This window comes from Chryseobacterium sp. RU33C, from assembly GCF_900156015.1.
Taxonomy (GTDB): domain Bacteria; phylum Bacteroidota; class Bacteroidia; order Flavobacteriales; family Weeksellaceae; genus Chryseobacterium; species Chryseobacterium candidae.
The window spans coordinates 1-57,671 of sequence record NZ_FTMT01000020.1; the positions used below are offsets into that span (position 1 = coordinate 1).

The 57,671-nt window shown below is 36.5% G+C and carries 54 protein-coding genes and 1 pseudogene; 22 read left to right on the forward strand and 33 right to left on the reverse strand.

Annotated elements, in window-relative coordinates; all coding sequences use genetic code 11:
* Positions 1 to 671 precede the first annotated feature (671 nt).
* The 4 genes from BW946_RS16040 to BW946_RS16050 all read right to left on the reverse strand — a co-directional run bounded on the left by BW946_RS16040 (position 672) and on the right by BW946_RS16050 (position 7,458).
* On the reverse strand, positions 672 to 2,327 hold the full coding sequence (locus BW946_RS16040; protein ID WP_076597130.1) for a SusD/RagB family nutrient-binding outer membrane lipoprotein: 1,656 nt from the start codon (positions 2,325 to 2,327) through the stop codon (positions 672 to 674).
* Between the two features lie 22 nt (positions 2,328 to 2,349).
* Positions 2,350 to 3,207, reverse strand: coding sequence for a hypothetical protein (locus tag BW946_RS21710; protein WP_228402623.1), 858 nt, complete (start codon positions 3,205 to 3,207; stop codon positions 2,350 to 2,352).
* A gap of 60 nt (positions 3,208 to 3,267) precedes the next feature.
* The gene (locus BW946_RS16045) at positions 3,268 to 5,490 is read right to left on the reverse strand and encodes a SusC/RagA family TonB-linked outer membrane protein (protein ID WP_228402625.1); all 2,223 of its coding nucleotides are present in this window, start codon (positions 5,488 to 5,490) and stop codon (positions 3,268 to 3,270) included.
* Positions 5,491 to 5,829: 339 nt separating this feature from the next.
* Positions 5,830 to 7,458, reverse strand: a complete 1,629-nt coding sequence (locus BW946_RS16050) for an acyl-CoA carboxylase subunit beta (RefSeq protein WP_076597131.1) — start codon at positions 7,456 to 7,458, stop codon at positions 5,830 to 5,832.
* A 387-nt stretch (positions 7,459 to 7,845) separates the two neighbouring features.
* Here BW946_RS16050 and BW946_RS16055 point away from each other — a divergent pair, with 387 nt between their 5' ends.
* From BW946_RS16055 to BW946_RS16065, 3 genes are read left to right on the forward strand one after another with little or no spacing between them, the layout of a single operon-like run.
* The gene (locus BW946_RS16055; protein ID WP_076597132.1) at positions 7,846 to 8,724 is read left to right on the forward strand and encodes a DMT family transporter; all 879 of its coding nucleotides are present in this window, start codon (positions 7,846 to 7,848) and stop codon (positions 8,722 to 8,724) included.
* A gap of 13 nt (positions 8,725 to 8,737) precedes the next feature.
* Positions 8,738 to 9,820, forward strand: coding sequence for a putative type IX sorting system protein PorV2 (locus BW946_RS16060; RefSeq protein ID WP_076597133.1), 1,083 nt, complete (start codon positions 8,738 to 8,740; stop codon positions 9,818 to 9,820).
* Positions 9,821 to 9,830: 10 nt separating this feature from the next.
* A complete protein-coding gene (locus BW946_RS16065; RefSeq protein ID WP_076597134.1) occupies positions 9,831 to 10,577 on the forward strand; it encodes a hypothetical protein in 747 nt (248 codons plus the stop codon).
* Positions 10,578 to 10,990: 413 nt separating this feature from the next.
* Here the strand turns inward: BW946_RS16065 and uvrC are convergent, their stop codons facing one another.
* The 5 genes from uvrC to BW946_RS16090 form a co-directional block, all read right to left on the reverse strand.
* Positions 10,991 to 12,784, reverse strand: a complete 1,794-nt coding sequence (uvrC, locus tag BW946_RS16070; protein ID WP_076597135.1) for an excinuclease ABC subunit UvrC — start codon at positions 12,782 to 12,784, stop codon at positions 10,991 to 10,993.
* Between the two features lie 147 nt (positions 12,785 to 12,931).
* Positions 12,932 to 14,044, reverse strand: a complete 1,113-nt coding sequence (locus tag BW946_RS16075) for a hypothetical protein (protein WP_136521066.1) — start codon at positions 14,042 to 14,044, stop codon at positions 12,932 to 12,934.
* A 40-nt stretch (positions 14,045 to 14,084) separates the two neighbouring features.
* Positions 14,085 to 14,675, reverse strand: a complete 591-nt coding sequence (locus tag BW946_RS16080) for a hypothetical protein (RefSeq protein WP_076597137.1) — start codon at positions 14,673 to 14,675, stop codon at positions 14,085 to 14,087.
* A gap of 27 nt (positions 14,676 to 14,702) precedes the next feature.
* Entirely contained in the window at positions 14,703 to 15,056 is a 354-nt protein-coding gene (locus tag BW946_RS16085) for a hypothetical protein (protein ID WP_076597138.1), read from the reverse strand.
* Complete coding sequence (locus BW946_RS16090; protein ID WP_317043160.1) at positions 15,020 to 15,457, reverse strand: transposase; 438 nt, start codon at positions 15,455 to 15,457, stop codon at positions 15,020 to 15,022. The genes BW946_RS16085 and BW946_RS16090 overlap by 37 nt, the downstream gene beginning before the upstream one ends.
* A 334-nt stretch (positions 15,458 to 15,791) precedes the next feature.
* On the opposite strand from BW946_RS16090, the gene BW946_RS16095 reads away from it, so the two are divergent.
* From BW946_RS16095 to BW946_RS16110, 4 genes are all read left to right on the forward strand, one after another.
* Entirely contained in the window at positions 15,792 to 16,802 is a 1,011-nt protein-coding gene (locus BW946_RS16095) for a helix-turn-helix domain-containing protein (protein ID WP_076597140.1), read from the forward strand.
* 121 nt (positions 16,803 to 16,923) lie between these two features.
* Positions 16,924 to 18,411, forward strand: coding sequence for a histidine ammonia-lyase (gene hutH, locus BW946_RS16100; RefSeq protein ID WP_076597141.1), 1,488 nt, complete (start codon positions 16,924 to 16,926; stop codon positions 18,409 to 18,411).
* A 68-nt stretch (positions 18,412 to 18,479) separates the two neighbouring features.
* Positions 18,480 to 18,926 (forward strand): GNAT family N-acetyltransferase, encoded by a 447-nt coding sequence (locus BW946_RS16105; RefSeq protein WP_076597142.1) that lies wholly within the window; start codon positions 18,480 to 18,482, stop codon positions 18,924 to 18,926.
* A 91-nt stretch (positions 18,927 to 19,017) separates the two neighbouring features.
* On the forward strand, positions 19,018 to 20,499 hold the full coding sequence (locus tag BW946_RS16110; RefSeq protein ID WP_076597143.1) for a S8 family peptidase: 1,482 nt from the start codon (positions 19,018 to 19,020) through the stop codon (positions 20,497 to 20,499).
* A gap of 73 nt (positions 20,500 to 20,572) precedes the next feature.
* On the opposite strand, the gene ygiD is transcribed toward BW946_RS16110, so the two are convergent.
* Positions 20,573 to 21,400, reverse strand: a complete 828-nt coding sequence (ygiD, locus tag BW946_RS16115) for a 4,5-DOPA-extradiol-dioxygenase (RefSeq protein ID WP_076597144.1) — start codon at positions 21,398 to 21,400, stop codon at positions 20,573 to 20,575.
* 79 nt (positions 21,401 to 21,479) lie between these two features.
* Positions 21,480 to 21,992, reverse strand: coding sequence for a YceI family protein (locus tag BW946_RS16120; RefSeq protein WP_062675631.1), 513 nt, complete (start codon positions 21,990 to 21,992; stop codon positions 21,480 to 21,482).
* A gap of 509 nt (positions 21,993 to 22,501) precedes the next feature.
* Here BW946_RS16120 and BW946_RS16130 point away from each other — a divergent pair.
* Together BW946_RS16130 and BW946_RS16135 are read left to right on the forward strand one after the other, a co-directional pair.
* Positions 22,502 to 24,640 (forward strand): S9 family peptidase, encoded by a 2,139-nt coding sequence (locus tag BW946_RS16130; RefSeq protein WP_076597145.1) that lies wholly within the window; start codon positions 22,502 to 22,504, stop codon positions 24,638 to 24,640.
* A gap of 221 nt (positions 24,641 to 24,861) precedes the next feature.
* Positions 24,862 to 25,887, forward strand: coding sequence for an LLM class flavin-dependent oxidoreductase (locus tag BW946_RS16135; protein WP_076597215.1), 1,026 nt, complete (start codon positions 24,862 to 24,864; stop codon positions 25,885 to 25,887).
* A gap of 73 nt (positions 25,888 to 25,960) precedes the next feature.
* Here the strand turns inward: BW946_RS16135 and BW946_RS16140 are convergent, their stop codons facing one another.
* The 3 genes from BW946_RS16140 to BW946_RS21215 form a co-directional block, all read right to left on the reverse strand.
* Positions 25,961 to 28,996 (reverse strand): AAA family ATPase, encoded by a 3,036-nt coding sequence (locus BW946_RS16140; protein ID WP_076597146.1) that lies wholly within the window; start codon positions 28,994 to 28,996, stop codon positions 25,961 to 25,963.
* A gap of 3 nt (positions 28,997 to 28,999) precedes the next feature.
* Positions 29,000 to 30,205, reverse strand: a complete 1,206-nt coding sequence (locus BW946_RS16145) for a metallophosphoesterase family protein (protein WP_076597147.1) — start codon at positions 30,203 to 30,205, stop codon at positions 29,000 to 29,002.
* Positions 30,206 to 30,350: 145 nt separating this feature from the next.
* Positions 30,351 to 30,503 (reverse strand): hypothetical protein, encoded by a 153-nt coding sequence (locus BW946_RS21215; RefSeq protein WP_168801912.1) that lies wholly within the window; start codon positions 30,501 to 30,503, stop codon positions 30,351 to 30,353.
* A 156-nt stretch (positions 30,504 to 30,659) separates the two neighbouring features.
* On the opposite strand from BW946_RS21215, the gene BW946_RS16150 reads away from it, so the two are divergent.
* The 3 genes and pseudogenes from BW946_RS16150 to BW946_RS16160 all read left to right on the forward strand — a co-directional run bounded on the left by BW946_RS16150 (position 30,660) and on the right by BW946_RS16160 (position 32,421).
* Positions 30,660 to 31,520 carry a hypothetical protein gene (locus BW946_RS16150; protein ID WP_076597148.1) on the forward strand — a complete coding sequence of 287 codons (861 nt, stop codon included), beginning with the start codon at positions 30,660 to 30,662 and terminating at the stop codon, positions 31,518 to 31,520.
* Between the two features lie 8 nt (positions 31,521 to 31,528).
* Positions 31,529 to 31,762 (forward strand): annotated as a pseudogene (locus BW946_RS16155) (VF530 family DNA-binding protein); the annotation flags it as partial.
* 158 nt (positions 31,763 to 31,920) lie between these two features.
* Entirely contained in the window at positions 31,921 to 32,421 is a 501-nt protein-coding gene (locus tag BW946_RS16160; RefSeq protein ID WP_076597149.1) for an FKBP-type peptidyl-prolyl cis-trans isomerase, read from the forward strand.
* Positions 32,422 to 32,630: 209 nt separating this feature from the next.
* Here the strand turns inward: BW946_RS16160 and BW946_RS16165 are convergent, their stop codons facing one another.
* Both BW946_RS16165 and BW946_RS16170 read right to left on the reverse strand, forming a co-directional pair.
* Positions 32,631 to 33,008, reverse strand: a complete 378-nt coding sequence (locus tag BW946_RS16165; RefSeq protein WP_076597150.1) for a YchJ family protein — start codon at positions 33,006 to 33,008, stop codon at positions 32,631 to 32,633.
* A 148-nt stretch (positions 33,009 to 33,156) separates the two neighbouring features.
* On the reverse strand, positions 33,157 to 35,298 hold the full coding sequence (locus BW946_RS16170; RefSeq protein WP_076597151.1) for a M3 family metallopeptidase: 2,142 nt from the start codon (positions 35,296 to 35,298) through the stop codon (positions 33,157 to 33,159).
* A 256-nt stretch (positions 35,299 to 35,554) separates the two neighbouring features.
* Here BW946_RS16170 and BW946_RS16175 point away from each other — a divergent pair, with 256 nt between their 5' ends.
* A complete protein-coding gene (locus tag BW946_RS16175; RefSeq protein WP_076597152.1) occupies positions 35,555 to 36,376 on the forward strand; it encodes a GIN domain-containing protein in 822 nt (273 codons plus the stop codon).
* A gap of 1 nt (position 36,377) precedes the next feature.
* On the opposite strand, the gene BW946_RS16180 is transcribed toward BW946_RS16175, so the two are convergent.
* The 5 genes from BW946_RS16180 to BW946_RS16200 all read right to left on the reverse strand — a co-directional run bounded on the left by BW946_RS16180 (position 36,378) and on the right by BW946_RS16200 (position 40,809).
* Complete coding sequence (locus BW946_RS16180) at positions 36,378 to 38,267, reverse strand: monovalent cation:proton antiporter-2 (CPA2) family protein (protein WP_076597153.1); 1,890 nt, start codon at positions 38,265 to 38,267, stop codon at positions 36,378 to 36,380.
* A gap of 3 nt (positions 38,268 to 38,270) precedes the next feature.
* Positions 38,271 to 38,792 carry an NAD(P)H-dependent oxidoreductase gene (locus BW946_RS16185; RefSeq protein ID WP_076597154.1) on the reverse strand — a complete coding sequence of 174 codons (522 nt, stop codon included), beginning with the start codon at positions 38,790 to 38,792 and terminating at the stop codon, positions 38,271 to 38,273.
* Between the two features lie 196 nt (positions 38,793 to 38,988).
* On the reverse strand, positions 38,989 to 39,792 hold the full coding sequence (locus BW946_RS16190; RefSeq protein WP_076597155.1) for a TPM domain-containing protein: 804 nt from the start codon (positions 39,790 to 39,792) through the stop codon (positions 38,989 to 38,991).
* Positions 39,773 to 40,201 carry a TPM domain-containing protein gene (locus tag BW946_RS16195; protein WP_170872092.1) on the reverse strand — a complete coding sequence of 143 codons (429 nt, stop codon included), beginning with the start codon at positions 40,199 to 40,201 and terminating at the stop codon, positions 39,773 to 39,775. The genes BW946_RS16190 and BW946_RS16195 overlap by 20 nt, the downstream gene beginning before the upstream one ends.
* 2 nt (positions 40,202 to 40,203) lie before the next feature.
* Positions 40,204 to 40,809 (reverse strand): LemA family protein, encoded by a 606-nt coding sequence (locus BW946_RS16200; protein WP_076597157.1) that lies wholly within the window; start codon positions 40,807 to 40,809, stop codon positions 40,204 to 40,206.
* A 73-nt stretch (positions 40,810 to 40,882) separates the two neighbouring features.
* Between BW946_RS16200 and BW946_RS16205 the strand changes: the two genes are divergently transcribed.
* Positions 40,883 to 41,380 carry a dihydrofolate reductase gene (locus BW946_RS16205; RefSeq protein ID WP_076597158.1) on the forward strand — a complete coding sequence of 166 codons (498 nt, stop codon included), beginning with the start codon at positions 40,883 to 40,885 and terminating at the stop codon, positions 41,378 to 41,380.
* A gap of 148 nt (positions 41,381 to 41,528) precedes the next feature.
* A complete protein-coding gene (locus BW946_RS16210) occupies positions 41,529 to 42,098 on the forward strand; it encodes a hypothetical protein (protein ID WP_076597159.1) in 570 nt (189 codons plus the stop codon).
* Positions 42,099 to 42,133: 35 nt separating this feature from the next.
* Here the strand turns inward: BW946_RS16210 and BW946_RS16215 are convergent, their stop codons facing one another.
* From BW946_RS16215 to BW946_RS16230, 4 genes are all read right to left on the reverse strand, one after another.
* The gene (locus BW946_RS16215; RefSeq protein ID WP_139326022.1) at positions 42,134 to 42,697 is read right to left on the reverse strand and encodes a hypothetical protein; all 564 of its coding nucleotides are present in this window, start codon (positions 42,695 to 42,697) and stop codon (positions 42,134 to 42,136) included.
* Positions 42,675 to 43,307 (reverse strand): trimeric intracellular cation channel family protein, encoded by a 633-nt coding sequence (locus BW946_RS16220; RefSeq protein ID WP_076597161.1) that lies wholly within the window; start codon positions 43,305 to 43,307, stop codon positions 42,675 to 42,677. Before BW946_RS16220 ends, BW946_RS16215 begins: the two co-directional genes overlap by 23 nt.
* 110 nt (positions 43,308 to 43,417) lie before the next feature.
* Positions 43,418 to 43,882, reverse strand: coding sequence for a pantetheine-phosphate adenylyltransferase (coaD, locus tag BW946_RS16225; RefSeq protein ID WP_076597162.1), 465 nt, complete (start codon positions 43,880 to 43,882; stop codon positions 43,418 to 43,420).
* Between the two features lie 89 nt (positions 43,883 to 43,971).
* Complete coding sequence (locus BW946_RS16230) at positions 43,972 to 44,955, reverse strand: D-alanine--D-alanine ligase (RefSeq protein WP_076597163.1); 984 nt, start codon at positions 44,953 to 44,955, stop codon at positions 43,972 to 43,974.
* A gap of 156 nt (positions 44,956 to 45,111) precedes the next feature.
* Between BW946_RS16230 and BW946_RS16235 the strand changes: the two genes are divergently transcribed.
* The 5 genes from BW946_RS16235 (at position 45,112) to murI (ending at position 50,419) form a co-directional block, all read left to right on the forward strand.
* Positions 45,112 to 46,203 carry a PASTA domain-containing protein gene (locus BW946_RS16235; protein ID WP_076597164.1) on the forward strand — a complete coding sequence of 364 codons (1,092 nt, stop codon included), beginning with the start codon at positions 45,112 to 45,114 and terminating at the stop codon, positions 46,201 to 46,203.
* A gap of 75 nt (positions 46,204 to 46,278) precedes the next feature.
* Positions 46,279 to 47,352 (forward strand): RluA family pseudouridine synthase, encoded by a 1,074-nt coding sequence (locus BW946_RS16240; protein ID WP_170872093.1) that lies wholly within the window; start codon positions 46,279 to 46,281, stop codon positions 47,350 to 47,352.
* Positions 47,353 to 47,403: 51 nt separating this feature from the next.
* Positions 47,404 to 48,354, forward strand: a complete 951-nt coding sequence (locus BW946_RS16245; RefSeq protein WP_076597165.1) for a PorP/SprF family type IX secretion system membrane protein — start codon at positions 47,404 to 47,406, stop codon at positions 48,352 to 48,354.
* Positions 48,355 to 48,404: 50 nt separating this feature from the next.
* On the forward strand, positions 48,405 to 49,529 hold the full coding sequence (gene hemW / locus BW946_RS16250) for a radical SAM family heme chaperone HemW (protein WP_076597166.1): 1,125 nt from the start codon (positions 48,405 to 48,407) through the stop codon (positions 49,527 to 49,529).
* A gap of 59 nt (positions 49,530 to 49,588) precedes the next feature.
* Positions 49,589 to 50,419, forward strand: a complete 831-nt coding sequence (murI, locus tag BW946_RS16255) for a glutamate racemase (protein WP_076597217.1) — start codon at positions 49,589 to 49,591, stop codon at positions 50,417 to 50,419.
* 81 nt (positions 50,420 to 50,500) lie between these two features.
* Here murI and BW946_RS16260 read toward each other — a convergent pair whose 3' ends face one another.
* The gene (locus BW946_RS16260) at positions 50,501 to 51,100 is read right to left on the reverse strand and encodes a nitroreductase family protein (protein ID WP_076597167.1); all 600 of its coding nucleotides are present in this window, start codon (positions 51,098 to 51,100) and stop codon (positions 50,501 to 50,503) included.
* 84 nt (positions 51,101 to 51,184) lie between these two features.
* Here BW946_RS16260 and BW946_RS16265 point away from each other — a divergent pair, with 84 nt between their 5' ends.
* Entirely contained in the window at positions 51,185 to 51,532 is a 348-nt protein-coding gene (locus tag BW946_RS16265) for a winged helix-turn-helix transcriptional regulator (protein WP_076597168.1), read from the forward strand.
* On the opposite strand, the gene BW946_RS16270 is transcribed toward BW946_RS16265, so the two are convergent.
* From BW946_RS16270 to BW946_RS16290, 5 genes are all read right to left on the reverse strand, one after another.
* A complete protein-coding gene (locus BW946_RS16270) occupies positions 51,529 to 52,101 on the reverse strand; it encodes an RsmD family RNA methyltransferase (protein WP_076597169.1) in 573 nt (190 codons plus the stop codon). The two genes, BW946_RS16265 and BW946_RS16270, sit on opposite strands and share 4 nt — an antisense overlap.
* Before the next feature lie 85 nt (positions 52,102 to 52,186).
* Complete coding sequence (locus BW946_RS16275) at positions 52,187 to 52,903, reverse strand: DUF3822 family protein (protein WP_076597170.1); 717 nt, start codon at positions 52,901 to 52,903, stop codon at positions 52,187 to 52,189.
* 18 nt (positions 52,904 to 52,921) lie between these two features.
* Positions 52,922 to 53,416, reverse strand: coding sequence for a Smr/MutS family protein (locus tag BW946_RS16280; RefSeq protein ID WP_076597171.1), 495 nt, complete (start codon positions 53,414 to 53,416; stop codon positions 52,922 to 52,924).
* Between the two features lie 95 nt (positions 53,417 to 53,511).
* On the reverse strand, positions 53,512 to 54,009 hold the full coding sequence (locus BW946_RS16285; RefSeq protein WP_076597172.1) for a metallophosphoesterase family protein: 498 nt from the start codon (positions 54,007 to 54,009) through the stop codon (positions 53,512 to 53,514).
* Between the two features lie 58 nt (positions 54,010 to 54,067).
* A complete protein-coding gene (locus BW946_RS16290; RefSeq protein WP_139326023.1) occupies positions 54,068 to 54,535 on the reverse strand; it encodes a hypothetical protein in 468 nt (155 codons plus the stop codon).
* A gap of 88 nt (positions 54,536 to 54,623) precedes the next feature.
* Here BW946_RS16290 and BW946_RS16295 point away from each other — a divergent pair, with 88 nt between their 5' ends.
* A complete protein-coding gene (locus tag BW946_RS16295; protein WP_076597174.1) occupies positions 54,624 to 56,168 on the forward strand; it encodes a serine hydrolase in 1,545 nt (514 codons plus the stop codon).
* Between the two features lie 105 nt (positions 56,169 to 56,273).
* Here the strand turns inward: BW946_RS16295 and BW946_RS16300 are convergent, their stop codons facing one another.
* Together BW946_RS16300 and BW946_RS16305 are read right to left on the reverse strand one after the other, a co-directional pair.
* Positions 56,274 to 57,167, reverse strand: coding sequence for an archaemetzincin (locus BW946_RS16300; protein WP_076597175.1), 894 nt, complete (start codon positions 57,165 to 57,167; stop codon positions 56,274 to 56,276).
* On the reverse strand, positions 57,148 to 57,624 hold the full coding sequence (locus BW946_RS16305) for a SixA phosphatase family protein (RefSeq protein WP_062675602.1): 477 nt from the start codon (positions 57,622 to 57,624) through the stop codon (positions 57,148 to 57,150). The genes BW946_RS16300 and BW946_RS16305 overlap by 20 nt, the downstream gene beginning before the upstream one ends.
* Positions 57,625 to 57,671: the final 47 nt, after the last annotated feature.

Consider the following 57,671-nt stretch of genomic DNA (forward strand, 5'->3'; position numbering starts at 1 on the left):
GGGAGAGTAGGCCGCCGCCAGTTTTTATTTTATTTTTAAAAATCCTTTATCTTATTGATAAAGGATTTTTTTTTGCTTTATACCCAAGCAGGGAACACCTAAACTCATACATAATGAGCAATGAGTAATAATTGATAAACGATACATCAATCAACTATCATTGATCAACTATCACTTATCATTTATTACTTATGCTGGACAGCATACACTCCAGTTGTCACTCCGCAGGAGTCTGAACAAAGTATTATCAAATAACTCAGTATTACTTTTGCTTTTTTAACCTTTGAACTCTTAAGACTCTAATAAAGTTGGCTGGATTCCTGCGGAATGAACACCGTAGAAAGAAACGGCGCAAATGAAACAATTAAATAAAGAATTTATAGATACCCTTTGGAATCCTTAAAATTCATTATTCATTACCCAACTCCAAAGTTATAGTCGTATAAGGATCCAATAGCCTAAGATTATGAAGATTGTAAGTTATGGCGGATCAGATCCTTAGTACGACAATAAATTGTAAAGATCCTATTGCTAATCAATAAATTTTATTGGTTTAGGTGGTCTTTCAATTAGTTAAATAGTTATGAAGATTGTATAATGTGTTTTTTAATAGATTACAAATAGAAAAAGTTTTTTTAAAATTAACTTTTCTATAATTGTTGGCAGTACATTTATTTCTTATCCCACCATATACGGCCTTGTATATCACTTTCACTGGCTCCAAATTCAGGATCCTGTTTCATTTGCTCCAATGCTTTCTTTTGATTTTGATAATTCAGATTATCTTTTGAAGGAGTGGGAAGAACAATTCTTCTAGGCATTATTAATAGAATTCCGGCTTCACTGATTGGATTTTCCAGCTTAAGAGCAGTTGAAATATTAGGTATTCCGGTTCTTTTGATCAAGGACCATACTTCATTAGGCTGTTTAAAATAATTTAAATATTCCTGAATGATAATCTGTTCCAATGCCAATGACGGTGTAAATTTAATCTGTGCTTCATTGAGATAAGCTATAATATCAGCATCACTCGCTATTTTGTAATCATCTACCAGTGCTTCTTTGGCAATATAGTTATAGGTTTCAATAGACGCTCTGATTCCTTGTTCGTAAAGATCTTTTGTATTACCCGGAATAAGATTTCTTGCTGTAAGTTCTGCTTTCAACAGAGAATAATCTGCGTAGGTAAGAATTGGGAATATAGCATTTCCTGTTCCAATAATACCTTTTGAAGTATTTTCCGGCCTCCAGATTCTATATTGCAATCTGGAAATCGTATCATAATTTACGCCATTTAATAATCTTTTTGCTGAAGTATAATAACGGCTCATATCGGCTGAAACCATATTGGGGCTTACTGGGCCGCCAACATAACGCTGATTTTCCATAGTGGCTTTCATTTTACCGGCAGCTACAAGTTTATTTATATTTTCTTGGGAATAATCATTCTGCTGAAAAAAGATAGATATTCTGGGATCTTTATTTTCGTTCATGAAATCAACCATAGGCTTTGAGGCAGACATTCCTACAGGATTAAAATTACCATGCTCTGTAAATCTTCTGGCGCGTAAAAGGAAGCTTGATGCTGTACTGCTAATCTCATCCCTTGATAAAACCTGTGCAGCAATGGCGGTCAGTTTGGCTGGATTTCTTTTCATAAGCCTTGATGCAATTTTCAATCTTAACGAATTGGCAACCCTTTTCCATTTGCTTATATCTCCGTTAAAAAACAGATCTTTGTCTCCGGGGTTTATCTGTACAGATTGATCTGCGCTTTGTATGGCCGTATAAACATCATTCAGCTGTTTGTCAAAAACATCATATAATTGTTCCTGTGTTTCAAATACCGGAGTCTGTGTACCTCCATAGCGTGCCTGAAAAGCTTCTGTATAGGCCATGCTTCCATTCACATCTGTTACATACCATGCATAATAAACTTTTAAAATTGTGGCAATGCTTTTGATGTTCACGTATTTTTTTTGTTCTTCAGCGGGCATATGATCTATTTTATAAATGATGTCTGTAAGTAAAGCACCATGATCTCCATAAAAGATATCTTTCCTCTGATTCATGTTGGAACCGTCACTCATAAACTGTGAAGAATTACCCGTACTGGGAACCAGGGTCTGAGTCCATGGCATAATTCTACGGTAATAATCGTAATAGTATTCGAAACTCGCATTATATCCTTTCATAATGGCTAAAGGAAGAAGTTCTTCAGGGGTAGCATTTATTTGATCTACAGGATTGGTATTAATCTCAGCAAAATCGCGTGTACAGGATATGAAAAAGAGAAGTGGTAAAATAAGTATAAGTATTTTTTTCATTTTTGATTATTTTTTATAATATTTAGAATGAGAAATCCAGATTAAATCCAAAATATCTGGACATAGGAGAGCCTCCATATTCCGCAAAGCTGCCTGCACTGTTGGAATATTTTCCTTCAGGGTTTATTCCATCCGGTAATTTATTATAAATATAAAATAGGTTCCTGCCTATAAGGGATAGGTTCAGGGTATTTACTCCAAGAGATTTGATCATTTCAGGTTTAAAGGAATAGGTAAGGCGTGCTTCACGTAGGGAGACCCATGTATTTTCAAATATAGCCTGCTCCCTTATGCCATTTCCCCATGAGGCTAATCTGTTGTAGTAGGATGATGTTTTTACGGGGTTGATCCACCCTTTTTCATAAGCTTCCTGATAAGTCATACCGCTTACATCTCTGGTGACTCCTTGTTTATCCTTTATGATAGAATTTTGGGCAAATACTCCATCAGGAATTACCCCATATTGAGTGTTGCCCTGGGAATCAATATATTTGATTCCTCCTCTTTCCTCATCCCTGTACTTTAATGTGGATGAAAGGTTGCCAAACTGAACACCATAATTGTAGGTTGCAGAAAGAATATCACCACCTACTCTTGCATCTATCAGTACACTTAAAGATAAGTTTTTATATTTGAAAGTGTTTCTGAAGCTGGCTAAAAAATCAGGAGTTAATTTCCCTACTGTAGTATATTCCTGATTTTGGTAGGAATTTGACCTCAGATAAGAACCATCAGTTTTAAGAACTTTCATTCCGTTTCTGGGATCATCAATTTTATTACCATTCGCATCCAGAGCCTGATATCTGGCATAGGCATATTGGGTTTGTATCAAACCATATTGTTGGCCAGGTATTGCTATACTTTTTACATCAGTACCCATACCCCAGTTTAATACATATTCAGTAACACCGGGATACAGCTCAATAAGTTTATCCCTGTTTTAAGAGAATGTAACTGTGGTATTCCATTTGAAGTTGGGAAGTTTTACCGGAATGGCGTTCACAACTACCTCTATACCTTGGTTTTGCAGATTTCCGGCGTTAATCTGCTGCTGGCGGAGTCCTGATTCTTGCGGTAAGGAAAGAGTTAACAACTGATTGGTTGTATTGGTTTTATAAAAGGAAACATCAAAATCCAGCCGGTTACTGAAGAAAGACATATTTAATCCAAATTCTACAGATCTGCTCAATTCATTTTTTAAATTTAAATTCGCAAGCGAGTTACTATTGAAGCCAACTAACGGAATGCGTGTTCCATCGGGGGAATTGTAAGCTAAAGGATCAGGTCTGTAGTAAAGGCCGGAGCTTGTGTTGTATGGTGAAGTATCTCTTCCAACCCATGCCAGACTTCCTCTAAGGCTTCCGGAATTTATCCAATTTGGAAGTTTAAAAGAATTGGAAAATATCCAGTTTCCCACAAACGAAGGATAAAAATAGCTTATACTTCCATGTCCATCAGGATATGCCAGTGTGGAAGACCAGTCATTACGGCCTGTGATATCAATGAACAGCTGGTCTTTCCATCCGAAATTAGCAAAAGCGTACAGGCCCTGAATTCTTTTTGGGGACTGATTACCATCAGTATAATAGACCTCACTTTCTGCCGGATCTATTGAGTTCTGGATCTGGAAAACGCCCGGAGAATTAAGTCCTCCATTAGTCCATTGCCTTTTGGCTTTGTATTTGGATCTGAAATCTTCTCCACCAACAGATGCATTAAGGGTAAGATTTTCCGACAATTTGAAGTTGGCATTCAATAAAAATTTCGTAGTATACTGTTCCTTTCTTCCTTCCAAAATACTATAGCCACCGCCATTAAATCCTGGGCTTTCTCCAAGTATTTTAGATTCATTCAGAAAATTATAATTATTGAAGTTGCCGTTTATCATTAAGTTTAACCAGTCTGTTAGCTGGGATTTTAGTTCGATCCTGCCTATATAATTGTTTTCTTTCTGGGTTCTTGTATTCTGGAAAATATTAAAATAAGTAGATGCCATACCGTAAGGATCTGCATTGTCTAGTTTCATTCCTCCATTTACAGGATCCATATAATTGTTTTTCCAATAAACCGCATCAAAACTTCTGGGAGTGCCATAGATAAAGCTGAAGAGCGGACTTTCATTTCCTCCCTGAGGTACGGGGTTCTGCCCGAAAGACCGGTTATAGTTGAAACTTGCATCTACCTGCAAATATTTACTGAACTGATGGGTTCCACGGATAAAATAGGCATTTTTGATAAACTTATTACGGGGAAGAATACCGTCTGCTTCCTGATTGGTATAATTGAATAAAATAGTAGATTTTTTATTTCCTCCTGAGAGTTCAAATGAGTTTTTACGATCAAACCCTACCTGATAAATATTCTTATAGTTATTCGGCTGGGGATTCCACAGAATGGTCCTGCCATCAATATCCTGTACTGGTTTTCCGTCAAATTTTGGCCCGTAGCTATAAAAAAAATTGTTAGGATCGATAAAACGGTTTCCGTCAGCATCCGTTGAAAAACTGGGTCCAATACCGGCGCCAAATTCATTCTGAAACCTGGGACCGCCATAGACATGCTGTGTAGTAAGAGAAGAATTTATCCTGACACTCAATCCATTTGTTCCTTTTCCTTTCTTGGTTGTAATGACAATAACCCCGTTAGCAGCCCGTGAGCCATAAAGAGCAGATGCAGCAGCTCCTCTTAATACGGAAACGGATTCAAAAACATCTGAGTTCAGGTTTTTCATTTCATTACCGAAATCATAACCCGCACCCCAGGAGTCCGCACCCGTTACTCCATTGTCAATAACTACTCCATCAACTACTATCAGAGGCTGATTATTGTTGCCTAATGATGTATTTCCCCGGATCTGAATCCTGGCACTGGACTGCGGGCCTCCGGAGCCTGCCGTAATTTCTACACCCGGAAGTTTACCCTGAAGGGCTTCCATAGGATTAACGACACCAGCCTGGGTAATGTCTTTGGTTTCTACTTTGGTAATGGCGTAGCCTAGTTTTCTCTGATCTCTTTTGATCCCAAGTGCAGTAACAACAACTTCATCAATTTGTTTATTCTTTATAGAATCTTTCTTCGCATTTTGACCGCTTAGGTGGTTTGTACTCAATAGAAAACAAAAAACGCCAACAGCCAAGGGATGTCTTGTATTTAATTGTTTCATTTTGTTCATCATTTGCTTATTGCAATATATAAAAAAAATATAGTACAATAGCACAAATGCGAATGTAACGTATTGATTGTCAGTATTTATTGAGTTGTGTTTTTCTTTTCAATGCTGATTTTAATGTATAATTTTCTGTAATTATCAATATTAAAAATATAAAAAATGATCATATACTATTATCTGTAAATTTTATTTTTTTACTTTTTATATGATATAAGCTTTTGTCTATTAGATATGAGGCTGTAAATTATTTATTGTCAATTTATTTAATACGTATGAAGAATCCCTTGCCAATATGATAAGGGATTAATTTATTGAAAAAGGATAACAATTATATCATACCTGTATGACTCCAAGATTGAACTTCTCAGTGATAGGAGAATGATTAGCAGCTTCAATTCCCATAGAAATCCATTTTCTTGTGTCGGCAGGATTGATGATTGCATCTGTCCATAATCTTGCTGCTGCGTAGGTGGATTCAGTCTGTTTCTGATATTTCTTTGAAATGGTATCCAGAATTTCGTTGTGCTCTTCTTCTGAGATTTCTTTTCCTTGCTTTTTTAAGGTAGATTCCTGAATCTGAGCCAGTACTTTGGCAGCCTGTGCACCTCCCATTACCGCTAAATCTGCCCACGGCCATGCAACAATTAATCTTGGGTCATAAGCTTTTCCGCACATTGCATAGTTTCCTGCTCCATAAGAGTTGCCTGTAATGATCGTAAATTTAGGAACTACAGAGTTGGAAACCGCATTTACCATTTTAGCTCCGTCTTTAATAATACCGCCATGTTCTGATTTTGAACCTACCATAAATCCGGTAACATCCTGTAAGAAAATTAAAGGGATTTTTCTTTGATTACAATTTGCAATAAATCGGGTTGCTTTATCTGCGGAATCAGAGTAGATCACTCCTCCGAACTGCATTTCTCCTTTACCGCTTTTAACAAGCTTTCTCTGATTGGCTACAATTCCTACAGACCAGCCGTCCACTCTTGCTGTTGCGCAGATAATACTTTTACCATAGTCTGGTTTATATTCATCATACTCGGAGTTATCCACAATACACTTGATAATTTCATAGGTATCGTATTGTTCAGCTCTTGAAACCGGCATAATTCCGAAAATATTTTCAGGATTTTCTCTTGGCGGGAAACTTTCTATTCTGTCAAAACCTGCTTTTTCAGTAGTTCCTACAGATTTCATGATGGTTTTGATTCTGTTCAGAGCATCTTTATCATCTTTGGCTTTATAATCCGTCACACCTGAAATAGAGCAGTGGGTAGTTGCTCCACCCAATGTTTCATTATCAATACTTTCTCCGATAGCGGCCTTTACCAGATAACTTCCTGCAAGGAAAATAGAGCCTGTTTTATCCACAATCATAGCTTCGTCGCTCATGATGGGAAGATAGGCGCCGCCGGCTACACAACTTCCCATAACAGCTGATATCTGGATGATTCCCATGGAACTCATTTTAGCATTGTTTCTGAAAATTCTTCCAAAATGCTCTTTATCCGGAAATATCTCATCCTGCATAGGTAGATAAACTCCTGCAGAGTCTACCAGATAAATGATTGGAAGTTTGTTTTCCATAGCAATTTCCTGTGCTCTCAGGTTTTTCTTTCCTGTGATAGGAAACCAGGCACCGGCTTTTACAGAAGCATCATTAGCAACAATAATACACTGTCTTCCGGAAACGTAGCCAATAACCACTACAACACCTCCGCTAGGGCATCCTCCATGCTCCTGATACATTTCGTATCCTGCAAATGCTCCAATTTCTATGGAATCTGAATCTTTATCGAGAAGATAATCTATTCTTTCTCTTGCTGTCATTTTTCCTTCATCACGAAGCTTTTGAAGCCTCTTCTCACCACCACCTTTTTTAATTTCGGTGAGTAAGCGATTTATTTCAGATAATTTTAATCTGTTCTGATCTTCTCGTTTATTGAATTCGATGTCCATAAAATTTTCAATTTTTTACGCTTAAAGATACTATTTTTATGAGGAATATAAATTGGAAGTAAAACAGATGTTTAATTATTTGGTTTCTAGTAAATTGTGAAATTTTTAACTAAAAAATATTTTTAAATAATTTATATTTTTTCTAACTTTACACTAGAGTAACAGAGATGGTATTCTCTGCAAACTACTCTAAGTTCCTAGTTTATTTTTTTAATAGTTTATTATTTGAAGGCCCTGAAAGTTTAACAAATTTTCAGGGTTTTTTTGGGCAGTGTAGTTATTATTTTAATTTCTTTTAACTTTTTTTAGATTAAAATTATCTTTTTATCAATATTTTGCGTTTGCTATTTGTAAATTTGCACGTTAAAAATTTAAAGGGGTTAGGTTATGCATAAATTGGCACTTTTCAGGTTGCATTTAATAGTTTTTTTATGGGGGTTCACTGCAATTTTAGGAAAATTGATTCAAGCCAATGCCCAGATCCTTGTATTTTACAGAATGTTGTTTGCTTCTATCTTTCTGTATGTATTTATCAGGTTTTTTAAAAAAGAAAGCATAAAGGTTTCTAAAAAAATATTTTTTCAGCTGGCGGCAATAGGTTTTGCCATGGCACTCCATTGGTATTGCTTTTTTTATTCTATTAAAGTTTCCAATGTTTCTATTGCGCTAAGCTGTCTTTCCTTATCTACACTTTTTGCCTCCATTCTGGAACCTGTTATTTTTAAAAGAAAGATTGATGTATCTGAAGTGGTAATGGGAAGTGTTATCGTAGCTTGTATATTATTGATCTTTAAGACAGAGTTTCATTTTAAAGAAGGCATTATTTATGGAATTCTGAGTGCCGTATTCGGTACTGTTTTTTCTGTTTTTAATGGTAAGATGTTTGGTAAAACAAGTTCTGGAAACATAATTTTTTATGAAATCTTCTGTGGTTGGTTTATTTTAATGATATTTTATTTGCTTTCGGGGCAAATTTTTCAGATGAACGAAATAAACTATAGTGATCTGGCGTTAATATGCTTGTTAGCCAGTGTTTTTACTGCTTTTCCAATGCTGGAATCTGTTAATTTAATGAAATATATATCACCTTTTACGTTAATTTTAACAGTTAATTTAGAGCCGGTCTACGGAATTATACTAGCTTTTTTTATCTTTGGGGAATCAGAACATATGAGCCCGATATTTTATGTCGCTTCAGGTGTTATGATACTGGCAATCATTGCAAATGGATTAATAAAAGCCAGAAAAACTAAAAACTTAAACTAAGCATCAAATTTATATGATGAAAAAATATTTTTTACTTGCATTTTCACTGTTGTTTGGGCTTTCTCAATCTCAGATTATCAGGAAATATTCCAATGAGTTCTTAAATATCGGAGCTGGAGCAAGAGGGCTTGCTATGGGAGGGGCGGTAATTAGCAACCAGGATGATGTATATTCTCCTATGTGGAACCCGGCAGGCTTGATGTCTGTTGAAAGAGACTGGCAGGGAGCAGCAATGCATGCTGAATACTTTGAGTCTATCGCAAAGTATGATTATCTGGCTTATGCAAAAGTACTTGAAGAAGGCGTATTTGGAGTTTCCGTAGTAAGACTTGGGGTAGATAATATTTTGAATACAACTCAGATGATCGATTCTGAAGGGAACATTGATTATGATAAAATTACCAAGTTTTCCCAATCCGATTATGCAGCTATTCTTTCTTATGCATTCAGACCGGGAGGGAATCCTAAACTGGATGTTGGGGTGAATGCTAAAATTGTCTATAGAAATGTGGGTAAATTTGCGAGTGGTTATGGTTTTGGGTTCGATGTTGGAGCAATTTATAAGGCAGATAACGGCTGGAAGTTTGGAGGAATGGTGAGAGATATCACCACTACCGTAAACTTCTGGACGATCAATCAGAAAGAACTTTCTACTGTTGTAAACGGTGAGGAATTCAACCCTGCTCCTAAAGATAAACTGGAACTTACAATGCCTAAACTCAATGTAGGTGCCAGCAAATTATTCGAAATCAATAGCAGTGTTTATGTATTACCGGAAGCCGGGATCAATGTGGATTTTGCTAAAACAGCGTCATTAATTTCTACCGACTTTGCCAGTATCAGTCCATATGCCGGAGCTGAATTAGGCTATCAGAAAATGATTTTTGTAAGATTGGGGATCAACAGATTCCAGTCTATTACAGATATAGAGGATCTTAAAAGAAAAGTTTCTTTCCAGCCAAGTGCGGGTCTTGGGATCAGATATAGAGGGCTAACGCTGGATTATGCCATTACGAATTCGGGGATTGGCGGATCTAATTTCTATTCCAATTTCTTCTCTTTAAAACTGGATATGGGAGCATTCAGAAACGATTAAAACTATAGAAATGAAAAAGTTATTAATGCTGATGTTGGTAGTAAGCTCAACATTGGCTTTTACCCAAAAGATTACCGACTATAGATATGTGGTGATTCCTGAAAAATTTAAAACCTTTAAGAATAGCAGTTTCGGATTGGAAGCTTATCTTGCTAAAGTGTTACAGGAAAAGAAATATGAAATTTTAACTGAGGCTATGGATAAATGGCCATCTGAGGCTAAAAATAATTCATGTAATGTAGCTAATGCTGAAGTATTGAATGATAAGAGCTTGTTTACAAATAAAGTAATTCTACAGTTCAGAGACTGCAACAAAAAGGTGATTTTTGAATCTAAAGGACGTTCAGATATAAAAGAATTTGAAGAGGGGTTTCCTGATGCATTGAAGCAGGCTTTAACATATGTAGCATTCTCCAACCCGGTAGAAATGCTGCCTGCTGCTAACAATAGTAATGCTGCTCAGAATTTCTCACAGTCTGAGCCTGTGGCATCAACAACAAATCAGGAGGGGAGCGATTACTCAAACGGAAAACTGGATCTTCAGAAAATACAGATTGAGCCTAATCAGTTTATTCTGGCAAAATCCGGAAGCTCAGTACCGTTTGCTGTTTTCAAAGCAACTTCAAAGAGCTCTGTTTTCCTTGTAAAAATGGCTGATGGGAATACCACTATCGGATATTTTGAAAATAGGAATATTGTGATAGATATTCCGCAGGCAGACGGAAGGTATTCCAAAGAAGTATTTGTGGCAAAATAATTTTCACAAGCAGAAATAAAAACATAAAAGGCTCTTGAAAAAAAGAGCCTTTTATAATATATATGCTGATGTGTTTTTCATAGTTCCGGAAATTTGAAAGTGGTTTTATCTTTTTTAGAAAAAACGATTATCATAAAGATGTATAATGTTAAATTTAAAAGATTGATAAATTGGAGATCATTTTCATAGTATTATCGTCATTAGTTGATAATACTAATTTATGAATAAAATATAAATAATGCTATTATTTAGTAAAATATTTATTAATATATCTTTTTTATTGATTTATTTCATTTTATGTTGAAAAATAATTGTTTTTTTAATCCCCTGTTAATGAAATAGCAAATAGCCGTAAAATCCTATGAAGAGAGGATTTTTATTAAGAAAATTTAACAGTAGGTACCACGCAATAATTAATTGGTATTAAAAAATTCCCAGATTACTTTCGCCTTACTTTTCCCTAAAATTTCTTCCAGAGTCTCCAGATTGGCCTCTTTGATACGTTTTACGGACTTTAATTTAGACAGAAGCAGTTCAATAGTTTTTTCCCCCACCCCAGGAATTTCTTCCAGTTCAGATTTTATTGTAGAATTTTTTCTTCTCGTTCTGTGATGTTTTACACCAAACCGGTGAGCTTCGTCACGGACACGCTGAAGGATTTTTAATGTTTCAGATTTTTTATCCAGATATAAAGGAATAGGATCTTCCGGGAAGAAAATTTCTTCAAGTCTCTTAGCGATCCCTACAATAGTAATTTTTCCATAAAGACCTAGTAATCTCAGGCTTTTTACAGCAGAAGACAGTTGCCCTTTTCCGCCATCAATAAGAATCAGCTGAGGAAGACTTTCTCCTTCATCAAGCATTCTTTTGTAACGGCGGTAGATCACTTCTTCCATTGTTGCAAAATCGTTTGGTCCTTCCACTGTTTTAGGATGGAAAATTCTGTAATCTGCTTTACTCGGTTTTCCGTCTTTAAAAACAACACATGCAGACACAGGATTCGTTCCCTGAATATTTGAGTTATCAAAACCTTCAATATGTCTTGGCTCTACAGGCATTCTCAACAATTTCTGCATTTCGGCCATGATTCTGTTGGTATGCCTTTCAGGATCTACAATCTGAACCTGTTTCAGTTTTTCAAGACGGTATTCTTTAGCATTTTTTTCAGAAAGCTCTACAATTCTCTTTTTGTCTCCTACCTTAGGAACAATCAGCTTTACATTTGGGATTTCTACAGAAAGATGAAATGGTAAAAGAACTTCTTTAGAATCGGAAGAAAACTTCTGGCGAATCTCAATCAGAGCTTCCTCCATAATATCTTCATCGGTTTCTTCAAGAATCTTTTTGATCTCAGTAGTAAAACTCTGGATGATATTCCCGTTTCTGATTTTAAAGAAATTGACATAAGCAGCGGTCTCATCACTCGTCATTCCGAAAACATCTACATCATCAATATTGGGATTTACTACGGTGTTTTTGGCCTGATAATCCTCAAGAATATCCAGTCTTTCCTTAATAATCTGAGCCTCTTCAAATTTAAGACTGGAAGCCAGTTTCATCATCTGATTCACCAGATAATCTTTTGCTTTCCGGAAATCTCCTTTAATAATTCCGCGGATGGCATCTATTTTTTCGTCATAATCTTCTTTGCTTTCAAGATCTTCACATGGCCCTTCGCAGTTTTTGATGTGATATTCCAGACAGACTTTATATTTTCCATCCGCAATCTTGGCTGGAGAAAGATTCAGGTTACATGTTCTAAGCTTATAAATGTGTTTTATAGTATCCAGCAATATTTTTGCAGGACGTACTTTTGCATACGGACCGTAATATTCTGATCCGTCTTTAATCATATTTCGGGTCAGAAAAATTCGAGGAAAATCTTCATTTTTGATACAAATCCATGGATAGGTCTTGTCATCCTTCAACATGACATTATAAAACGGCTGATACTCCTTGATCAGATTATTTTCCAATAGCAAAGCATCATATTCACTGTTGACAATCGTGGTTTCCAGTCTCTGGATTTTGCTGACCATTATTTTGATCCTGTATCCGGAAAGGTTTTTATTGAAGTAAGATAGAACCCTCTTTTTAAGATTTTTAGCTTTCCCAACATACAAAAGCTGTTCGTTTTTATCATAATAACGATAAACGCCGGGTTCGGATGGTAAAGTTTTGAGCTGTAGTTCTAAAGAAGGATTCATATAACAAAATTAAGGAATTTAGTTTCAGAAAAAAAACAGCAGAAAACAAATGCTTTTCGGAAGTGTTGATTTCCCATAAAAAAAGAGACTGCTTTTTAAAGACAGCCTCTCTCTTTTAATCATAGATTTGTGTTGTTGATATTTGTGTTATACAATTACGACCTGTAAAGAAATCCATCTTGTACCATCGCTGATAATTCTCCATTGCGAATAATTCTGCCCGGTCTGGACTTCATAATTCAATGATGAACTTTTGGTATTGTAACTGTTGGTCTCGGTAATAGCACCAAGCATGGGATAATTTGTAAACGCGCTTTCTCCTGTGCTGGAACCAAGCCTATCGCTGTCATTAATGAAATGCAGGATTCTTCCCGGACACGTGGTAGGATCCGGCAAAATCATATTCGCCGTTGTATTAATAAAAGGACTCGTGTTCCCGATATTGCCAGATGAAGCTCCTCCGGTAGACGCTGTGTTGAATCTCAGAATAAGGATGTAATCATCTGGCTGAATGGTATAAGGTGTTGCAGGGCTGTATGTTCCGGTAATGATTTTGAATCCTTCTACATGGCCGGAAGACGAATTTCGCACATTATACCATTTGTTTGTTGGAGAATCGTAAAAATACAAACCTACAGAAGTTACATTAGAAACTTTATTGATGGCAGATCCGTCTAATGAAGTTACAAAAACAAGAGTTCCGTTTTGGTCTGTTCCGTAAGAAGCGTCTTTTGCGGAAAGTTGAGAGCGGGTTAATCTTGGTGTTGTAAATCCGTCAGGAACAGTTGCTGTAGAAGCCAGACCATTTACCTGTAATGTTACCTTAGGATCGGTAGTTCCAATTCCTACTCTTCCTGTGTCTGTCGCAACAAATTCAGTTCCGGCAGTTCTTGCAGTGCCGTCCGATTTTGTACCGATCTTAACGCTAGATGAAGTTATATCGTTGGTCCAAGCATCATTGGTCATGTCGAGAGGACTCCATACCGTACCATTCCAATAGTGAAATCCCTGTGAAAAAGTGCCTGCATTCGTGATAAGATACACGAGCTGTCCGTTAACTGTTCCATTAACGGCAAGGTCATTCACTCTTGGAACTAAAATACCATCGTTTGCAGTAACAGCACCCGGCCCTGAACTGGTGTGGTTTTTTGCGCGGATATCTAGTGTGGCTTCCGGAGTAGGAGTGTTAATGCCTACTTGTGCTAAAACAAAAGAAGGGGAAACTATAGCCATTAGTAAAGCTAAATATATTTTTTTCATTTTTATTTTTTTTAATTGAAGATAAATTATTTTGTTATTATTATCGAGGGTAAACAAAATATAGTGGGGGAGGTCTTATATCAAATCTTTTTTTATGATCTGAAGAGCCTATCTTTGAGTTATTGAAATTTGGATTTACAGCATGATTGGTATAGACATATAACTCAAGAGAATTTTTTGCAAAATAAACGGGATGTATTATTTTTTTTATAGTTAAAGGAGATGGAATAACAAAACAGCATGAAGAAGAGGTTTGAACACTAATTTGCGAATTATTTCTCTTTTGTTGAAAGATATATGAATTTTTTACAATCTTTTCATATTGCTTTTCTTTTTTTGATTTGGTCTCGCTTTTCTTTATTTGCTCGTCTGGCCTGTTTTTTTTAACCTGTAAAGCAACTTTTACAGCTTTTTCATCATTTGCTGTTTTATTGGATATCAATTTTCCCTTTCCTTCCACAGAAATGGCTGCAGCGTCGAGTGCAGTATCATCCAGTACATAAACGCAGGTTCCTTCACCAATATAAATTTGTGTTTTTGCCTTCTGGCATAGGAATAAGAATATAATCACCAGCAGGCTTTTCGAAAAGCTTGCGATCCATTTGCGATCTGGTGATTTTATTTTTATCATGACGAAAGATTTCGTTATTATGGAAGGTTATATTTCAACAAACATCTTTTTCCACTTTGCAATAGAGTTTCTGCTGATTTTAAATTCTCTGGAAAGATCGATGTTCGTTAATCTGTTCTTTTTCTGATATTTTAAGATCTGAATAATAGCTTTGTCATCATACGCCCTGAATTTTCCATTGTCCTCCGGACCAGAGATATTTACACCCATTAATTTTCTTTCAATCTCTATAATTTCCAGAAAAGAAATATTAGGTCTATCCAGCAGAGCTTTACAGCTTTCTTTCTTTTCCTGGTATTTCATTTCAATCATATCGGTATAAATCTTCCTGTAATCAGGAGCGGCTAGATTTTTTTTGAGTGATTGTATTTTTCTATCCATTTGTATAATGTTGTTTTAGGAATTCTATACTCTCCGATAATCTGTGTTCTGGTCTTCTTTTTCTCATTCAGCAGTTCCAGGATAAAATCTATAATTTCTTTTGTGTAAATATTTTTCCTGTAAACAGGGACAGACTGTTTTTGCTTCTTTACAGTTTGTATTTTTTCAGGTGGTGAAAATAATATGATGTGCTGCACATAAATCCTGAAAAAATCGTACTTAAGCAGTTTGCTCCATCTCAATAGGAGATCGGTCTCAATGCTTGGATTTTCATACATCTTCTGTATTTCGTTTTCTGAACAGTTGAGAAAATTTTGTATCCGTTTGGTTTCAATTCCTTTTTCCTCTGCTTTTTGCCGGATGATTTTTCCGATGTGGATATTTTTTATATCAAAAGACATCATCAATAAATTTTAATTCAACACTTGTGGTATTTATCCCAACCTGAACACATATTTTCACTTGACTTTAATCATCATTTTTCAGGAAAATAATAGAATATGATTAGAGATTCATTAATAGTATTGCAAATTTAGGTGGTTATATAAACCATTTTATGTAAATTTTATAGTTTTATTATTTAACTTAATAAATTGTAAATAACTGATTTTTAAATTTTTAAATTAGTTAATTTATAAATTGATTGCTATTGTCGTTTTCGTTGGCAATTATTTCGTGCTTGTGAAATGAAATCTCTACCTTTATGAAAATGATAACCTCTGAAACATAAACCCTATGAAATTAAATGTAAAAGAGTTCCTTAATTCGGGTCCCTCATCCCTGGATCAGTTGCTTAAGATGTACTATTTTCATTACAATCTTCTGCTTCTTGTTGTGCTGTCTGTTCACACAGTTGTTTTTTATTGTGAAGGACAAAATCTTGTTGCTTTCATAATGCTGGGTATTCTGCTTTTTTTGTCTATGCTAACTATGATTATTTACAGATTGGAATATCAGGTGCTGAAATATTTTCTAAATTATTATATGATTGTAAAGACCATTTTTTTATATGGGATTTTGTTTTTATTCTGGAAAAAAGCCCCGGAAATCATTCTGTTTTTTGCATTACTGCCTTTGGGGACGTATAATTTATACAGATTCCGCGCTTTAGTATTAAGTACGCTTATTATTGGAGTCTTTCTTATTTTTTTTACCATAATACCACAGTCTTTTTTTCCTGTGCTTATAAATGAAAGTGCTTTAGAGTTCAGTAAGTTTAAAATATTATTTACTTTCCTTGTAGTCGCGTTGTTTTTTATTTTTTACAATAGCAAGATTACGGAGAAAAAGTTTATCGTTCGGAATAGTTTTACTGATGGTCCGCAATATGCATTTACCTCAGTAGCGGAAGATACAAATGATGTACTGGAGAAAAACACAGAAATGTATAATGAAATTTACAAAAAAATCATTGATTATCTCGATCATCAGATGCCTTGGAAAAAGCATGATTACAGCATTCAGGATCTTTCTTACAATTTTGGGATCAACACCACCTACATTTCAAGAGCCATAAGCATTAATACCGGAATGAATTTTAAAAACCTGATCAATTCATACCGTATTAACTACATCAAGGAGGAAATAAAGGTAAATTATCCCAAATATACTTTGATGTATATTTATATGACAGCAGGCTTTAAGCATCAGTCAACATTCAACAGAGCTTTTAAACAGATAGAAAACAAAACTCCTTCTGAGTTTATTAAATCCATTGAGCCGGAATCATATGCTTTGTACGAATAATGTAGTATGAAATATAGAAAATGAAGATGCCTTTCAGATTTTTTACATAAAAATAAGCTTCTTCTGAATTTAGTTTTAACAGTAATGGTGAAATGCGTAATTTTAAGAAAATTTTTTAGAAATGATATACGGAGTAGATGTTTTTACTTTCCATGATGTTCTGGAAATCTGTAAAAAACCAAATAAAGCAAAGCTTAATAAAGCTTCAAAAGAACAAATCTTAAAATCTCAGAAAAACGTACAGAAAATAGTAGAGTCTGACAGATGTGTATATGGAATCAATACAGGATTCGGACCATTATGTGATACTAAAATTTCAGCGGACGAAACCGCTCAGTTACAATATAACCTGATCATTTCTCATGCAGTGGGTGTAGGGAAGCCTATTGATAAAGAGCTTTCCAAGATTATGATGATTGCCAAAGTACATGCTCTTTCGAAAGGATTTTCAGGCGTTTCCCTGGAAGTAATTGAAAGAATGATTCTGATGCTTGAGAAAGATATCATTCCGGTGGTTCCTGAACAGGGATCTGTAGGAGCCTCAGGAGATCTTGCTCCATTAGCACATCTTGTACTGCCTTTGCTTGGTTTAGGACAGGTTTGGGAAGGAAATCAGGTTTTCGAAACAATAGATATTCTTAAAAAACACGACCTTGAACCATTAGCTTTAGGTCCCAAAGAAGGATTAGGATTGATCAATGGTACGCAGTTTATCCTTGCTCATGCAATCAAGGGACTTGAGAAATTTGAATATTTACTGGACCTGGCGGATATGACTGCGGCCATGAGTATTGAAGCGTACAGAGGTTCTGCAAGCCCTTTCAAAAAAGAGCTTCACGAGATCAGACCTTTTGAAGGCAGTAAAAAAGTAGCTGCAAGAATGCTTAAGTTCTTAAAGGGATCAGAAAATTTAAAAGCTCACGAAGATTGTGAAAGAGTTCAGGATCCTTATTCCATGAGATGTGTACCACAGGTTCACGGAGCCAGTAGAAATGCTTTTGAGCACCTTAAAGGAATGGCAGAAACAGAATTAAATTCCGTTACTGATAACCCGATTGTATTAAGTGCTGAAGAATCTATTTCAGGCGGAAACTTCCACGGACAGCTGATGGCACTTCCTTTAGACTATGCTACCTTAGCCGCCGCAGAATTGGGGAATATTTCAGACAGAAGAAGCTACTTATTGCTAGAAGGAAAGTATGGACTTCCAAGATTACTAACAGAAAGCTCAGGATTGAATTCCGGATTTATGATCCCTCAATATACTTCAGCAGCCTTGGTTACAGAGAATAAGACATTATGTTTCCCTGCATCGGCAGACTCTATTCCTACAAGTTTAGGACAGGAAGATCATGTTTCTATGGGAAGTATTTCAGGAAGAAAATTCAATCAGGTGCTTGGAAATCTTGTGAATATTTTATCTGTTGAGCTGATGTTTGCCGCTCAGGGACTTGAATTCAGAAGACCTGCAAAATGTTCTAAAGTAATTGAAGAAAACTTCACTATTCTTCGTTCCAAAGTTGCCAAGCTGGAAGATGACAGGTTGATTGGGAAAGATATGTTAGCAATTGCAGAGTTGATCAATGAAAGAAAATTCATTGTCAATTAACTCAAATAAAATCAAAGCTTCCGAAATGGGAGCTTTTTTTGTTTTCATTAATATTTTAATCAAACTAAATGCATATACTCAGAACAGATTCCACCAACACAGATTTTCAAAACCTTGTAAAATCCCTTGATGCTACTTTAGCTGAGCATAATGGAGAAGATGACGGCTTCTTTGCTCAGTTCAATACAATTGATACCATTAAAAACTGTCTCGTAGCTTATATAGATGGTATTCCTGCAGCGTGTGGAGCATTCAAGCCCTTTTCAGAAGATAGCGTAGAAATAAAAAGGATGTTTACCCATCCGGAGTTCAGAAAAAAAGGATTAGGTTCCACTATTGTAAAAGAACTGGCAGGCTGGGCAGCAGAATTGAACTTTAAAAAAGCCATATTGGAAACTTCCCGGGATCTTAAAAGCGCCATCTCTGTTTATGAGAAAAACGGTTTTTACAAAATATCCAATTATGGGCAATATGTTGGAATAGAGCAAAGTGTCTGCTACGAAAAAGTATTATAATTTAATATTCATGTCATGCTAAATTCATTTTTTTTAAATTTTTAATTCTCATTAAAGTGTTATATTGTGGTTCTAATCAAAATTATAACATATGAAAAAAACTGTATTCCTACTGGCAATATTTTTTGCCCTAAACTCGTGTTCCAGAGAAGATCTTCAGAACGAAAATGTAAGAACTGAAATGTCTCAGAAAGATCCGCTGACAGCAAAACAGATCAATGAAAGGATCAATCAGGCAATTAAAACGGACGGTACTTTTAATTGGAAGAATGAATCTGATCATTTCGTATGGAGTGCTATTTTCCGTGGAAATAAAATGGTATCTATCGGTTTTGGAACTTCAAAAGATGATTTCGACAGAAGTAAATCTCCAAACAGTAATGATATCGAAAAAGAAGTTCTTTCTGTAATCAAAAAATATGAAGGAAAAGAAGAGAGAAATTTCCTTCTTCTTTCAGATCAGTATCTTAATCAGATGGATGTTGTGATAGAAAATGAAGAAACTGTTTCCGCTCTTCGACAAATGAAAAACATCCGATATGTAGAACCTGCAGATTATCATTATTTTGAATTTGAAGCTCAATATAATGCAGCTGCAAAATCTTCAGGAAGCGGTTCGTCGGGATGCGGATTTTCATCATCTACATTAAGCACTGCAGATTATACTTCAACGGCGCCAAGTGCAAAGATACCCTGGGCTTTTGCTAAGCACAATATTCCTGATGCATGGAGCTACAGTACCGGAGCAGGTGTTACAATAGGTCTTATTGACACGGGAGTTTCACCAGAACAGTCTTTATTGGGAGGAAGTTTTAATAGTGGAGCTTCTTCGGGAAGAACAATCAGTAAATACGGAGTGTATAACTCAGACGGATCCGGAGATCAGTGCGGGCACGGAACGAAAATGGCTTCGGTAATGGCAGCTCCCAGAAATAATGCAGGATTACCTGTAGGAGTAGCTTATAATGCCAATCTGATCGCCTACAGAGCAGCAGAAAATGTTGTTCTTGAAACATCCAGTGAGCAGACTGCTGTAAAAACAGCTTTCACGGAACTGGGTAACAATACCAATGTGAAGATCATCTCAATGTCAATGGGGCACATCTTCTCCGTTGGAAAAATTGAGGACGGTGTCAAGTATGCTTATTCTAAAGGGAAACTGATTTTCTGTGCCGGAGGTACTTCAACCAGCTTTACCAGCTTTGTCGGAGTAATTTTTCCTGCATCAATGCCGGAAACTCAGGCGATAACCGGTGTAAAAGAGAATACTTCCAATCAGAAATGTGATGTGTGCCATTCAGGAAGCCAGATTGATTTTACCTTCCAGATGGAAAGAGCTTCAGGAAATACTGTTCCGGTTCTGAGCTATTACAACGGCCAGGCAGATTATGTGGGTGGTTCTTCGGTAGCTACTGCAGCTACGGCGGGAATTGCAGCGCTGGTTTGGGCTAAAAATCCATCATGGACAAGAGATCAGGTTCTTACTAAAATGAGACAGTCTGCAACCTATTATCCTAATGTGAATTCAAGCTATGGTTATGGAAACATCAATGTTTTAAAAGCCGTGCAATAAATAATAGCCTTATAAAAGAAAAGGAAATATCTCAGCTGAGGTATTTCCTTTTTTGTTTTTAATATAGAGATGGCTATCCGATCCTTACACTTGTCATACTTAATGATCCGCCGATAAGCTCATCGTTAAATAACGCAAGGTCTTCGGATTGATCTTTTAACCCTAAAGTATACAGTAAAGGAAGATAATGATCAGGCGTAGGAACAGCATATTGTAAGAAAGTTCCCTGTTTCTGATAATCAATAATATTCTGAAAATTTCCATCCAGAAGCCAGTTGTTGGTTTTTTCTCTGGCTTCCACTGCCCAGTCCCAGCCGGCTCCCACTGTATTTATATTTTTCCAGTCGATAAGGCGGAGATTATGAACAATATTTCCGCTTCCGATAATCAGGATGCCCTTTTCACGAAGTTTATTCAGCTTTTTTGCAAGATCATAATGATACTGAGGAGGTTTTGTATGATCGATACTCAACTGGATAACAGGAATATCTGCCTCGGGGTACATATGTTTGATAACCGACCATGCACCATGATCCAGTCCCCAGCTGTGATCTTCTTCCACATCTACAGGAAGAAGTAATTCTGCAGTTTCTTTGGCCAGTTCCGGACTGCCGGGAGCAGGGTACTGCACATCAAAAAGGGCTTTTGGAAAGCCATAAAAATCATGAATGGTTTTCGGCATATCCATAGCCGTTACAAAAGTTCCGTCTGTATACCAGTGGGCAGAAATACAGAGAATTGCATTAGGTTTAGGAATTTCTGAAGCAGCTTTCCGGAAACCCTGTACAAATTGATTCTCTTCAATGGCATTCATTGGTGAACCATGTCCAAGAAATAAAACAGGCATTCTCTGTGTGCTTTTAAAACCGTTGCTTATATTTTGAAGATCGCTGAGGTTCATAAATATTGAAGATTATAAAAAATAAAAGGTCCAAGGCTTTTAAACAAATCCCTGAACCTTTTAAGATATATGTTATTTACTATGCCTGTTTTACAAACTGTAATTCACCAGCTACTTTTACATCATCGCTTACCATTACACCTCCTGCTTCAAGAGCTGCATTCCAGTTTAATCCGAAATCTTTTCTGCTGATTTTTCCTTCAAAAGAGAAACCTGCTTTTGTATTTCCCCATGGATCTACATTAATTCCTCCGAAGTCTACATCAAGATTCACAGGTTTTGTAATTCCGTTGATGGTAAGATTTCCAACAATAGAATTGTTTAATGCCTGAGATTCAAAAGTAATTGTAGGATGTACTTCAGCATTGAAGAACTCTGCAGACTTTAAGTGGTTATCTCTGTCTGTATTGTTGGTGAACACAGAATCCGTCTGGATCGTAGCGGTGGTTTTTGCATTTGCAAAGAATTCGTCTTCAGATTCAATCTCAGCGGTGAAAGTTCTGAAGCTTCCTTTTACGTTAGAGATCATCATATGTTTTACTTTGAAAGTAATTTCACTATGCGTAGGGTCTAAAATCCATTTTGTTGCCATTGTATTTTGTATTTTTTGTTTGTTATTAATGATGCAAATTTAGGACAGCGTACCTATACAAGTCATTGATATAGGATAAGAAATGAGATTTTTTTGTTAATCATCAATTTTGCTTCGCAAGTGAATAGTGAATATTATACCTTTCCAATAATTAAAAACTGACAAGCGCAGCGGATTGATCATTCACGATCCATCATTCGCCTATGCTAATAATGCCTTTAAAAATTTTATTGACCTATCCCTTTAATTAATAATTAACAAAGATTTTCTTATTGATGAGCCCCTTCGACAGGCTCAGGGTGACAATCCGAATACCAGTCGATATTTTTGAGCCTTGTCAGTCTGAGCCTGTCGAAGCTATTATTACTAAAAGGGATAGGTCAAAATTTATTATTAAGTTAAGAAATAATTCCTTTGAATGTATGAATTCCATTTTATGAATGTTTTAATTTAACGTTTCTTAACGAATGGTTTTTATTTCTTATTTTTGGAGGATTCAATTTTATCCAATGAAATTACATAAATTTTCTTTATTAATGCTGGTTTTAGGAAGTTCAGCATTTGCCCAGACCCAGAAATTTACCATGGCGGAGGCTGTCAATGGGATGAGAACCAACCTTGCCGTAAAAAATATTTCCCAGTTTTCATGGGCTGCAGACGGAAAATCTTACATTCAGGCAGTGAAAGGCGGCTATCTGATTACAGATTTGAAAACGAATAAGCAGGATACGCTGATTTCATTAAGCCAGCTGAACAGAAATCTTTCCAACAATAAGCTGAAAGCTGTTCCACCCATTAAATTTACAGGAAATTCCAATGGGTACTTTACTACAGAGGGCAAAATGTCGTGGATTGAAAAATCAGGAAACGACTGGAAAATTAAAAATACAGCTGCCATCGATCAGGATGCTGCGAACGTGAAAATGTTTGGTGACGGTCATACTTTTGCCTTCACAGCAAAGAATAATTTATTTGTAAACAGGAACGGAAAAACGATTGCTGTAACCAATGAGAGCAATGAAAATATAATTAGCGGACAGGCGGTTCACAGAAATGAATTCGGAATTGATACCGGAATTTTCCCTGCTCCGAATTCGGAGAGCGTAGCTTTCTATAAAATGGATCAGAGTATGGTAGCAGATTATCCGGTCATCGACTGGTCTGTAACGCCTGCCGTAAACCACAATATTAAATACCCAATGGCTGGCCAGACTTCTCATCAGGTGACATTAGGCGTTTTCAATATTAAAAATCAATCTACTACTTTCTTAAAAGTGGAAGGTGAAAAAGATCAGTATCTAACGGCCGTTACATGGAGTCCAGATTCAAAATACATCTTTGTAGGGGTGCTGAACAGAGGCCAGAATCATATGAAAATGAATCAGTATGATGCTGCTACAGGAGAATTGGTGAAAACTTTATTCGAAGAAACAGACAGTAAATATGTGGAGCCACAGCATCCGCTTACTTTCTTCCCGAACTCTAACACAGACTTCATCTGGCAGAGCCAGAGAACAGGATACAACCACTTGTTCCATTACAGTCTTGAAAAAGGATTGATAGCACAAATCACAAAAGGTGACTGGCTGGTAACCGATATTTTAGGATTTAATGAAAAGAAAAAGGAAATCTATTTTGCCTCCACTAAAGAAACTCCTCTGGAAAGACATTTGTACAGAATAAATTGGACCAACTTCAAGATGCAAAGGCTGGACGATGCAGAAGGAATGCACATCGGAACTTTGAGCAGTGACGGAAATTATCTCTATGACGCTTACAGCAATGCCAATTCACCAAGAGTTGCCAACATTATCAATACAGCCAATTTAAAATCTACAAATATCCTTACTTCTGAAAATCCATTAAAGAATTACCAGAGACCGGAAATTAAAAATGTAACATTAAAGGCTGACGACGGAACTCCTTTGTACGGAAAGATCATTCTTCCTACCAATTTTGATCCTAATAAAAGATACCCAACTATTGTTTATCTGTACAACGGGCCACACTTACAGCTGATCACAAACAGCTTCCCGGCTTCAGGAAACCTTTGGTACGAATATATGGCTCAGAACGGTTACATCATTTTCACAATGGACGGAAGAGGTTCTTCTAACCGTGGAATGAAGTTTGAGCAGGCTGTATTCAGAAATCTGGGAACTACAGAAATCAACGATCAGATGAAAGGGGTGGAATACTTAAAATCTCTTCCTTATGTAGATGGAGACAAAATGGGAATCCATGGATGGAGCTTCGGAGGATTTATGACAACAAGTTTTATGCTTCGTAAACCGGATGTATTCAAAGTAGGAGTAGCAGGCGGACCTGTAATTGACTGGAGTATGTATGAAATCATGTACGGAGAAAGATATATGGATACTCCACAGGAAAATCCACAGGGATATGCAACAGCTAATCTTCTGGATAAAGTTCAGAATCTGAAAGGAAAATTACTGATGATCCATGGAGCACAGGATGATGTAGTCGTATGGCAGCATTCTATTAAATTCATCAAATCTGCTGTGGATAATGGTGTTCAGCAGGATTACTTTACCTATCCGGGGCATCCGCATAATGTGATCGGGAAAGACAGGGTTCATCTGATGCAGAAAATAACAGATTATTTTGATCTATATTTGAAAAAATAATATTACAATCCAGCGGGAACGGCTGGATTTTTTTTGATATTACCTTAATGTTATTGTATAACTTGATTGAGATTACTTCGCTTTGTTTGCAATGACACTTTCGTGTTATTAGTGATACATTAGTGTTATTTGTGTTTTAAAAAAGTAACTTTTCGATCTTAACAAACATCAATGTTTTTGATTTTTCATAGCAGTAATTTTGTATGACTAAAATCAACAATATGGAATTAGGAATAGGAATGTTCGGGGACCTGGCTTTAGACCAGTCTACCGGAAAATATAGAGATGCAGGGATTAAGATCCGCGAAATACTGGATCAGATAAAACTCATGGATGAGGTAGGAATAGATGTTTTTGCAATGGGAGAACACCACCGTCCGGATTATGCTGTTTCTTCTCCGGAAATCGTTTTGGCAGCAGCAGCAAGTATTACAAAAAATATAAAACTGGCCAGTGGAGTTACTGTTTTGAGTTCTTCGGAACCGGTTAAGGTATATGAAGATTTTTCAACGCTGGATTTAATTTCAGACGGAAGAGCAGAGATATTTGTGGGACGCGGAAGTTTCATCGAATCCTTTCCGTTGTATGGCTATTCATTGAATGACTATGAACAGCTATTTGACGAAAAATTAGAATTATTACTGAAAATCAATACTGAGGAAAATGTAAACTGGTCAGGAAAACTTCGTGCTCCGATGCAGAACCAAACCGTTTATCCAAGAGCAAAAAATGATGGAAAACTTTCCATCTGGAGAGCTGTTGGAGGAACTCCGCAGTCTGTATTAAGCGCAGCGCAGCTTGGAATGCCTTTAGTGGTAGCCATCATCGGAGGAATGCCAATCCAGTTTAAAAATCTGATTGAATTCTATAAGCAGGAATACCAAAAAGCGGGACACGATGTTTCAAAAATGCAGATTGCAATTCACTCCCATACTTTTGTAAGTGACGATCAAAAAGTAGCGGATGGATATTTCCATAATTATAAATCTCAGATGGATAGGATAGGCGCTTCCCGGGGATGGGCTCCTTATACAAAAGAGCAGTATGATGGGGGAAGAAGCAAAGACGGTGCATTGTTTATCGGCAGTCCCGCAGAAGTAGCAGATAAGATTGCGTATATGAAGGAAATTTTCGGAATTACAAGATTTATCGGGCATATGGATGTGGGAGATCCTGCTCATGATGTGATGATGAAATCTATTGAATTGTTTGGAAAAGAAGTAAAACCCGTTGTAAAAGGACTGTAACTGGGAACTTTATTGATAGCAAAAGCCACATAAGAACATCTCTTTTGTGGCTTTTGTAGTTGTAAATCTGGTATTAAACAATCTCAATCAGACTTCCTCTTTCTTCATCCTTGATAATATTAAGAGCGGTAGGAATCTTTTCTTTGAGTTCTTCAACGTGCGAAATAATACCCACAATCCTGTTTTCTTTCATCAGATGAGTAAGGGTTTCAAAAACGATATTCACCGATTCCGTATCCTGCGTTCCAAAACCTTCATCAATAAAGAAGAAATTCTTTTCGGCCTGCGCATTGGCCTGAACACTTTCTGCCAGTGCCAGCGCCAGACTCAAGGATACCTGAAAGGCCTGTCCTCCGGAAAGTGTTTTTACACTTCTGCTTTTCCCTTCGTTGAGGTAGTCAATGATTTCAAAATCGTTATTTTCATTCAGCTGAAGGCTCAGCTGGTTTCTTGTCATCCGGTGAAAACGGACATTGGCATGATCACAAAGCTGTCTCAGGTAAATAGACGAAACATATTGTACAAAACCTGCACCTTTAAACAGGTTCATCATGATTTTTAAATTTTCTGAACGCTTCTGAAGCTTTGCCAGTTCTTTTAAAAGGGTTTCTTTTTTCACAAACTCTTTTTCCAGCCTGTCTATTTCTGCGGTTTTTGTGACTACGGAATCGCTGATTTTTTTCTGCTCATTCTGTGCTTCAACGAACTGCTGTTCAGCAAGAGAAAACTGTTCGTTATCGAATGAAAGATCTTTCAGTTTTACTTCCAACTCAGTGATGAATTTCTTTAAAGCTTCGAATTCAACTCTGAAATTCTGCACTTTGGCTCTCACCAGCTGAATATTGATCTCCTGCAGTAAAATATTATCAACTTCTTTAAATGCTTTGAAATTTTGATCTGTCAAAGCTTTGGCAATCGCCTCTTCATTACCGGAAATTTCTTTCTTAAGTTCTGTAATTTGTTTTTCAGACTGGCTGACAATTGCTTTTTGCTCTGCCAGTTTTGGAGAAAGAATTTTTTCCTGTTCTACCGCCTTCCGGTAATTTTCTTCAGTCTCTTTATTAGATTGTACAAGTTTTTGATAAGATTCCTCAATCTCTTTTATTTCCTTTTGAGCATACAGATTCCAGTCGAGAATTTTAAGGCCGGAACGGCTGATATTGATTTGCTCCTGTTTCGAAACTTCTTCCAGACGGAAAGCTTCCAGGGCGTGCTTATATTTTTCCAGTGTTTTGGTTTCTCTGTCAATATGTTCCCTTTCAACTGTTATAGTACGTTCCGTTTCTTCAATCTTTTTCTCCAGCGTAAACGAATCTGAACGTTTTTTCTCAAATTCCTCTTCCTTGTCAGGTGAAAATGACTTCCAGGTGAAATTCAGCAGATGATTTTCAATATCCTTCTGAATCTGAAGGACAATTTTTTGTTCCGAAAGAAGTTGTTCCTCAAAGATTTTTTTACGGTCCAGAATTTTGTCAACTTCTGCTTCCTGTTTTTGAAGAACAGTTATTTCCTGTTCTACAGATGTTATTTTCTCCTGAATTTCCTGCAGTTCAGTATTCACATCATGAAATTCCACAATATGCGGATGCTCTTTAGAACCACAAAGAGGACAGTTTTCCCCATCATGAAGCTCACTGGCAAAACGGGAAAGTTCTTTTTGAATTTTGAGATGATCCAGTTTCTGGGAAAGTTCCTTTTTCTTTGTTTCTAAAGCTTCTTTCCTGCTTTTGAAATCTTCTTTATAATTCCCGGTATAGTCAAAAGACTTTAAGTTTTCTGCAATTTCTCCGATCTGTTTTTGCTGTCTCTCAATCTTTTCGGTTTGTTCCTGCTGTGATTTTTTTAGGTTCTTTTGCTGAATAAACCAGTTGCCTACTTCAGAAAGCAGCACAGAATCAAGTTTTTGTTCCTTTAAAGTTTTTATTTGTGCTGAAAGTTCATCAATCTTTTTTTGAATTTTCTCTTTATGAAGATCCACTTCTTTTACTTTTTCAGAACCTTTCTGAGTTCTTTCATTCAGAACTTTAATTTCTTCAGAAAATTTCAGGATCTGAATGATGAGGCTCAGATCATTTTCCTGAATTCTGGATTGTTCTAATGCTTTAAACTGTGGTTCAAGAGCCGTAAGCTGTTCCTTTACGATCGTAAAAGTCTTTTCAGTTTCCTGCCATGCTTTAATCTGCTGTTCTTTTTCGTTTTGTTTTGCCGAAATTTCTTTTGAGAGTTTATTTTTCTCAATAATCAATGGATTGAAAATCCTGAAAATACGGTCGTATAATTCTGCCTGTGCTTCCAGAGCATCCATCTGGGGCTTTTCTTCAGAAAGTTTGCTGAATTTTTCCTTATTCTGCTGTAAACTGTCAAAGTCGCTTTTTAAGTTTTTCAGCTGTTGATACGTTTGGGAAACCTTCTCCAGTTTTTCATTGGATTCTGAGAGGAGTTTCTGCTCTTCAGCCAACTGTTCTTTCTGAAGTTTAATTTTCTCTTCATTGATTTCTTCAAACCCTTTTAACTGTCCTTCCAGCTGATCCAGTTCAGATCTGTTTTTTACATTGAGTGCAGAAACATTGTTCTGAAGATCAAATTTCTGAAGATTAAAGATCTCCTTCATCATATTTGTTCTCTCTGCAGCACCCAATTCAAGGAATTCTTTGAACTGTCCCTGCGGAATAATGATGGTTCTTTTGAAGTTGGAATAGCTTAATCCGATAATAGATTCCGCATTGGAGTGATCCAAAGGAAGCCATTTGCCATTGATATTTTCATAAAATGTAACCGCATTAGGCTTTACTTCTTCGAATTTTTTTGAATTTCGCTTAAAATCACGGGCAGCCCGGAAAAGTTTATTCTCATAATTCACAAAATCAAATTCTATATAAGAACTGTTTGATTTTAAATTCATCATGTTATAAGCCCTTTTATCACGCATGTTCAGACGTTCCGTTTCACCGTATAAAGCAAACGAAATAGCTTCCAGAACCGAAGATTTTCCGGAACCCACCGCCCCGAAAATCCCAAACAGACCTGCTTCGGTAAGATTTCTGAAATCAATAGTCTGGCGCTCCTGATACGAGTAAAGTCCTTCGATCGTTAATTGTACAGGGATCATAGTTTATGCATTTAAAATTTCGTTAAACAAATTCATCAGTTCTTCATTGGCTTCCTGCCCGCCATTTTTAGATTTAAAATAATCTTTGAACAGGATATCAATATCCTGGCTTAAATTGATTTCATGGGTTGGGTTTTCTCCCAATTCCAGATTTCTGACTTTTGGAATAAGGTGAACAATTCCGTTGTGAGACTGATAAATTAACCTTCTTTCATCAGCTGTTAAAAAAGTTTCACTTTCCAGCGTAAGTTCAATAAATGTATTTGGATTTTCACCCAGCCATTGTACGGTATCTTCAATGGAGGTAAATGTTTTTCTGACCAAAGCTCTGCCGCTTTGCAAGAGTTTCTTCTCGTAGGAAACTGCTTTTCCAGGTTCTGCATCAATAATGGAAACATACTTCTTTTGTCCGGCTTCACTGAAACTGTAGCACAGAGGAGAAGATGAATAAATAACAGGCTTTTCCTTGGTTCCGATATTCTGAAAACCGTGAAGGTGGCCTAATGCCGTATACTGAATCTGCTCAGGAATACTGTCAGAAAAAATCAGATCTGCATTCCCAATCTTAATCGGTTTTTCTCCTTCCGGCTCTTCCAGAATTTCCGCACCTCTTTTATTCATGTACAAATGAGCCGTCAGAAGATTCACTCCGGTATCATCACAGAACTGATCCGCAAGATTTTTCCATGTCTGTGAAAGAACCTTGTTGATTTCTTCTTCTTTATTTTCACCAAAATATTCCTTTAACCGGATTTCATTCGCAAAAGGCGTGTGGAGAATTCTTACCGGAAAATTTATCCCCTCAATTTTCAGCTCTATAAAACCCTCTTTGGAATGGGTGATGTTGAAATATTCTGTATCAAAAGGTATGATTTCCGCTTTGGGATGGCCTATTAAAATAATTCCGCATTCCCTTGCCAGAGGATCAGGAGCATTGATTAAGTTTGGAGAATCATGATTACCGGAAATAGCAATCACAGGGCGTTTTCCGTTCAGGGATAAACGTTTTAAGGTTTTATAAAAAAGTTCAGCAGCCTCTACACCTGGATTGAAATTATCAAAGAGATCACCGGCAATTAAAACCAGATCCACGTTTTGTTCGTCAGCAATCTGAACAATTTCATTCATCACCAGAACCTGTTCTTCCAGTCTTGAAAAACGGTCGAGGCGTTTACCCAAATGCCAGTCGGCAGTGTGGAGGATTTTCATAATTTAAATTTGAGAATTAAAAAGAGTATATGCAACGTAATTTTCAACTTGTTGGGTAGAGAATTATTTGCAGGTATTACAATGTAAATATAGAGAATACTTCATTTAAAAAAATAAGGTTTCCCTTACTTCAGATAAAAACAATTTATAGTTTATTGTCAGCTTCTCTGGCTTTGAAATCTTCCCGGATCTGTTTTAATCTTGCTTTCCGTTCTGATTCTGCATTCTGTATTTTACGTTTTTTCTGATCAATTTTCTTTTTGTTTTTTTTCCTGTTTGCTTCGTTATTTTTGCTCATGCTTGGTAACAGATCATTTTTATGGGTGAAAAATAGCTTCTTCAAAAATAAGAAACAAAATATAAAAATTATAGGTTGATGATTAAATTTGAACCCGACACAAATCTTTTTCAGGCAGATTTATTTTATTAGTATTTTTGATGAAAATTAATATTCATGAAGTTTTGTTTAATAATAATATTGACCTTATTAGGGATATCTATTAATGCTCAAGATCTTGAGAAAATATCAAAGGAGGTAACAGAAGAAGGAGTAGCACTATATCGTAGTGAAATGGCAAGTTGGTATGGTACAGATATCGTAAAAGAGAATTACAGAAATATGGAAAATATAGGAGGATATTTTTCTTATTTAGACGATGTACCTAAATGTATTTTCTTCTCTAAGCAGAATAAAGTGGTAGCTACAATTTCTTTCCCTACCAATTATAATACAGCTAATGCGAAAATTGATTTGTCTGAAAGGGATTTCAGTGCTGTTGAACAGGATTATTTTGACATCAGGCAGAAAGCTCTAGCCAGAATAAACAATGACACTATTTCTAAGCATTATAATAATACAAACTTTAATCTGGTTCCTATCATTAAGAACGATTCTAAAAAAGTATATGTTTTAACCGGAGCTTCTGTAAATAATGTAGTTGTTTTCGGAAATGACTATCTGCTGACTTTCAATAATAATGATGAAATAAAAAATGTTGAAAAACTACATAAAGGAATAATTGTCCATGATATAAACGATATGAACAAAGGAAGTGATGCAAGTGGAGTTCATTCTCATGTTTTGGATAACTGGCAGCAGATTACTCCTACAGATATTTGTACACTCATGTTGTACCAAAATCTTACAGGATGGGAAACCTATACCACCGTTTCAAAAAAATATGCTAGTATATGGAATCATAAATCGAATAGGGCATTTGTAATGAAAACCGAAAACTTTAAAAAGATAGCTAATTATCAACTGGAAAAAAATAAGAAGGCAGAAAATAAAAATATTCAAGATTCAAAAAAATAAAAAAGAATATGGAACAACAGTCCAAAGACCCTTTACACGGAAAAAGACTGGATGCTATCCTTGAAGAACTTGTAGAATACTATCAAGGTTTTGAAAGGCTTGGCGAACAGATCAATATAAAATGTTTTACAGACAACCCAAGTATAAACTCTTCCCTGAAATTTCTGCGGAAAACACCGTGGGCAAGAACAAAAGTAGAAAACCTGTATCTTTTTGTCCTGAGACAGAAAAAGAGAGAGGAGGGTAAAAAAATAAAGGCTAAAAAAGAAGATCTGTCTTTCTTTATGCCTTTCATAGCTTCCTTCTTCCATCCCCCGGCTTCCAGGTTCACTGAATCATTTCAAAAAGAGTATATTTGTACCATTAATCGTGAAACAACATCACGAAAAAAAGAAAAAATATGACAATCGAAAACAATCACGTTGTAGCTGTAAAGTATATACTTCACACTATCGAACCAGATGGAAGTAAGATTCTTGTAGAAGAAACAACAACAGAAAATCCGCTTACATTTTTGTATGGTGTGGGAATGATGATTCCAAAATTTGAACAAAATATCCTTGGTTTGAAAGCTGGAGATACAGCTGCCTTTACAATTCAGCCTGAGGAAGCTTATGGTGAAAGACAACCGGATGCTATTGCACAATTACCTGTGGAAATGTTCAACGAATCAGGACTTCCACCTGTAGGAGCTATTTTACCTTTATCAGATAACCAAGGGAATAACTTCCAGGCTTTTGTAGTAGAAATTACTCCGGAAGTTGTAGTAGCAGACCTTAACCACCCAATGGCAGGTAAAGTCTTAGATTTCCAGGTGGAAGTTTTAAACACCCGTCCTGCAACAGAAGAAGAATTGGCACATGGCCACGCTCACGGAGTTGACGGAAACGAAGCTCACTAAAAAAATAAATGTCCGAAAAAGTCGGATAATATAGTATATACATGATACAAAATAAGCCAAAGATAATTCTTTGGCTTATTTTTATTTAAGGTACAAATAGTTATTGAATGCTTGGCATTCTTCCGGAGGGGTGTCAAAAATTCTATGAATTTTTGACGGGGTGGTTCTACGCAAAGCATTGTCTGCATTACATTTCTTCAACCTGTTTGTTAATCCAAAAATTCTCCGGAAACATAATACCAGCGTTCATGCATTTTCTGAAAAACAGAAAACTCATGATGAACCTGCTGATGACCCTCCTGATCCGTATAATAAGCCTTAAATTCTACATGATTTAAAGCCGGAGTACGGATGATTTCCAGTTTTGTCCATTGGTTAATTTCTCCCCATTCCTGTAAGTCTTTTTTATTATGGTATTTTCTTTTTCCGGGAAGGGTCGTCTCCATCAGGTATTCACCATTCGGAATGGCAAAAGCAGAGAATCGTGAACGCATCAGAGCCTCAGCCGTTGGAGCATATTTTTCTCCCGTATGATAAGGTTTACAGCATTCCTCGTAGGATTTTCCTGAACAGCATGGACAGTTCATATATTACATTTAAAATTTGAAATGCAAAAATAATGAATATCAATAGAAACGGGCTTTAGCCCGTTAAAAAATAAGCAAATAAAAATCCATTGGCTTTAGCCGAAACATAAAAAAGAAGCACTCTAGTTAAAGAATGCTTCCCGTTAATTTATTTAATAAACCCTCTGCTTCTCAATAAAGGCTTGATATCCGGATCGTGTCCCGTAAAATCTCTGAATGCCTGGTTCAGGTCTACAGAATTTCCTACGGAAAGAATATATTTTCTGAAACGGTCACCGTTTTCTCTGGTTAATCCTCCATTTTTACTGATCCATTCCCATGCGTCATTATCCAAAGTTTCAGACCATAAATAAGCATAATATCCTGCAGAATATCCACCTCCCCAGATGTGAGCAAAATAAGGAGTGTGATATCTTGGCGGAACCGTTGCCAGATTGAATCCATGGCTGGCCAAAGATTGCTTTTCAAAGTCTAAAACAGGAATAAACTGACTGTCATTGCTTACTGTATGCCAATCCATATCAAGCTCAGCAGCAGAAACCAATTCAGTAGTCATATAACCCTGATTGAAAGTAGATGCTTTTTTAATCTTGTCTACCAAAGCCTGCGGAATAGACTGTTTTGTTTCATAATGTACTGCATAATTCTTCAGAACAACAGGATCTAAAGCCCAGTGTTCATTAATCTGGGATGGGAATTCCACGAAGTCTCTCGGTACATTCGTTCCCGAAAGTGAAGGGTATTTCTGGCTGGCAAACATTCCGTGAATGGAGTGACCAAATTCATGGAAGATGGTGGAAACATCATCATAACTGATTAATGAAGGTTTCCCCGGAGCCGGTTTTTGATAGTTGTAGCAGTTAACGATTACAGGTTTTGTTCCCAATAAATAAGACTGTTCTACAAAATTACTCATCCATGCACCACCGTTTTTAGAATCCCTTGTATAGAAATCCAGATAGTAGATGGCAATAGATTTTCCATCATGATCGAAAACCTCATAGGTTACTACATCAGGATGGTAAACAGGAAGATCAGTTCTCTTTTTGAAAGTCAGTCCGTAGAATTTTTCAGCGGCAAAGAAAACTCCTTTTTCAAGAACCGTTGTAATTTCAAAATAAGGTTTTATTTCGCTTTCATCAAGATCAAACTTCGCTTTTCTTACCTGTTCAGCATAAAAATTCCAGTCCCAGGGTTCTACTTTGAAACCTCCTTTCTGCTGATCAATAAGATCCTGTATATCTTTTGCTTCACGTCTTGCTGTTTCCACTGCAGGAGTAGCGATTTGATTCATCAGTTTAGTAGCAGCTTCAGGGGTTTTTGCCATCTGATCCTGAAGTTTCCACTCAGCGAAGTTTTTCTTTCCCAATATCTGTGCTTTCTTCAATCTCAGTTTAGCAAGCTGCTCTATGGTAGATCTTGTATCGTTGGCATCTCCTTTCTCAGCTCTGGTCCATGAAGCTTTGAATAGCTTTTCTCTGGTAGCTCTGTTCTTTAAATTTTGTAAAAGAGGCTGTTGGGTTGTATTTTGTAAAGCCAGAAGATATTTTCCAGGTTGTCCTGCTGTTTTGGCATCAGAAGCTGCTGCTGCAATTTCATCTGCAGAAAGTCCGTCAAGCTCTTTCGCATCAGAGAAAAATACACCTCCCTGTTTTCTTGCTTCCAGCAATTTATTGGAATACTGTGTAGACAGAGAAGCCAGTTCCTGATTGAGCTGCTTTAATTTTTCTTTATCCGCTGCAGAAAGATTAGCACCTGCGATTTCAAAATTCTGCTTATAATATTGTACCAGTCTTTTGCTTTCAGAATCAAGACCATCTTCTTTGATGGATTGTATTCTTTTGTAAAGATTTTCATTCAGGTACAGTTTATCAGAATGTGCGGCAAAAATAGGGGCATATTCTTCATCCAAAGCCTGCAAAGTAGGGTTGGTATTAGCACTTGTAAGATTTGAAAATACAATTTGTGCTCTTCTCAGTACTTCACCACTTTTTTCCAATGCAACGATGGTATTTTCAAAAGTAGGAGCAGCCGGATTGTTGGCAATTTTCATAATTTCAGCTTCATGTTGCTTTAAACCATAGTTAAAAGCAGGTTTGAAGTGTTCATTTTTGATTTTGTCAAACTCCGGAGCTTCGTACTGAAGCTTGCTCTTCTTCATAAAAGGATTTGAAGATAAAGAGGGATCAGGTGCAGGAAGCTCCTGTTGAATATCGGTCTGTTTCATTGTAGTACAAGATTGATTGAACGCCAAGGCAGAAATTAATAATACCGATGAAATATTCTTCATAAATATAGTTGTTATTAAAGCATAAAGATATTAAAAACTTGTATCATAGAATGTATTTTGGCGAACGTATTTCTTTACGTCATTTTGCGGGTATTGCACAATGAATCAGTTAAGTACCTTCAGAGGTGAAAAGTCTTTCCAAAAAATCTCTCTTGAAGACCATTACAGTATTTTCAAATGTAATGTAATATTTTTTATAAATTAGTTGTTATTTAAATAAAGATATCCACAAAAAAAATTAACAAAAGGAATAAGCATGAAAACAAGTACTTTATTTATTTTTTCAGCCTTAGTGGCTTTAGCCTCGTGTAATGATAAACATGAGAACAGAAACAGGGAAGGAGACAATGGTAATTGGGTAGAGAAAGTAGTGAGCAAGGAAAGCGGCCCGATACAGCATAAAGAATTTAATGGAGATTTTGATGAAATTAAGGTTTCACAGGCCATTGAAGCAGAAGTTATAAAATCTGAAACAGAAAAAGTAGAAATTTCTGCACCTCAAAGCATCATCAATGAAATTCTTGTAGATAATGATGGCGGAAAGCTGCACATTCATTATAAGCCGGGGATCAGAGTGATGAACATCAGCAAAGTGACAGCTAAAATTTATACAAAAGATTTTAGTAAACTTGTTGCGGATTCGGCTGCGAGAATCATTGTAAAAGATAAATTTACTCAGGAGAAAACAGAGATCGAAGCATCCAGTGCAGGAAGTATTTCCGGAGATCTGGAGGCTAATGATATGGATATCAATGTAAGCAGCAGCAGCAGTTTCGATGGGAAAGTCTGGGCAGTAAACCTTGACATTGAATCTTCATCAGGATCAACACTTGACCTTTCAGGAAAAGCAAAAAAAGCAGATGTAAGTGCCTCTTCAGGAAGCAGTATTTCCGCTAAAAATGTTATTGCTGATGAGGTAGAAGCAGATGCTTCCAGTGGAGCAAGTATTCATATAAGTGCTGTTTCCAGTGTGAAAGCAGGCGCTTCATCCGGTGGAAGTGTGGATATTTCTAAAAAAGGAGAGCTTAAGAGCGTGAGCAAAGAGGAAAGCAGTGGTGGAAGTGTAAATATCCAATAAACTAATTCTGGGATTCATCCTCATCTTCTTCATCGGCGGATGAGGAATCTTCCCAGTTTTTATTATCAAAATTAAGATTATCATACGCTAACAATTCCTCCTCCCTTTGGAGCATTTCTTTTGTGGTAAATAGCGTAATGTCATCATTATTTTCCTTCATTTTTGCAAGTTTTCTCACAGAAGCTTTATCAATAGCCATAAATCTTTGCCCAAGACGTCTTGCGGCATATTTCCTCATTCCTGTTTCATGAAGTACATCCACCGCCATATCCACCGCTGTTCCCAATGTTTCGCGGTAGATATGATTAACTCCATTGTTTAGATAATCATAAGCATCGATCCTGTTTTTCGCTCTTACAAAAATTTTCACATTGGGATAATGTTCCCGCACAAGTTCTGCAATGAATTTGTTATCATCGGAATCATCCAGACATAAAACCAGAATTTCAGCATCTTCAATTCCTGCGGCTCTTAAAATAGGTATTCGGGTGGCATCTCCATAATAGACTTTAAAACCATAGCTTCTGAGCAATTTAACACGATCAGAATCACGATCCAAAACGGTAGCGGGTATTTTATTGGCTTTTAAAAGACGTCCCACGGTGCTTCCAAAGTGCCCAAAACCTACAATGATAATTTTCTTTTGACTAACATTGCTGTCGAGAATATTATAATCATGTTCTTCCTCAGGGATTTCTGTAATAAATTTTGGAGTAATAAACTTGTCATTGATGATTAGGAGAACAGGAGTGATACACATTGTAATGGCAGTGACAGCCATCATCTGTGCATTCATCTCCGGCCCTAAAAGATAAAGATCCGAAGCATAGTTAAGCAGTACAAATGCAAATTCTCCCACCTGTGAAAGGGCAAATGCATAAAAAAGACTTTGGGAAGTATCTATCCTGAAAAACTTTCCAATAGCATATAAGACAATAAATTTTACAGCCAGCACAGCAAAAACAGTACTGAAGATAAATAAAGGATCTTTCTGGATAATATTAAAATTGATAGTTGATCCCACACTCACGAAGAAAACAGCCAGTAACAGTCCTTTGAAAGGATCAATCTGCGCTTCCAGCTCATGACGGAATTCACTGTTGGCAAGCATTACTCCTGCAAGGAAAGCTCCCAAAGCAGGTGAAAGGCCGATCACCACCATCAGTTCCGAAACCCCAATAACCAGAAATAACGAAGAAGCTGTCAATAGCTCTGACATTCCCGATTTTGAAACATAGCGCAGAAAAGGAACAAATACATATCTTCCGAGTAGAATTAATAATGCTACTCCAAAAATTACCGTTCCGGCCTGAAGCCATTCCGGCAGTTTTTGGATCAGAATCTGGATTTCATTATCATGATGCTTGGCTTTATAATTGGCCAGAATAGGCAATATCGCCAAAATAGGAATCACAGAAATATCCTGAAATAACAAGGTGGAGAATGAAGCTTCTCCCGCAGTAGTCTTGAGATTATTCTTCTCCTGTAAGGTCTGGAGGACAATTGCTGTAGAAGATAGTGCGAAACACATGGCAATGGCAATCGCTTTGTCTACTCTCCAACCTACACTTGTGAATACTAAGAAAAGCAAGAGAATCGTAAGTGCCATCTGTGAAAGTCCCAATCCCATTATTTTCTTTCGCATCTCCCAGAATTTGCGGGGTTCCAGTTCCAAACCTACCAAAAATAAAAGCATTATAACGCCAAATTCGCTGGCATGCATAATATCATTGACGTTGTTTCCTGTAAGTTTAAGGACATAAGGACCTATAATGATTCCTCCTAAAATATAGCCGATTACAGAACTTAACCCTAGTTTTCTTGCCAATGGAACCATGATGATGGCTACACCGAGGAAAATTAATGTGTTCATCGCTAAGCTGGATTCCATATGCTATTGATTGAGTAGTTCTGTAAATTCTTTTTTATGTAAAATGATTTCTTTTTTAGAGAGCTTGTTGGCTTCGTATACAATTTTAATATGCTTAATATCTGCTTTGAAAACCCTTAATGAAACGATAAGCCCGCTGATCAGTTCATCTATGGTGTATTGATAAGTGCCGGTTTTACTGAAAGATCTTTCTTTTCCGCCTGTGGTTACCAGAATATAGACTTCTTTTCCTTCGAGTGGATTATGTTCGCCCTCTTTCAGCCAGTCTCTGTCGAAAACTTCATCAATCCATAATCTGAGAAGCGGTGGCATTCCGAACCATATCAGGGGAAACTGGAAAACAAAACGTTCATAGTTTTTAAGACGTTTTCTTTCCCGGAAAGCAGCGATATGAAAGTCAGGATATTCTTCGTAAAGATCTCTCAGGGTATAATGCTGGTGGCGAACGTAGAAATTGATGAGCTCTACATTCGAATTGGAATGCTCCAGATAAGGGTGTGCAAATACTACCAGCGTCTTCTTCATAATCCTGTTTTCAGTAAATATAATAAAAAAATATTGAATAAAAGGTGGTTTTTATGAGGTTTTATTAATTTTTTACTATCTAAATATCAATTTAGTATTAATAAAAGTTAAAGAATTGGCATTATTTTATGTTTTTAAATAAAAAAATCAGATCGTGATGATCTGATTTTTATATAATTTAAAATTGTTTCTTTATTTACCATCCTCCGGATGCGCCACCGCCTCCAAAGCTTCCGCCACCTCCGAAGCCTCCGCCTCCTCCGGAACTTCCACCACCAAATCCTCCGCCTCCGAAGCTTCCAGGGAATGGGAAAAAACCTCCAGGATAGTTTCTGCGTCCTCTTCTGGTAATGATGACATCATCATCGTCGTCATTGTTTCCACCACGTCCGCCACCTCTGTTACCAAATAGGATAGCAATGATGATGAAAATAATAAAAGCAATGATAAGAACTTTAAAAGCACTTCCATTACCGGAAGGAGCTGTGGTGGCTACAGGTTTGAATTTTCCCTCAACAGCTTCCATAATCGCTGAGGTTCCACCGTTGATGCCTTCATACCAAAGTCCTTTCTTGAACTTTGGAGTAACGATGTAATCTAAGATTTGTCCTGCTACTGAAGCGGTAAGGTATTGCTCTACAGCGCGTCCTTGTTGGATAGACATGGTTCTGTCTTCTGTCGCGATAAGGAAAACCACTCCGTTATCAACACCTTTTTTTCCGATTTTCCATTTTTCCCCAAACATGGTTGCCAGAAAATTCACATCTTCTCCTTTGGTGGAACGGATGATCACTACTTCAATTTCCGTTGAGGTAGAATCTGCAAACTTGATCAGTTTATTGTTAAGTGCATCTTTTTCCTGCTGGGAAAGTAATCCGGCTTCATCAAAAACAGGGTAAAGTACCGAGGGTTTTTCGGGAATGGTGTACTGTGCTGATACAAAAGTGTAAAAGCAAAGTAGTAAAAATGAAAATACTATTTTAAGAGAACGTAATTTCATTTGGAAGTTGGTTTGGGTTTTCTCCTTTTACAGGAAAATGTTTTTTGAGTTCAAGTCCCGTTTCCAGGATGGCACTTTTCAGCGCCTTATAATAATTTCCTTTGGCAAATTCAGCGGTGATATAATCGTGAAGATGATCCCAGTAAGACTGTTTTACTTTTTCATGAATTCCGATATCTCCGATAATGGTAAGATATTTTTGTTCAAAATTGACATGGAAAAGCACTGCGTTTCTTTCAGCAGTTTTATCCATATCAAGCTTCTTGAAAACATCAAATGCTGTTCTGGCATCACGGGTTTCCGTATTGGAATCAATATGTACCCTGATCTCTCCTGTAGAATGATCTTCCGCAGACTGAATCGCTTCCACAAGGGAAGCGATCTGTTGATTTGTTAGGAAATTACCCATTATTATTTGAATACTTCAGGGGCTTTCTGAGCACCTGCGTCAGCTTTGAAATAAGGTTTTTCTTTAAAGTTGGTGAAATTCGCCAGAATATTATTCGGGAAAGTCTTGATGGAAGTATTGTAATCCTTTGCAGCATCGTTATAATAAACCGTCTCAGTTCTGATGCTGTTCTCAATAGCAGTGTACTCTCTCTGGAAGTTGATATACTGCTGGTCTGCTTTTAGGTTAGGATAAGATTCTACCACGGCCATCAATCTGCTTAATGCACCCGATAATTCTCCCTGTGCTGCCTGGAATTTAGCCAGATCAGCTTCTGTCATATTTGTAGGGTCAATATTGATAGAAGTCGCTTTGGAACGAGCTTCCACAACTTGTGTTAAAGTTTCCTGTTCAAATTTTGAATAGGATTTTACGGTTCTTTCCAGATTAGGAATAAGATTGGCTCTTTTCTGATAAACGGTCTCTACATTAGACCATTTTGCATTTACAGTCTGTTCTTTTTCTACAAATCTGTTGTATCCGCTTTTTCCCCAGAAGAAAAGAACAGCAACAATAATAAGAAGGGCAATACCGATGGTTCCTGCACCCAGACATCCTTTATTTTTCATAGTTTATTTTTTTAAATTTTTTGTGCTAACCAAATATACAAATTATGTGCTAATTTTGTAAAAAATTATTTGAATGACAACAATAGTGGTGGCAATGGGAGAGAAAAATGAAATTGGTTTTGAAAACCAGTTGCTTTGGCATCTTCCCAAAGATTTGAAACATTTTAAAGATATGACTTCCGGGCATCCTGTGATTATGGGCAGAAAAACATATGAAAGTATTGGAAAAGCTCTTCCGAACCGTACCAATATTGTTGTGTCAAGAAAGAAAGACTGGTTTGAAGAAGGAATTCTTATCGTAGGAAGCATCAAAGAAGCGTTGAAATTTGCTAAAAAGATTGATGAGGAAGTTTTCATTATCGGTGGCGGAAATATCTACGAACAGACTATGGATGTTGTGGACAGGCTTGAAGTTACTTTGGTGAAAGCGGACCTTCATGCTGATACTTTCTTTCCTAAAATAGATCCGAAAATCTGGAAAATGACCAATGAAATCTGCCATGAGAAAGATGAAAAGAATGGTTATGATTTTTGTTTCCAGACGTTTGAAAAAATTAACAAAGAAGCATAGAGGTCAATAGTGAATTTTTGCTTCGTAAAGGGAATCGTGAATTTTCCGCAGTTACAAAATTAACAAACGCAGCGAATTGACCATTCACCATTGACTTTTTGAACTTTAAGCTCTAAATTTATTATCTTTGCACTTCTAAAATTTAATAATGAATAAATACATAAAAATTGCAGTAGCAGCAGTCCTTATTTTACTGGGACTTTATATGATGTTCTTCACGAGAAATCTTGGGTGGGGTATTGTTGTTTTCCTATTGGCTGCATTTCCGATTTTACTATTCTTTAAAAATGAATATATTCTATTGGCATTCTGGCAATTGAGAAAGCAAAATATGGAGAAAGCCGGAGAATGGCTGTCAAAAATTACAGATTATAAAACTCAGCTTCATAAAACTCAATACGGATATTTTCACTATTTATCAGGATTGACACAAGCTCAGGATCACCCTGCTAAAGTAGAACCTTTCATGAAGAAAGCGTTGGAGTATGGTTTGAATATGAAGCATGACAGAGCAATGGCTACTTTGAATCTTGCGGCAGCCGCTATTTCCAAAGGAAGAAAACAGGAAGGACAGAAATTACTGGAAGAAGCAAAAAGACTGGACAGTGCAGGAATGATGACGGATCAGATCAAAATGATGAAAGATCAGTTGAAAATGCCGACCATGCAGAAGCATATGCATAACCCGAATATGAGAAACAGAGGAAAATTCTTCTAGTCAACCTAACATATACTATAAAAAGTCCTGATTTTTCAGGACTTTTTGTTTTTTATTATTGTAGGCGGTGGTGGTGCTTCCTGTTTAAAAAATGGGTCTTTTGGGTAAATGTTTTCCTTAACGGCAAACAAACTATCATGCTTCATAAATTTATCTTGGAGTCCGTCATCATAAAATTTCCGATTTTGTTTTTTATAGGTTACAGTAACCAAAGGAAAATCTCCTTTCTCATGCGGTTTATCTTCTTTGTTCAGGAATTTAAGATAATTTTCAAAAGACAAAGGATCGCTTGCTTTTACTTTGTAAGGTATTTTAGGTAAAGTTTGGGTCGTTTTACCATATGATGTTATTTCAGAGTATTTCTCCAGAAACAGAGTGTCATGCTGCTTGGTAAAAGTATAAGTTTCAGATGCGAAGAACATGCAGGCTGAAAGATCAGTCATGATCCTAACAGTATCTCCGTTTTCCATTCTTTCGGAAAAGTGATAAAGATCTTTATTCAGATCAAATTGACTCTCGTGTTGGCAGGAGAATAAAGAAAATGAAAGAATGGTAAGAGGTAATCGTTTCACAAGGTTACATTTCCGAATTCTGATCATACCCATAAAATTTAGGTATCTGCCAATGGTATTTTACCGCAAATGTTCGAATAGCAACGATGAGTAAAATAGTGAAGATCTGTATAAAAGTATAGGAAAGCATTGTATATCTGGTCATCAATAAAAATGCTGCTCCGCCTACGATACATGCTGTGGCGTAAATTTCCTTTCTGAAAATTAATGGAATTCTGTTGAGCAGTATATCCCGGATGATCCCTCCGAAACAGCCTGTAATGGTTCCCAATGCAATACAGATCATAGGATGGATTCCTGCATTTAGTCCTTTCTGTACACCGATTATGGTGAACAGGCCAAGCCCGAAGCTGTCGAATATAAATAAAGTTACTTTAAAGTTTTTCTCAAGAGATTTGAATATCATTGAAAAAATACTGGTCACCAGAATCAGGGTACACATCAGAATATCATGCATCCAGAATACCGGTATGTCCAGTAGTAAATCCCTTACAGTTCCTCCTCCCACAGAAGTTACAAATGCAATAATAAGAACCCCGAAAGGATCAAGCCGTTTCTGCATTGCTGCAAAACTTCCCGACATGGAAAAGGCAATGGTCCCCAGGACTTCTATGGCAAAATTGAACTGTTCGTGCATATATAATTATAAATGATTGTTGATAAATGATAATTGATGAATGATTTCTGCTTAAGCAAATTCTTGGCCATTATATCAATTATCATTTATCGCTCATCAATTATATTTTTTTATCTCTCCACTCTCACAGAGTCCGGAACCATCAGTTCATATTCGCCGCCGTGGGTGATGATTTCCCTTACAATGCTGCTGCTGATAAAAGATTTTCCTGAAGAAGTCAGCAAAAATACGGTTTCCAGTTTTTTGTGAGCTAAAGTTCTGTTGGTATGGGCAATCGCTTTTTCGAATTCAAAATCGGCAGGGTTTCTCAATCCTCTGATGATATACTGAGCATTTTTTTCAAAGCAGTAATCTACTGTTAAGCCTTCGAATGAATCTACTTCCACATTGGGGAATTCTGCTAAGGAGTTTTGGATAAATTCCTTTCTTTTTTCAAGAGGAAACATATATTTTTTCTGAGAATTCTGTCCGATTGCAATGATTAATTTATCAAAAAGCGGTGCCGCTCTTTCTATAATGTCATAATGTCCTAATGTAATCGGGTCAAAAGACCCTGGGAAAACAGCAATTTTCATGTTGTACGAGTTATGATTTTGAATTTTGAATTATCAGTTAAAAGCTTTACGTTTATTTCGTTTCTAACCTCTAATTTCTAACTTCTATTTTATTTATTAAGTGCTTTTTCAACTTCATTTCCGCAAAGATCCATAATGGAAATTCCGTAATGTTTTGCCTGCTGAGGAAGAATACTTGCAGGAGAGAATCCCGGATTGGTATTCATTTCAAGCATATAAGGAATCCCGTTCATGAGTATGAATTCACTTCTTGAAAAGCCACTCATTCCTAATGAATTGTAAGCTCTTTTGGCCATTTCTTCCACTCTTTTTGTAGTTTCCTCGTCAATTCTTGCAGGCGTAATTTCTTCAGATGCCCCTTCGTATTTTGCTTCATAATCGAAGAACTCATTGGTAGGAACAATTTCTGTAATTCCCAAAACAATGGTTTCACCTTTGAAATCAATAACTCCTACGGAAACTTCCATCCCGTCAAGGAAGCTTTCAATCAGAATTTCATTATCTTCTTTGAATGCAATTTCAGTAGCAGCAATGAGTTCTGATTTTTCTTTTACTTTGGAAATTCCCAGAGAAGATCCGGATTGGTTGGGTTTTACAAATAAAGGAAGACTCAGTTCTGCTACAATTTCATCCACATTGATGTCTTCACCTTTTCTTAAATAAATACTTTTAGCAGATGGAATTCCGTATTTTGATAATACAGCAAGGGTGTCTTTTTTATTGAAAGTAAGGGCGCTCTGGTAAAAATCACACCCGGTATATTTTTGTCCAATGGCATCCCAGTATGCCTGAAGAATTCCGTTCTCTCCCGGAGTTCCGTGGATGATATTAAAACAAACATCAAATTTTAAGACTTCTCCACTATCTAAAGTCACCGAAAAATCTCCTCTGTTGATGGGATATTTTTTGTCATTTTCACCTAAAAAATACCACTCATCTTTAAGAACTATTACTTTATATACTTCATAGAGATTTCTGTCTAAAGAATCATAAATCAATTGTCCGCTTTTTAAGGAAACGACGTATTCATCAGAATAGCCTCCCATAACTACGGCAACACTTTTTTTGTTCATAACCATATAGTATCAATTAAGGCAAATTTAATCATTTTATGCAATGCAATATGGGAAATCAGCAAATTTTAAAATCAAAAATGAATTGTGTTAAATAAAAAGTCCATTCTAAAATTATTAGCTATATTTGCGGTTATAATTAAAGTATTTTTAAGTATGCTTAAATCACTTTTCAATTGGAAAGTTTTACTGAATTTAGTAGTAGCCATCGGTATTTTCGTGGGTCTTGTATGGCTTACGTTTCGCTGGTTGGAGTACCATACGAATCACGGTCAGGAAATTCCTGTTCCCAATATTGTAAATAAATCGGTACATGATGCCGTTAAAATTTTAGATGATACAGGACTGGAATATGAAGTAGACAGTGCCAATTACGATCCTAAATACAGACCATTCCAGGTGTTACAGGTATATCCTGCGCCAGGTTCCCGTGTAAAAGACGGAAGAACGATAACACTTAAGGTAAATCCAAGAACATGGGCTCCTATTGCGGTTCCTAATGTAATCAATAAATATTCCGGACTGGCATTCCAGAGACTGGATCAGGTAGGTCTTAAAATTGGTGATACGATTTATGAACCTAGTATTCAGAAGGACGCTCTTTTAAGAATATTATATAAAGGAAATGCTGTAAATCCGGGTACCCGCTTACCAAGATTCTCAACGATTGATGTAGTGGTTGGTTCCGGGCCTATGAGAAATATTTCCATTCCTAATGTAGTTGGACTTACGGTAAAAGAAGCGAGAGCTGTAATTGCCAGGAGTATGTTTGAAGTAGGATTGGTAGATCATGAAGACGGAGGCAAAGATGAGTCTGATATTATCTATTATCAGGATCCTGCTTCCGGAGATGTTCGTGATCAGGGAATGCAGATCGACCTTTGGGCAAGTAAGAAAACTCCGGCAGAATTAAGAGCAAAAGTAGAGCAGTTGAATTCTATCTATCGTATGAAAGTGGATACTTCACTTCCTCCGGTCCGATATGAAGAAGTACACAGTGAGCCAAGTTATGACGCTCCGGTTGTACCGGCTTCTACTCCTAAAAGAGAAACTCCAAAACCAGAAGTACCGAAAACTGAGACTCCAAAGCCTCAGACTACAACTTCTAAACCTGCAGGTCAAAATACAGAGAAGCCTAAAACTTCTACCACTACTCCTTCAGCTGGAAGTACAGCGAAACCGGCTGCTTCAGCAACGACACAGCAGCCTGCTCAAAAGCCTAAAAAAGCTAAAGTGCAAATAGATTAATATAAAATTATTATAAATAAACAGAGGCTTCAACTGCAAAATGTTGAGGCCTTTTGTGTAAAAAAAAATAAAACAATGTCAGAAGATAACGAAGATTTTTTAGATGAAGAATTATTAGATTCCAACAGTATCGAAAATATCGATATTGACGAGGAAAATAAAGGTTTGTATGAGCATCTTAATATCACTGTTGACAGCAAGCAGGAACCCTTAAGAATAGATAAGTTCCTATTAATATACAGGCAGAATTCTTCAAGAAATAAAATTTCACAGACCTGCAGAGCCGGAAATGTGATAGTGAACGGAACTGCAGTAAAGCAGAATTACCGGGTAAAACCGGGAGATCAGATCTCTGTACTGCTTACCCACCCTCCTAGAGAGAATGTCATTATTCCACAAGATATTCCGGTGAATATCGTTTATGAAGATGATGACCTTGTTGTTGTGGATAAGGAAGCTGGAATGGTGGTACACCCCGGATTCGGAAACTGGGACGGAACATTGGTGAATGCACTGGCTTTTCATTTTGAAAAGAACGGGGAGAAATCTGATCTTGACAGGGTAGGATTGGTTCACAGGATTGATAAAGATACATCAGGACTACTGGTGATCGCCAAGAATGAATATGCATTGAGCTTCCTTGCAAAACAGTTCTTTAACCGAACTACGAAAAGACTGTACTGGGCTTTTGTGTGGGGAAATATGCAGGATGAAGAGGGAACCATCAGAGGTCATATCGGAAGGCATCCTAAAAACAGAATGCAGATGTCTGTTTATGAAGATGGCAGCCAGGGGAAACATGCAGTGACGCATTATAAAGTCCTTGAAAGATTCAAATATATGACCTGGGTGGAATGTAAACTTGAGACCGGAAGAACACATCAGATCAGGGCACATTTCAGACATATCGGGCATACTTTGTTTAATGACGAAAGATATGAAGGACATACGCCTTTAAGAGGGATAAATCTTCCGAAATACAAGCAATTTATTAAAAATGTTTTTGAAATTTTGCCAAGACATGCCCTTCATGCCCATACCCTTGGATTTATACACCCAACCACAAAAAAGGAATTATATTTTGAAAGCCCAATGCCCAAAGATATGGCGGATGCTGTAAAAAAATGGAGAAATTATTTAGAAAACTAAAAATATATTGAGAATTTTTTTATATTTGTTGAATTGAAATCAAGATTTGTTATGAGAAAACTATATGCTATCGTATGTTTAGCTCTTTTGTCAAATGCATACAAAGCACAAGAATCACTACCATACTATCAGCAATATCTTTTGGATGGTGAGTTCCTGTTCAACCCAGCTCAATACGGAAAAACAGATTACGTACAGCTCAACGCCAATTATCAACAACAATTTTCAAAATTCAGTAATTCTCCTAATGTTCAGTCAATCGGGATTAATGCGAATATCTTTGATAGAGTAGGTGCTGGTATTTCCGTATTCAGAGACAGTAACGGACCGATCTCTGCGGGTGGTATCACGGCTGGTGCTTCATATTTTATTCCGCTAAGTAGTGAAGGAGACAGAAAAGACCAGTTCTCTTTCGGTACAAGTGTTAATTTCTATAATATGAATTTTGACTATTCAAAAATCAATACTGAAGAAGGTGGTGATCCACTATTAAGAGGGGAAGAAAGTAACATCTTTATGGTGTATGCCAACTTCGGTTTGGCGGCTACTTACAGAGGCTTATTCGGGGGTGTTTCCGTAAATGATATCGCATTAAGTAATGATGCTTCTATCGTAAACAACTATGAGCCTTCTCCAATTAAATTCTTCTTAAATTTAGGATACAACTGGAACATTGCTGATAATATTACCATTGCACCGTCAGCATTAATCAACCTTAATACAAACTCAACAAGAATGGTCGACTGGAATTTGATGGCGACATTCTCCAATGATATTAATGCATTCTCTTTCGGGGTAAGCTACAGAACGGTTCAGAACAGATTTGACAATCAGAACCTGAGCATCTCTCCAATTGTAAAAGTAAGATTCAACAAATTCATGATTGGAGCTACTTATAACCTTGGATTATCCGATATTCAGAGCTATGGTGGAAACAGCTTCATGATTGGTCTGGGATATAACTTCGACAACTTCATTAATGCCAGAGGATTTAGATACTAATTAATTTAATTTAAATAAATTTGAGCTCTGAAATTTTTCAGAGCTTTTTTATGATATATATTCACATTCCGTTCTGTAAACAAAAATGCAGTTACTGTAACTTTCATTTTTCAACATCCCTGAATTTTAAGGATGAAATGCTTCACGCCATGAAAACTGAAATATTACTGAGAAAGGATGAATTGCAGAACAAAGACCTGAAATCCCTGTATTTTGGAGGTGGAACTCCCTCTATTCTCTCTGTGGATGAAATCAATTCTTTAATAGATGAAGTATTGCGGTATTTCAGCTTTGAAAAAGATATTGAAATCACACTGGAAGCCAACCCTGATGATCTGGATAAAAATTTCTTAAAACAACTGGCAGTAACACCAGTGAATAGACTGTCCATTGGTACTCAAAGTTTTTTTGAAGAAGATCTGAAACTCATGAACAGGGCTCACAGTGCTTCCGAAGCAGAAAGCTCTATCAAACGAGCACAGGATTTCGGCTTTGAAAACCTGAGTATTGATCTGATCTACGGTTCACCCACTTCCAATCTTGAAATCTGGAAAGAAAATCTGAATAAAACCATTGTCTTAGAAGTTCCTCATATTTCCTCATATGCATTGACTGTTGAACCCAAAACTGCTTTGGAAAACTGGATATCAAAAGGAAAAGTAAAAAGTCCTAAAGAGGAAGAACAAAACAAAGAATTCTATTATTTATCTGACTTTTTAAAAGATAATGGTTTTGAACATTATGAAGTTTCCAATTTTGCAAAACCAGGCTTCTATTCACGCCACAATTCTGCTTATTGGAAATACCAGGAATATCTTGGAATTGGTCCTTCGGCACATTCTTATAACGGATTTGATGTCAGAAGCTGGAATGTAGCCAATAATCAGCAATACATCAAAAAGCTTAATGATAAATTATTAGCCAAAGAAGAAGAAATTCTTTCCAAAGAAGATCAGTTTAATGAAATGATCATGATCGGCTTACGAACTATTTGGGGCGTAGATTTGGAAAGTTTAAAAAATAAATTCTCAGATAGAGAACTGGAGCATTTTCAAGCAGAAATCAAACCGAAAATAGAAGACGGAATTTTACTTATTGAAAATGACCATTTAAAAATTCCTGAAAAGCATTGGTTTATGGCCGATGGAATTGCTTCGGATTTGTTTATTGTATAACAGTTTGTTGTATATGGTATACTAAAAATTCATTATTTTTGTATAAAATTTCAGCTCATTTGAAAACGAAAAAACAAGATTTTTCACATCTTTCACCCAACCAGCCTATCGGAATTTTCGACAGTGGAGTAGGAGGTCTTACCGTTGCCAAAGAAATCAAAAGACTTCTTCCTAACGAAGATCTGATCTACTTTGGAGATACAAAGCACCTTCCTTACGGAGAAAAGTCCAAGGATGCGATTATTGAATACTCTACCAAGATTACCAATTTTCTGCTGGAGCAGAACTGTAAAGCGATTGTAATTGCCTGTAACACGGCAACGGCTAATGCTTTGAATGAGGTTATGCAGTCAGTTGCAGGAAAAGTTCCGGTCATAGACGTTATTAATCCTGTTGCTGAAAAGGTATCTTATGAAATCCATACTAATGTAGGAGTGATTGCCACCAAAGCAACTGTGAATTCAGGATTGTATAAAAAGAGCATCCGAAAACATAATAAATGGATCAAAGTAGACGAACTGGCTACACCATTACTGGTACCTGCTATTGAAGAAGGTTTTAAAAATCATCCGATCACGCACGCTATTATTTATAATTATTTAAGTAATAATAAATTAAAAAATATTGAAACGTTGATTCTGGGCTGTACCCATTATCCACTTTTAATAGATGAAATCAAACAGTATTACGGAAACAGAGTCCGTGTGATAGACTCTCCAAATATTGTAGCCAATCATCTGAAGATCATTCTGGATAAGTACAATCTCTTAAATGATCATAACTCAAAACCCAATTATCATTTCTATCTTTCGGATATTACCAAGAACTTTGAGAAAATCTCTAAGAAATTCTTCGGAAAATCAATTGATTTGGAATTAAAAGTATTATAAATAAAAAAGTCTGCCTCATCTTGAAGCAGACTTTTTTATTAATGTTCTTTGTGAAAAAGATCGTGAAGTTTGTGTTTAAAACTAAGCCTCCACAATTACTTTCTCAGCATTCAGCCTTTTCTTCGGATTGAATTGAGGCTGATTAGCATCTGCTTCATCTCTTTCCCCGATAGCTACGGCAAATAACGTCTCATATTTTTCATTATTCAGAATAGCATCATATCCTTCAGGTTCAATTCCTTCCATAGGAGTAGAATCTATTCCCATTGCTGCACAAGCAGATAAAAGTACCCCTAGTGACAAATATACCTGATGCCCAAGCCATGATTTTATGGCTTCTTCTCCTTTAGGTTTTACCATGGTGCGGTAATAATTAACAGCACCTTCCGGAAGGTTTTCCTCTATTTGCTTTTCAAAGTTTTCTACATTTTTGATCACCTGAAAGACAATAACATGGCTGCTGTCCAACACTTTTTCTTTATTAAAATAAGACTTATCCCCCAATTGCTTTTTCAGTACCGGATCATTAACGAAAATAAAATTCCATGGCTGGCTGTTAATGGAGGAAGGACTTAAATGTAAGATCTCCTGAAGTGCTGCAATTTGTTCTTCACTGATTTTTCCCTGTGGGTTATACTTTTTTACAGTATACCTGTTTTTCATTTGGTCTAAAAAGTTCATAATTTTATACTATCATTTTTATAGTTACAAAAGTAATTTAAGTTTATTAACTTTGCAATAACGGTAAAAAATGATAGTATAAAAATGTATACAATAGATAATAAATCCTATCCCTGCTGTACCAGCGTTACGATGAAATTTATAGGAGGGAAATGGAAAGCAGTAATCTTACATCACCTTATTGGCGGAGCCAAACGGTATAACGAGATAAGAAAGTCTATTCCTACCATTACGGAAAGAACATTAAGCTTGCAGCTAAAACAGCTGGAAGAAGACGGAATTGTTGAGAGAAAAGTTTTTACGGAAAAACCTCCTTTAGTGGTGGAATATGAATTGACAGATTTTGGAAAGACACTTCTGCCTGTTTTGGAAGCGATTACAAAATGGGGCGAAGCTGCTCCGATAATTTCAAAAAAAATAATCAGGAATTAAAGTTCCTGATTATCTTCTTTATTCGGTTCAAAAAAACTGAAACTTACGTTTCCATATTTTCGGGTATCTGTTAAATTGGGATGGTCAAGCTTCATACGGCTTTGGTGCTCTACAATGAGAACTCCGTTTTCCTTCAGGTATTTATTGTTTAAAACCAAAGAGATCAGTTCGTGGTATTTTTTCTCTTCCATTTCAAAAGGAGCATCAGAGAAAACAATTTCAAAAGATTTTTTATTTCTGAATTTTTTAAGCCAGTCAAATACATCACCTCTCTGTACATTGATCTGAAGTGCCATATCAAGCTCAGAAGCCGTAGTGTTGATAAATGCTGTATGCTTTGGATTCATTTCCACCGAAGTGATATTCTGACATCCTCTGGAAGCAAATTCAAAGGTAATAGAGCCAATTCCTGCAAAAAGATCAAGCACGGAAACCGACTGCATATCATATTTGTTTTCCAGAATGCTGAATAAAGCCTCCTTCGCAAAATCGGTGGTAGGCCTTACTTCAAAGTTTTTTGGAGCGGCAATTTTTTTGGCTTTCCATTTGCCTGATATTATTCTGAACATATTTTTTGTTAGGGTTTAGGTGGTAAATTATAGGTAGCAGGTGACTGTGTCTAGGATTCAATTCCTATTACCTGCGGCCTGCAACCTAGTTAAGTATAAAATTCTTATTGGGAATATTGTCAAAAACAATTTTCAGGTTTTTAACAAATTTCTGAAGTTCGGAAATGAAGGTTTCATTTTCCGTAGTTTCTCCATAAGCATAAAAGCTGGTTTCATTGATTCCAAAACCTATCTTACTCAATGTAAACATAATGAAGTAAAGGAAATCTACTTCTGAGTTGACATCAAGGTTATTATAAAGGATTATTTTTTTATTGTCAATCGCAAAAAACTCACATTGGTTATGATAAAGATTGATATGAATTTCCTTGTTGGTTTTATTATTAATTGAACTTAGAAACTTTTCTCCGGAGAAATTAAAATGAACCGGTATAGCCAGCTCTTTTATTTTCTTATAATAGTTTTTCGGAAAAGTATAATAAAACTGAATATTGAATTTTTTGTTAATAGAAAGCATCAGCTCTTCCTTTTCTCTGTCAGTCGGAGCGTTGAAAGCGATCAGGTCAAATCCTGCCTCATGCTCAGAAAAACCTTCAGGCATCAGGGTAAAATGATTAAAAGCTGAAATCACATGGATTTCTTCATAGCGCTGCTTAATAAGAACTTCATCCAGCTTTTGATCAATAAGATTGGCTGGTGTCTCTTCAGTAACGAAATAAGACTTTTCCTCCAGAATGTTTTTGTTCTTAACAATCTGATAGATCAATCCGTCTTTGGTAAAAAGTAAATTAAGTACGTTCATATTTCAATTCCTGCAAATTTAGTGAAATTCTACCATTACCGCACCCGATTGATGGTGAAGTATTTCCTTATTATAAAAATCAATATTAACCTGGCTTTCCAGTACGTCCCGAACCATCCTCTGCAACGTCCCGTCACCAATGCCGTGAACAATTTCCAGTCTTTTCAGGTTGTTCTTTCTGCAAAACTCAATCACTTCAATCAGTCTTTCTTTTTGTATAAATAGTCTTTCGAAGCTGTCATAGTCATTGGGATTCTTTACCAAATTATGAAAATGCAGGTCTAAAACCAAATGATTTTTCTGATGTTTCTTAGAAATGATTTTTTTAGGCTCGGCTTTTCTTACGACTCTGATATTTTCATAGAGATCCGAATCTTTAGGAACCAGTTTTTCTTTGGGATATTGATGGGTAAAGCCATATTCATCTTTAAAAACGGCAATATTTCCCTTCACGGAAGTAATTACCCCGCTTAAATCCTCATCCACTACCGAAACCTTATCGCCGATCTTCATATTTTTTTAAGACTTGTCTGAACCCAATATTTGTGCAAAGGTAGAAAGTAAAACGAATGAACACAAACTCCTTTTTCTTCAAACTTTCTCACTTATCACACTCTTGATCCCAGTTCAATAACTTCCAGATCCTTGATTTCCTCACCGTCCACCACAAAACGCATCATCGTTCTTACTTTATGCCATCCCTGTTTTCCACACGCGCCGGGATTCAGATGGAGAAGACTGTTTTTTTCATCATACATTGCTTTCAAAATATGAGAATGACCTGAAATAAATAATTTCGGTGCTTTTTCAGCAATTTCTTTTTTAGTGAGTGGAGCGTATTTTCCAGGATAACCCCCAATGTGAATCATCAACACTTCCATGTTTTCACAAAAGAAACGGTTGACTTCCGGAAACTCAGCCTGAATTTTGGCATTATCAATATTTCCGTAAACGCCTTTCAGAGGCTTTATTTTTTCAAGCTGTTCAATCACATCCAGACTTCCGAAATCTCCGCAATGCCATACTTCATCGGCCTGAGAAGCATATTCCAGGATCCGGTCATCTATATAAGAATGAGAATCGGAAAGGAGAAGAACTTTTGTCATGTACTGCCATTTTTAAAACTGCAAATATAAAGAAGCTTTTATCAATTCACAGGAGATCCTAATCAGTAATATTTTTTGTTTTTCTGATAGAATCCAGTTTCATTTCAATAGCTGCACTGAAAACCTTTTTTAGTTTTAGTTGATTTTCCGTAAGCTTTGAAATAACAAAAGTACCAGTCATATTGGTATTGGAAGGAAAGACCAAAGTTACTGTAGAGTCTGAAGCTTTTTTCCAGCTCCCGATATAACGGTCTGGTTTTTCACTTTTTTTAGTAACAGGTTCTTCCAAAGTATCATACCTTAAAGTAGATTTCATCAGATTTCCTGTGATTTTTCCGTTTTTCTGAAATCTGATCCCTTCTCTTCTTGCCTCAAAACCATCCTGCTTTTCATAAGTATAGATATAAGTATCCATTTTATTTAAATTCCAGGTTTGTAAAAGCAAAGGATTGGAAGTTCTGTCCTGGGCTTTGATACCACTGATAGTGAAAAGAGAGAAAATACAGATAGAAATAGGCTTTTTCATGAATACTGCTGATTTATCGTAAAGTTTTAGCACGGCTAAAATTAGCATCGCTTAATATTTAGTAAATTTGGGAAAATTAAAATAAACAATGAAACAGAAACTTTCTTTTTTCATTTTTCTTTTGACCGTAGGATTAGCCAATGCGCAGGTTGAAGAAAAAAAGCTGGATGAGCTGATCCAAAATACCCTGAAAACCTTTGATGTACCCGGAATGTCGGTAGGAATTGTAAAAGATGGAAAAGTAACCTATTCCAAAGGCTTTGGAGTTCGTTCTCTTACTACGAAGCAGCCTATGGACGATAATACATTAGTGGGAATTGCTTCCAACTCCAAAGGGTTTACCTGTGTGGCATTAGCAATTCTTGCGGATGAAGGAAAACTGAACTGGGATGATAAAGTTTCAAAGTATATTCCTGAATTTCAAATGTATGATCCTTACGTTTCTCAAAATGTAACGATCAAAGACCTTATCACGCACAGAGCGGGATTAGGACTAGGGCAGGGAGATCTTATGTTTTTTCCGGAAGGGGGAAGCTTAACAGTTAATGATATTGTTCATAACGTGAGATACCTGAAGCCTGAAAATCCTTTCAGAACAACACTGGATTATAACAATATCATGTTTATTGTTGCCGGAGAAGTAATTCACAGAGTTTCCGGATTAAGCTGGGCAGAATTTATTGAGCAAAGAATTATGAAACCGGCGGGAATGACTTCAAGTTTCGGAAGTTATAACAGAGCAAAAGCTATAGCAAACAAAATTGATGCGCATGCTCCGGTAGATGGAAAAGCAATTGCTGTTCCACACGACTGGAACGAAACAGGTAATGCAGCAGGAGGAATTATGAGTAATATCAAAGATATGACGACCTGGGCAGAATGTCTGTTGAATAATTTCACCACAAAAGATGGTAAAAAACTGGTTTCGGATAAGAATGTTCAACAACTTTGGAGTCTGCAGATTCCAGATAGAGTGGCTGCAAAAAATCCTTATGACACAAGTTTCTATGGATACGGTTTAGGATGGTTTTTGAGCGATGTTAAAGGACACAAACAGGTACAGCATACCGGAGGATTGATCGGAACGGTGACACAGTTTACTTTAATTCCGGATATGAAACTGGGAATTGTAGTATTGACGAACCAACAGTCCGGAGCCGCTTTCAATACCATTACGAATACCGTGAAAGATTCTTATCTTGGGATAGCAGACAGAAACTGGCTGAAAACCTATGGCGACAGAATGTCTAAAATGGAAGCTGAATTCAATAAACAGAAGAAAGATGCTTTTGCAAAATCTGAAGCCTTTAAAAAAGAAAAATCTTTACAGCCAAAAGCAGAACAGTTTACAGGAACTTACAATGATGTATGGTTTGGTGATGTAGAAATTACACAACAGGGAAATAGCTACAGAATTGCGTGCAAAAACTCTCCAAGGTTAAAAGGAGAGCTGCTTCCTTATTCCAATAATTCTTTCATTATCAAATGGGACGACAGAAGCTATGATGCGGATGCCTACATTATTTTCAATTATGATGAAACCGGAAAAGCAGAATCTGCAAGATTAAAAGCAATTTCTGACGTAACAGATTTCAGTTTTGATTTTGATGATCTGGATTTGAAAAAGAAGTAAAAAGCGAAAGCATAAAAGATATTCTATAAAGAACGGGCATTGGTCCGTTCTTTTTTGTTGCTCAAACACGAATTGCGTTAATTGTTCACAAATAACACTAATATTTTACTGAAGGAGGTTAAGGTCCTGCTGTGCTAAGGAAAGATCTGTGTTAAAATGTTGCTTTTCAAAGAAATTTTTTAATTCAAGAAGTCTTTTTTTATTGTCATAATGGATGCTTGAATTCAGTTTTCTTTGACATAACGAGCAGGCTCTTGCCAGGTGATAATCAGTTTCCGATAATGAATTGGTTCCGTTCATGACGCAGTTGGCGTTCAGACAATGACTGATCCCAAACATATGGCCGATTTCGTGTGAACTGATTTTTATTAATCTTAAAAGACTTTCATTAAAATTTGAATCAGTTAAATGACCATTGGCAAACCTATACATCGATGTTACTCCTACACCATCTTCATAAGAAGCCAGTCCGAAAACGTAGTTCCATTCCGGTTTTGGGAAAAGGTCTTTTTCGGTAATTCCCATCAGGACTACAGCGTCTTTTGGTTTTCTTTTGATAAGAATGCTGTCCAGTATATATCCTGCCAGTAACTGTTCCTGTCCTTCTTTTGACATTCTTTTGACGTTCTCAGGAAAGATGGTGTTAGGCAGAGCAGGCAGTATTTTTGTTTCCAGCTGGTAATATATTTTTAAGTATTCTTTTGTGAGAGCTATTTCCTTTTTCTGAAGTTCATCAAAAGTTCCGATAGGCTGAAGATAGATGGTGTTTTTTCCAGGTTCGGGTTTTATTTTTTTTAATTTCTGAAAATCTTCAAATGTTTGGAAATGTTCATCATGATTGTACCTCCAGCTTCCGGGGTTGGGGGAAGAGGAAAGTTTTATGTCATTCTTTACGATAGACTCATAGTAAGTTTTGTTCTGTTTCTGACATGAGAAAAGAAGAGTAATTATTGTGACATAAAAAAATAAGGATGTAAAATTATATTTTCCCAGGCTCATAAAAGAACAGCAGTTTCTTTTTAGCCCCATCAAATTCAGACCAGGATTCACAGTCTACCTCAAAACCAGCCACTCCGCAGGTGGGGAAATGGAAAATATCCTCAGAAATGGAATTGGCAAAATTGGAAATTCCATTATTGTGTGAGAAGAAAGCTACCGAATTCAGGTTATCATCCAGATCATAAATTACAGATTCAAAACTTCTTTCCGAAGGATTATATAATTTTTCATCAGTTGAACAATTTAACTGATACGCCTGATTAAAAATTTTACAGGTGTTCAGTGCACGAACCGCGGGGCTGGACACAAAATGATCAATGGAAATATTATTGTTTTTCAGGAATCTGGACATGTGCATAGCATCCTCCAGACCTTTGTCTGCCAAAGGTCTGTCAAAGTCCTCCGTTTCTTCCGGCCAGTCGCTTTTTGCATGTCTTACGAGGATGAGTTTCTTCATATAATTGTTTTTTGGAAGATTAAAATTATAAAAAAAATAATGGAATA

Excerpts from the sequence above, each read along its gene's own strand:
- BW946_RS16165 (WP_076597150.1), bottom strand. The coding sequence starts at position 33,008 with ATGAACTGTCCATGCTGTTCAGGAAAATCCTACGAGGAATGCTGTAAA.
- BW946_RS16190 (WP_076597155.1), bottom strand. The coding sequence starts at position 39,792 with ATGAAATTACGTTCTCTTAAAATAGTATTTTCATTTTTACTACTTTGC.
- BW946_RS16160 (WP_076597149.1), top strand. The coding sequence starts at position 31,921 with ATGACAATCGAAAACAATCACGTTGTAGCTGTAAAGTATATACTTCAC.
- BW946_RS16055 (WP_076597132.1), top strand. The coding sequence starts at position 7,846 with ATGCATAAATTGGCACTTTTCAGGTTGCATTTAATAGTTTTTTTATGG.
- BW946_RS16275 (WP_076597170.1), bottom strand. The coding sequence starts at position 52,903 with ATGAACGTACTTAATTTACTTTTTACCAAAGACGGATTGATCTATCAG.
- BW946_RS16215 (WP_139326022.1), bottom strand. The coding sequence starts at position 42,697 with ATGATCAGAATTCGGAAATGTAACCTTGTGAAACGATTACCTCTTACC.
- BW946_RS16065 (WP_076597134.1), top strand. The coding sequence starts at position 9,831 with ATGAAAAAGTTATTAATGCTGATGTTGGTAGTAAGCTCAACATTGGCT.
- BW946_RS16235 (WP_076597164.1), top strand. The coding sequence starts at position 45,112 with ATGCTTAAATCACTTTTCAATTGGAAAGTTTTACTGAATTTAGTAGTA.
- coaD (WP_076597162.1), bottom strand. The coding sequence starts at position 43,882 with ATGAAAATTGCTGTTTTCCCAGGGTCTTTTGACCCGATTACATTAGGA.
- BW946_RS16220 (WP_076597161.1), bottom strand. The coding sequence starts at position 43,307 with ATGCACGAACAGTTCAATTTTGCCATAGAAGTCCTGGGGACCATTGCC.
- BW946_RS16045 (WP_228402625.1), bottom strand. The coding sequence starts at position 5,490 with ATGAAACAATTAAATACAAGACATCCCTTGGCTGTTGGCGTTTTTTGT.
- BW946_RS16095 (WP_076597140.1), top strand. The coding sequence starts at position 15,792 with ATGAAATTAAATGTAAAAGAGTTCCTTAATTCGGGTCCCTCATCCCTG.
- BW946_RS16290 (WP_139326023.1), bottom strand. The coding sequence starts at position 54,535 with ATGAAAAAGCCTATTTCTATCTGTATTTTCTCTCTTTTCACTATCAGT.
- BW946_RS16230 (WP_076597163.1), bottom strand. The coding sequence starts at position 44,955 with ATGAACAAAAAAAGTGTTGCCGTAGTTATGGGAGGCTATTCTGATGAA.
- BW946_RS16085 (WP_076597138.1), bottom strand. The coding sequence starts at position 15,056 with ATGGATAGAAAAATACAATCACTCAAAAAAAATCTAGCCGCTCCTGAT.
- BW946_RS16305 (WP_062675602.1), bottom strand. The coding sequence starts at position 57,624 with ATGAAGAAACTCATCCTCGTAAGACATGCAAAAAGCGACTGGCCGGAA.
- BW946_RS16110 (WP_076597143.1), top strand. The coding sequence starts at position 19,018 with ATGAAAAAAACTGTATTCCTACTGGCAATATTTTTTGCCCTAAACTCG.
- BW946_RS16285 (WP_076597172.1), bottom strand. The coding sequence starts at position 54,009 with ATGACAAAAGTTCTTCTCCTTTCCGATTCTCATTCTTATATAGATGAC.
- BW946_RS16080 (WP_076597137.1), bottom strand. The coding sequence starts at position 14,675 with ATGATAAAAATAAAATCACCAGATCGCAAATGGATCGCAAGCTTTTCG.
- BW946_RS16185 (WP_076597154.1), bottom strand. The coding sequence starts at position 38,792 with ATGAAGAAGACGCTGGTAGTATTTGCACACCCTTATCTGGAGCATTCC.
- BW946_RS16060 (WP_076597133.1), top strand. The coding sequence starts at position 8,738 with ATGATGAAAAAATATTTTTTACTTGCATTTTCACTGTTGTTTGGGCTT.
- BW946_RS16135 (WP_076597215.1), top strand. The coding sequence starts at position 24,862 with ATGGAATTAGGAATAGGAATGTTCGGGGACCTGGCTTTAGACCAGTCT.
- hutH (WP_076597141.1), top strand. The coding sequence starts at position 16,924 with ATGATATACGGAGTAGATGTTTTTACTTTCCATGATGTTCTGGAAATC.
- BW946_RS16205 (WP_076597158.1), top strand. The coding sequence starts at position 40,883 with ATGACAACAATAGTGGTGGCAATGGGAGAGAAAAATGAAATTGGTTTT.
- BW946_RS16210 (WP_076597159.1), top strand. The coding sequence starts at position 41,529 with ATGAATAAATACATAAAAATTGCAGTAGCAGCAGTCCTTATTTTACTG.
- BW946_RS16200 (WP_076597157.1), bottom strand. The coding sequence starts at position 40,809 with ATGAAAAATAAAGGATGTCTGGGTGCAGGAACCATCGGTATTGCCCTT.
- BW946_RS16280 (WP_076597171.1), bottom strand. The coding sequence starts at position 53,416 with ATGAAGATCGGCGATAAGGTTTCGGTAGTGGATGAGGATTTAAGCGGG.
- BW946_RS16180 (WP_076597153.1), bottom strand. The coding sequence starts at position 38,267 with ATGGAATCCAGCTTAGCGATGAACACATTAATTTTCCTCGGTGTAGCC.
- BW946_RS21215 (WP_168801912.1), bottom strand. The coding sequence starts at position 30,503 with ATGAGCAAAAATAACGAAGCAAACAGGAAAAAAAACAAAAAGAAAATT.
- BW946_RS16245 (WP_076597165.1), top strand. The coding sequence starts at position 47,404 with ATGAGAAAACTATATGCTATCGTATGTTTAGCTCTTTTGTCAAATGCA.
- hemW (WP_076597166.1), top strand. The coding sequence starts at position 48,405 with ATGATATATATTCACATTCCGTTCTGTAAACAAAAATGCAGTTACTGT.
- BW946_RS16170 (WP_076597151.1), bottom strand. The coding sequence starts at position 35,298 with ATGAAGAATATTTCATCGGTATTATTAATTTCTGCCTTGGCGTTCAAT.
- BW946_RS16140 (WP_076597146.1), bottom strand. The coding sequence starts at position 28,996 with ATGATCCCTGTACAATTAACGATCGAAGGACTTTACTCGTATCAGGAG.
- BW946_RS16195 (WP_170872092.1), bottom strand. The coding sequence starts at position 40,201 with ATGGGTAATTTCCTAACAAATCAACAGATCGCTTCCCTTGTGGAAGCG.
- BW946_RS16270 (WP_076597169.1), bottom strand. The coding sequence starts at position 52,101 with ATGTTCAGAATAATATCAGGCAAATGGAAAGCCAAAAAAATTGCCGCT.
- BW946_RS16175 (WP_076597152.1), top strand. The coding sequence starts at position 35,555 with ATGAAAACAAGTACTTTATTTATTTTTTCAGCCTTAGTGGCTTTAGCC.
- BW946_RS16240 (WP_170872093.1), top strand. The coding sequence starts at position 46,279 with ATGTCAGAAGATAACGAAGATTTTTTAGATGAAGAATTATTAGATTCC.
- BW946_RS16300 (WP_076597175.1), bottom strand. The coding sequence starts at position 57,167 with ATGAGCCTGGGAAAATATAATTTTACATCCTTATTTTTTTATGTCACA.
- BW946_RS16105 (WP_076597142.1), top strand. The coding sequence starts at position 18,480 with ATGCATATACTCAGAACAGATTCCACCAACACAGATTTTCAAAACCTT.
- BW946_RS16260 (WP_076597167.1), bottom strand. The coding sequence starts at position 51,100 with ATGAACTTTTTAGACCAAATGAAAAACAGGTATACTGTAAAAAAGTAT.
- BW946_RS16130 (WP_076597145.1), top strand. The coding sequence starts at position 22,502 with ATGAAATTACATAAATTTTCTTTATTAATGCTGGTTTTAGGAAGTTCA.
- ygiD (WP_076597144.1), bottom strand. The coding sequence starts at position 21,400 with ATGAACCTCAGCGATCTTCAAAATATAAGCAACGGTTTTAAAAGCACA.
- BW946_RS16075 (WP_136521066.1), bottom strand. The coding sequence starts at position 14,044 with ATGAAAAAAATATATTTAGCTTTACTAATGGCTATAGTTTCCCCTTCT.
- BW946_RS16050 (WP_076597131.1), bottom strand. The coding sequence starts at position 7,458 with ATGGACATCGAATTCAATAAACGAGAAGATCAGAACAGATTAAAATTA.
- BW946_RS16145 (WP_076597147.1), bottom strand. The coding sequence starts at position 30,205 with ATGAAAATCCTCCACACTGCCGACTGGCATTTGGGTAAACGCCTCGAC.
- uvrC (WP_076597135.1), bottom strand. The coding sequence starts at position 12,784 with ATGAATCCTTCTTTAGAACTACAGCTCAAAACTTTACCATCCGAACCC.
- BW946_RS16090 (WP_317043160.1), bottom strand. The coding sequence starts at position 15,457 with ATGTCTTTTGATATAAAAAATATCCACATCGGAAAAATCATCCGGCAA.
- BW946_RS21710 (WP_228402623.1), bottom strand. The coding sequence starts at position 3,207 with ATGGGTACTGATGTAAAAAGTATAGCAATACCTGGCCAACAATATGGT.
- BW946_RS16150 (WP_076597148.1), top strand. The coding sequence starts at position 30,660 with ATGAAGTTTTGTTTAATAATAATATTGACCTTATTAGGGATATCTATT.
- BW946_RS16040 (WP_076597130.1), bottom strand. The coding sequence starts at position 2,327 with ATGAAAAAAATACTTATACTTATTTTACCACTTCTCTTTTTCATATCC.
- BW946_RS16120 (WP_062675631.1), bottom strand. The coding sequence starts at position 21,992 with ATGGCAACAAAATGGATTTTAGACCCTACGCATAGTGAAATTACTTTC.
- BW946_RS16265 (WP_076597168.1), top strand. The coding sequence starts at position 51,185 with ATGTATACAATAGATAATAAATCCTATCCCTGCTGTACCAGCGTTACG.
- BW946_RS16295 (WP_076597174.1), top strand. The coding sequence starts at position 54,624 with ATGAAACAGAAACTTTCTTTTTTCATTTTTCTTTTGACCGTAGGATTA.